At 56.5% G+C, this 57671-nt stretch carries 53 protein-coding genes and 1 pseudogene (1 of these 54 running past the window's edge); 28 read left to right on the top strand and 26 right to left on the bottom strand.

The window, feature by feature from the left end:
• From RCCS2_RS16735 to RCCS2_RS16710, 6 genes are all read left to right on the top strand, one after another.
• On the top strand, positions 1-338 hold the 3' portion of the coding sequence (locus tag RCCS2_RS16735; protein WP_008236463.1) for a hypothetical protein. 25 nt of this gene lie to the left of the window's left edge; only the last 338 of its 363 coding nucleotides appear in the window; its start codon lies beyond the left edge, outside the window; its stop codon occupies positions 336-338.
• Positions 339-595: 257 nt separating this feature from the next.
• On the top strand, positions 596-2230 hold the full coding sequence (locus RCCS2_RS16730; protein WP_008236459.1) for a peptide ABC transporter substrate-binding protein: 1635 nt from the start codon (positions 596-598) through the stop codon (positions 2228-2230).
• 68 nt (positions 2231-2298) lie between these two features.
• Entirely contained in the window at positions 2299-3222 is a 924-nt protein-coding gene (oppB, locus tag RCCS2_RS16725; protein WP_008236456.1) for an oligopeptide ABC transporter permease OppB, read from the top strand.
• Between the two features lie 13 nt (positions 3223-3235).
• Entirely contained in the window at positions 3236-4162 is a 927-nt protein-coding gene (locus RCCS2_RS16720; protein WP_008236455.1) for an ABC transporter permease subunit, read from the top strand.
• Between the two features lie 4 nt (positions 4163-4166).
• A complete protein-coding gene (locus RCCS2_RS16715; RefSeq protein ID WP_008236454.1) occupies positions 4167-5132 on the top strand; it encodes an oligopeptide/dipeptide ABC transporter ATP-binding protein in 966 nt (321 codons plus the stop codon).
• Positions 5132-6139 carry an oligopeptide/dipeptide ABC transporter ATP-binding protein gene (locus RCCS2_RS16710; protein ID WP_008236453.1) on the top strand — a complete coding sequence of 336 codons (1008 nt, stop codon included), beginning with the start codon at positions 5132-5134 and terminating at the stop codon, positions 6137-6139. Before RCCS2_RS16715 ends, RCCS2_RS16710 begins: the two co-directional genes overlap by 1 nt.
• Before the next feature lie 37 nt (positions 6140-6176).
• Here RCCS2_RS16710 and RCCS2_RS16705 read toward each other — a convergent pair whose 3' ends face one another.
• From RCCS2_RS16705 to RCCS2_RS16690, 4 genes are read right to left on the bottom strand one after another with little or no spacing between them, the layout of a single operon-like run.
• Positions 6177-7379, bottom strand: coding sequence for a CaiB/BaiF CoA transferase family protein (locus tag RCCS2_RS16705; protein WP_008236452.1), 1203 nt, complete (start codon positions 7377-7379; stop codon positions 6177-6179).
• Positions 7376-8881 carry a tripartite tricarboxylate transporter permease gene (locus tag RCCS2_RS16700; RefSeq protein WP_008236448.1) on the bottom strand — a complete coding sequence of 502 codons (1506 nt, stop codon included), beginning with the start codon at positions 8879-8881 and terminating at the stop codon, positions 7376-7378. Before RCCS2_RS16700 ends, RCCS2_RS16705 begins: the two co-directional genes overlap by 4 nt.
• A gap of 3 nt (positions 8882-8884) precedes the next feature.
• The gene (locus RCCS2_RS16695; protein WP_232204298.1) at positions 8885-9325 is read right to left on the bottom strand and encodes a tripartite tricarboxylate transporter TctB family protein; all 441 of its coding nucleotides are present in this window, start codon (positions 9323-9325) and stop codon (positions 8885-8887) included.
• A gap of 41 nt (positions 9326-9366) precedes the next feature.
• Positions 9367-10332 (bottom strand): tripartite tricarboxylate transporter substrate binding protein, encoded by a 966-nt coding sequence (locus tag RCCS2_RS16690; RefSeq protein ID WP_008236444.1) that lies wholly within the window; start codon positions 10330-10332, stop codon positions 9367-9369.
• 122 nt (positions 10333-10454) lie between these two features.
• On the opposite strand from RCCS2_RS16690, the gene RCCS2_RS16685 reads away from it, so the two are divergent.
• Positions 10455-11348 (top strand): LysR family transcriptional regulator, encoded by an 894-nt coding sequence (locus tag RCCS2_RS16685; protein ID WP_037294445.1) that lies wholly within the window; start codon positions 10455-10457, stop codon positions 11346-11348.
• A gap of 48 nt (positions 11349-11396) precedes the next feature.
• On the opposite strand, the gene RCCS2_RS16680 is transcribed toward RCCS2_RS16685, so the two are convergent.
• The 6 genes from RCCS2_RS16680 to RCCS2_RS16655 form a co-directional block, all read right to left on the bottom strand.
• Positions 11397-12410 carry a DctP family TRAP transporter solute-binding subunit gene (locus RCCS2_RS16680; RefSeq protein ID WP_037294443.1) on the bottom strand — a complete coding sequence of 338 codons (1014 nt, stop codon included), beginning with the start codon at positions 12408-12410 and terminating at the stop codon, positions 11397-11399.
• 94 nt (positions 12411-12504) lie between these two features.
• Positions 12505-14088 (bottom strand): phosphate ABC transporter substrate-binding/OmpA family protein, encoded by a 1584-nt coding sequence (locus tag RCCS2_RS16675; protein WP_037294441.1) that lies wholly within the window; start codon positions 14086-14088, stop codon positions 12505-12507.
• A gap of 253 nt (positions 14089-14341) precedes the next feature.
• Positions 14342-15226, bottom strand: coding sequence for a LysR family transcriptional regulator (locus RCCS2_RS16670; RefSeq protein WP_008236436.1), 885 nt, complete (start codon positions 15224-15226; stop codon positions 14342-14344).
• 142 nt (positions 15227-15368) lie between these two features.
• Positions 15369-16073, bottom strand: a complete 705-nt coding sequence (locus RCCS2_RS16665; protein ID WP_037294440.1) for a hypothetical protein — start codon at positions 16071-16073, stop codon at positions 15369-15371.
• 1 nt (position 16074) lies between these two features.
• A complete protein-coding gene (locus RCCS2_RS16660) occupies positions 16075-20334 on the bottom strand; it encodes a translocation/assembly module TamB domain-containing protein (protein WP_232204296.1) in 4260 nt (1419 codons plus the stop codon).
• Positions 20331-22100 (bottom strand): autotransporter assembly complex protein TamA, encoded by a 1770-nt coding sequence (locus tag RCCS2_RS16655; RefSeq protein WP_008236429.1) that lies wholly within the window; start codon positions 22098-22100, stop codon positions 20331-20333. Before RCCS2_RS16655 ends, RCCS2_RS16660 begins: the two co-directional genes overlap by 4 nt.
• A gap of 152 nt (positions 22101-22252) precedes the next feature.
• Between RCCS2_RS16655 and RCCS2_RS16650 the strand changes: the two genes are divergently transcribed.
• Together RCCS2_RS16650 and RCCS2_RS16645 are read left to right on the top strand one after the other, a co-directional pair.
• Positions 22253-23902 carry a hypothetical protein gene (locus RCCS2_RS16650; protein ID WP_037294439.1) on the top strand — a complete coding sequence of 550 codons (1650 nt, stop codon included), beginning with the start codon at positions 22253-22255 and terminating at the stop codon, positions 23900-23902.
• Positions 23902-24420 (top strand): DUF3726 domain-containing protein, encoded by a 519-nt coding sequence (locus tag RCCS2_RS16645; RefSeq protein ID WP_008236423.1) that lies wholly within the window; start codon positions 23902-23904, stop codon positions 24418-24420. The genes RCCS2_RS16650 and RCCS2_RS16645 overlap by 1 nt, the downstream gene beginning before the upstream one ends.
• Here RCCS2_RS16645 and truA read toward each other — a convergent pair.
• Entirely contained in the window at positions 24417-25184 is a 768-nt protein-coding gene (truA, locus tag RCCS2_RS16640; RefSeq protein ID WP_008236421.1) for a tRNA pseudouridine(38-40) synthase TruA, read from the bottom strand. The two genes, RCCS2_RS16645 and truA, sit on opposite strands and share 4 nt — an antisense overlap.
• A gap of 71 nt (positions 25185-25255) precedes the next feature.
• On the opposite strand from truA, the gene RCCS2_RS16635 reads away from it, so the two are divergent.
• Complete coding sequence (locus RCCS2_RS16635; RefSeq protein ID WP_008236419.1) at positions 25256-26692, top strand: YcjX family protein; 1437 nt, start codon at positions 25256-25258, stop codon at positions 26690-26692.
• Complete coding sequence (locus tag RCCS2_RS16630; RefSeq protein WP_008236418.1) at positions 26689-27678, top strand: YcjF family protein; 990 nt, start codon at positions 26689-26691, stop codon at positions 27676-27678. Before RCCS2_RS16635 ends, RCCS2_RS16630 begins: the two co-directional genes overlap by 4 nt.
• On the opposite strand, the gene RCCS2_RS16625 is transcribed toward RCCS2_RS16630, so the two are convergent.
• The 3 genes from RCCS2_RS16625 to RCCS2_RS18025 all read right to left on the bottom strand — a co-directional run bounded on the left by RCCS2_RS16625 (position 27675) and on the right by RCCS2_RS18025 (position 30300).
• Positions 27675-29027: a sensor histidine kinase gene (locus RCCS2_RS16625; protein ID WP_008236415.1), complete on the bottom strand. Its 1353-nt coding sequence runs from the start codon at positions 29025-29027 to the stop codon at positions 27675-27677. The genes RCCS2_RS16630 and RCCS2_RS16625 overlap by 4 nt on opposite strands.
• A complete protein-coding gene (locus RCCS2_RS16620) occupies positions 29024-29686 on the bottom strand; it encodes a response regulator transcription factor (RefSeq protein ID WP_008236413.1) in 663 nt (220 codons plus the stop codon). The genes RCCS2_RS16625 and RCCS2_RS16620 overlap by 4 nt, the downstream gene beginning before the upstream one ends.
• A gap of 149 nt (positions 29687-29835) precedes the next feature.
• A complete protein-coding gene (locus RCCS2_RS18025; protein WP_198007061.1) occupies positions 29836-30300 on the bottom strand; it encodes a thioesterase family protein in 465 nt (154 codons plus the stop codon).
• 134 nt (positions 30301-30434) lie between these two features.
• Here RCCS2_RS18025 and RCCS2_RS16610 point away from each other — a divergent pair, with 134 nt between their 5' ends.
• The 8 genes from RCCS2_RS16610 (at position 30435) to RCCS2_RS16575 (ending at position 40634) form a co-directional block, all read left to right on the top strand.
• Complete coding sequence (locus RCCS2_RS16610; RefSeq protein WP_008236408.1) at positions 30435-30902, top strand: MarR family winged helix-turn-helix transcriptional regulator; 468 nt, start codon at positions 30435-30437, stop codon at positions 30900-30902.
• A gap of 68 nt (positions 30903-30970) precedes the next feature.
• Complete coding sequence (locus RCCS2_RS16605; RefSeq protein WP_008236406.1) at positions 30971-32614, top strand: AMP-binding protein; 1644 nt, start codon at positions 30971-30973, stop codon at positions 32612-32614.
• Positions 32604-33377, top strand: a complete 774-nt coding sequence (locus tag RCCS2_RS16600) for a crotonase/enoyl-CoA hydratase family protein (RefSeq protein WP_008236404.1) — start codon at positions 32604-32606, stop codon at positions 33375-33377. Before RCCS2_RS16605 ends, RCCS2_RS16600 begins: the two co-directional genes overlap by 11 nt.
• Before the next feature lie 2 nt (positions 33378-33379).
• A complete protein-coding gene (locus RCCS2_RS16595) occupies positions 33380-35020 on the top strand; it encodes an FAD-binding dehydrogenase (protein ID WP_008236402.1) in 1641 nt (546 codons plus the stop codon).
• Positions 35021-35149: 129 nt separating this feature from the next.
• The gene (locus tag RCCS2_RS16590; protein ID WP_198007060.1) at positions 35150-38143 is read left to right on the top strand and encodes an ATP-binding protein; all 2994 of its coding nucleotides are present in this window, start codon (positions 35150-35152) and stop codon (positions 38141-38143) included.
• Positions 38140-38820, top strand: a complete 681-nt coding sequence (locus tag RCCS2_RS16585; RefSeq protein WP_008236397.1) for a Crp/Fnr family transcriptional regulator — start codon at positions 38140-38142, stop codon at positions 38818-38820. Before RCCS2_RS16590 ends, RCCS2_RS16585 begins: the two co-directional genes overlap by 4 nt.
• Before the next feature lie 443 nt (positions 38821-39263).
• Entirely contained in the window at positions 39264-39578 is a 315-nt protein-coding gene (locus RCCS2_RS16580; RefSeq protein WP_008236395.1) for a hypothetical protein, read from the top strand.
• Positions 39579-39641: 63 nt separating this feature from the next.
• The gene (locus RCCS2_RS16575; protein WP_008236393.1) at positions 39642-40634 is read left to right on the top strand and encodes a TraB/GumN family protein; all 993 of its coding nucleotides are present in this window, start codon (positions 39642-39644) and stop codon (positions 40632-40634) included.
• Positions 40635-40641: 7 nt separating this feature from the next.
• On the opposite strand, the gene RCCS2_RS16570 is transcribed toward RCCS2_RS16575, so the two are convergent.
• Positions 40642-41292, bottom strand: coding sequence for a DUF2161 domain-containing phosphodiesterase (locus RCCS2_RS16570; protein WP_008236390.1), 651 nt, complete (start codon positions 41290-41292; stop codon positions 40642-40644).
• An 81-nt stretch (positions 41293-41373) separates the two neighbouring features.
• Positions 41374-41556 (bottom strand): hypothetical protein, encoded by a 183-nt coding sequence (locus tag RCCS2_RS18475; RefSeq protein WP_008236388.1) that lies wholly within the window; start codon positions 41554-41556, stop codon positions 41374-41376.
• A 297-nt stretch (positions 41557-41853) separates the two neighbouring features.
• Here RCCS2_RS18475 and RCCS2_RS16560 point away from each other — a divergent pair, with 297 nt between their 5' ends.
• The 6 genes from RCCS2_RS16560 to RCCS2_RS16535 all read left to right on the top strand — a co-directional run bounded on the left by RCCS2_RS16560 (position 41854) and on the right by RCCS2_RS16535 (position 46816).
• Positions 41854-42771 carry a manganese-dependent inorganic pyrophosphatase gene (locus tag RCCS2_RS16560; RefSeq protein ID WP_037294462.1) on the top strand — a complete coding sequence of 306 codons (918 nt, stop codon included), beginning with the start codon at positions 41854-41856 and terminating at the stop codon, positions 42769-42771.
• A 96-nt stretch (positions 42772-42867) separates the two neighbouring features.
• Positions 42868-43743: a TIGR01459 family HAD-type hydrolase gene (locus tag RCCS2_RS16555; protein ID WP_008236374.1), complete on the top strand. Its 876-nt coding sequence runs from the start codon at positions 42868-42870 to the stop codon at positions 43741-43743.
• Positions 43744-43833: 90 nt separating this feature from the next.
• Positions 43834-44277 (top strand): MaoC family dehydratase, encoded by a 444-nt coding sequence (locus RCCS2_RS16550; protein WP_008236373.1) that lies wholly within the window; start codon positions 43834-43836, stop codon positions 44275-44277.
• A gap of 93 nt (positions 44278-44370) precedes the next feature.
• Entirely contained in the window at positions 44371-45312 is a 942-nt protein-coding gene (locus RCCS2_RS16545) for a bifunctional riboflavin kinase/FAD synthetase (protein ID WP_008236372.1), read from the top strand.
• Positions 45302-45769, top strand: coding sequence for a YcgN family cysteine cluster protein (locus RCCS2_RS16540; protein ID WP_008236371.1), 468 nt, complete (start codon positions 45302-45304; stop codon positions 45767-45769). The genes RCCS2_RS16545 and RCCS2_RS16540 overlap by 11 nt, the downstream gene beginning before the upstream one ends.
• Positions 45770-46816: a threonine aldolase family protein gene (locus RCCS2_RS16535; RefSeq protein WP_008236370.1), complete on the top strand. Its 1047-nt coding sequence runs from the start codon at positions 45770-45772 to the stop codon at positions 46814-46816.
• Here the strand turns inward: RCCS2_RS16535 and RCCS2_RS16530 are convergent.
• On the bottom strand, positions 46785-47570 hold the full coding sequence (locus RCCS2_RS16530; protein WP_008236368.1) for an alpha/beta fold hydrolase: 786 nt from the start codon (positions 47568-47570) through the stop codon (positions 46785-46787). The two genes, RCCS2_RS16535 and RCCS2_RS16530, sit on opposite strands and share 32 nt — an antisense overlap.
• The gene (locus RCCS2_RS16525; RefSeq protein ID WP_037294434.1) at positions 47570-48166 is read right to left on the bottom strand and encodes a 2-hydroxychromene-2-carboxylate isomerase; all 597 of its coding nucleotides are present in this window, start codon (positions 48164-48166) and stop codon (positions 47570-47572) included. Before RCCS2_RS16525 ends, RCCS2_RS16530 begins: the two co-directional genes overlap by 1 nt.
• Before the next feature lie 120 nt (positions 48167-48286).
• Here RCCS2_RS16525 and RCCS2_RS16520 point away from each other — a divergent pair, with 120 nt between their 5' ends.
• A complete protein-coding gene (locus RCCS2_RS16520; protein WP_037294433.1) occupies positions 48287-49306 on the top strand; it encodes a ribose-phosphate pyrophosphokinase in 1020 nt (339 codons plus the stop codon).
• Between the two features lie 3 nt (positions 49307-49309).
• Here the strand turns inward: RCCS2_RS16520 and RCCS2_RS16515 are convergent, their stop codons facing one another.
• The gene (locus RCCS2_RS16515; RefSeq protein WP_008236358.1) at positions 49310-49660 is read right to left on the bottom strand and encodes an H-type lectin domain-containing protein; all 351 of its coding nucleotides are present in this window, start codon (positions 49658-49660) and stop codon (positions 49310-49312) included.
• Between the two features lie 98 nt (positions 49661-49758).
• On the opposite strand from RCCS2_RS16515, the gene RCCS2_RS16510 reads away from it, so the two are divergent.
• Positions 49759-50499 (top strand): hypothetical protein, encoded by a 741-nt coding sequence (locus RCCS2_RS16510; protein WP_156788600.1) that lies wholly within the window; start codon positions 49759-49761, stop codon positions 50497-50499.
• 176 nt (positions 50500-50675) lie between these two features.
• Here the strand turns inward: RCCS2_RS16510 and RCCS2_RS16505 are convergent, their stop codons facing one another.
• From RCCS2_RS16505 to RCCS2_RS16475, 7 genes and pseudogenes are all read right to left on the bottom strand, one after another.
• Positions 50676-51176 carry a hypothetical protein gene (locus RCCS2_RS16505; protein ID WP_008236355.1) on the bottom strand — a complete coding sequence of 167 codons (501 nt, stop codon included), beginning with the start codon at positions 51174-51176 and terminating at the stop codon, positions 50676-50678.
• 333 nt (positions 51177-51509) lie between these two features.
• Complete coding sequence (locus tag RCCS2_RS16500; RefSeq protein ID WP_008236353.1) at positions 51510-51935, bottom strand: F0F1 ATP synthase subunit epsilon; 426 nt, start codon at positions 51933-51935, stop codon at positions 51510-51512.
• Between the two features lie 9 nt (positions 51936-51944).
• Positions 51945-53369: a F0F1 ATP synthase subunit beta gene (atpD, locus tag RCCS2_RS16495; protein WP_008236352.1), complete on the bottom strand. Its 1425-nt coding sequence runs from the start codon at positions 53367-53369 to the stop codon at positions 51945-51947.
• An 18-nt stretch (positions 53370-53387) separates the two neighbouring features.
• Positions 53388-54259: pseudogene (locus RCCS2_RS16490) on the bottom strand (F0F1 ATP synthase subunit gamma).
• 25 nt (positions 54260-54284) lie between these two features.
• A complete protein-coding gene (gene atpA, locus RCCS2_RS16485; RefSeq protein ID WP_008236349.1) occupies positions 54285-55820 on the bottom strand; it encodes a F0F1 ATP synthase subunit alpha in 1536 nt (511 codons plus the stop codon).
• Positions 55821-56381: a F0F1 ATP synthase subunit delta gene (locus tag RCCS2_RS16480; protein ID WP_008236348.1), complete on the bottom strand. Its 561-nt coding sequence runs from the start codon at positions 56379-56381 to the stop codon at positions 55821-55823.
• Between the two features lie 334 nt (positions 56382-56715).
• On the bottom strand, positions 56716-57069 hold the full coding sequence (locus RCCS2_RS16475; RefSeq protein WP_008236347.1) for a DUF2793 domain-containing protein: 354 nt from the start codon (positions 57067-57069) through the stop codon (positions 56716-56718).
• Between the two features lie 154 nt (positions 57070-57223).
• Here RCCS2_RS16475 and RCCS2_RS16470 point away from each other — a divergent pair.
• The coding region (locus tag RCCS2_RS16470; protein WP_008236346.1) for a GDP-mannose 4,6-dehydratase at positions 57224-57671 on the top strand (448 nt) is incomplete at its 3' end.

Here is a 57671-nt window from a genome sequence, read left to right as displayed (position 1 = left end):
TCTTTGCAACCGCTGCTGCACCTGCGGCCGCTGACAGTTATGTACCTGTAAAAGATCAAGCGACTTTCCTGTCGCTGGTCCAAGGTAAAGAATTGCGCAACTTCTTTTACGGTGTTCGCCTTCAAGTTTTGCCCAACGGCGATATCGACGGATCTGCCATTGGCTGGGAAATTGATGGCAACTGGAGCTGGCAAGACGGTTATTTCTGCCGCGAATTAAGCTGGGGCGGCGACCCTATCCCTTACAACTGCCAACTTGTGGAAGCGCGCGGAAATGACCGTGTGAAATTCACCGTGGATCAGGGCGCTGGCGATTCTGCATCCTTCCGCTTGCAATAACGAAAGTCATCGATTTGAATTTATCTTACCGGGGCAACGTGTTTGTCCCGTTTCGATAATTGCGCAGATTTACTGAAATTCTTCTATACTCTACGCGTACGCTCTATGATTTCGGCACAAAAAGAACTGTCGCGGGGTCAACCTGCAATTAACCTTGCCATTTGTTCGGTGGCATCAAAAGATATCCCCATCAGCGCATAACGCGCCCCATTGTAAATGATTGCGTCGCCAAAGACGCAACAAAAGGGAGATATCACATGACACTCAGAACCAGACTGCTTGCAACCACCTCTGCCGTATTGATTGCCACGACCGGCGCGCTTTATGCCGACGGCCATGCCACACACCCCGAGACCGGCGAAACGCTCGCCTCTGATCAATCGTTTACCTACCGCGTTGGGGACGAAAGCCCGTCGATTGATCCGGGACTTGTTGAGGATGTTGATGGTGCCGATGTCGTGCGCGACCTGTTTGAAGGTCTGTATAATCAGGATGCCGCCGGCAATTTGATCCCCGGTGTCGCGCTAAGCCATGAGATGAGCGAAGATGGTTTGGTTTACACATTCACCCTGCGCGACAACGCCAAATGGTCGAACGGTGATCCTGTGACAGCTGGCGATTTTGTCTATGCGTGGCAGCGGGCCGCGTCACCTGAACTGGCGTCCCCCTACAGCTGGTACATGGACCTGATGTCGATTGAAAACGGCGGTGCCGTCATCGCCGGTGATATGGACCCATCCGAACTGGGTGTCACTGCTGTCGATGATGTCACGCTTGAGGTCCGCCTGACGCAACCCCTGCCGTATTTCCCGCAAATGGTGACGCATGGCACGACCTTCCCCGTTCATCAGGCCACCATCGAAGAACATGGCAGTGACTGGGTTTTGCCGGAAAACATGGTGTCCAACGGCGCCTATGTGCTGAGTGAATTCGTGCCACAAGAACGGTTGGTACGGACCCGGAACCCAATGTACTGGGACAACGAAAATACGATCCTTGAAACAGTGACAAAGCTGGTTATCACCGACGAAAACGTAGCGTTGACCCGTTATCTAGCCGGTGAATTGGACCGCACCGATATTCCCGCAGGTCAGTTCCCGCGGCTTTCCGCCGAATTCCCTGATCAGGCCAATTCCGTGCCACAGGCCTGTTCCTACTACTACATGTTCAACCTGCGTGACGGCGCACCCGAAGAACTGCAAGACCCTAATGTGCGCAAAGCACTTAGCCTCGCCGTCGACCGTGATGTTATTGCGGAAAACGTATTGGCCGCCGGGCAAAAGCCTGCCTACACCTTCACGCACTGGGCGACTGCCGGGTTTGAAACGCCCGATATTCCCATGGCGACCATGACGCAGGCTGAGCGGAACGAGATGGCGCAAGAGCTGCTGACCGAGGCTGGATATGGCTCTGACAACCCGCTGAGCATTGATCTGGTGTATAACACCGACGATTCCCACCGGTCTGTCGCGATTGCAATCAGCCAGATGTGGAAACAGACGCTGGGTGTGGAAACGACGCTGGCCAATCAGGAATGGCAGACATTCCTTGAGGCGCGCGGCAACGGCGACTTTGATGTGGCCCGCGGTGGTTGGTGTGCCGACTATAACGAAGCATCCACCTTCCTTGATCTGATGCAATCCGAGTCAGGCTATAACGACAGCAAGTACAACAACCCCGAGGTTGATGCGCTGCTGGCCGAAGCCAAAACATCAGACAACCCGCAAGCCAACTATGACCGGGTTGAGGAGTTTATCGCGCAAGATACGCCGATCATTCCGATCTATCACTACGCCGCAGACTATATGTATGCGACAGACCTCGAAGGTTGGCCCTACGAGAACTTTGAACAGAACTGGTACTCCAAAGATCTTTATAAGATCGCTGAGTAATCACATCACGTGATAAACCGCGCCCCATCTGAGGCGCGGTTTTCCCATTCTGTTAGGACACCTGACATATGCTGAGCTTTGTGATCCGACGCCTTGCCGTCGCTATTCCGACCCTTTTGATACTGGTCGTCTTGTCGTTCATCCTGATGTATGCGGCCCCCGGCGGCCCCTTTAATTCCGAGCGTCCTTTACCGCCCGAGGTGCTGGCCAATATCGAAGCCAAATACGGGCTGGATCAGCCGTTTTGGAAACAGATCATCAACTATGTCGTCAGCGTTGTGACGCAGTTCGATTTCGGCCCGTCGTTCCAATACAAAGACCGCACCGTGAATGAAGTTATCGCCCAAGGGTTCCCGGTGACGCTGACTTATGGGTTCTGGTCGTTTGTCGTGGCTGTCACCGTTGGTGTGTCCCTTGGTGTTGCTGCGGCAATTAAACAGAATTCATGGATCGACTATTTTGCTGTTGGCGTATCCATCGGCGCGCAGGTGCTGCCGAATTTTGTGATGGCCCCTATCCTGCTTTTGGTCTTTACCCTTTGGCTGGGCTGGTTGCCCGGTGGCGGCTGGAACGGCGGGCAATGGCAGTTCCTGATTATGCCGGTGATTGCGCTATCCACATCCTACATGGCATCCATCGCCCGGATCACCCGGTCGTCGATGCTGGAGGTGCTAAACACCAATTTTATCCGCACCGCCCAAGCCAAGGGCCTGCCGATGCGCCGCGTCATCTGGCGGCACGCGATGAAGCCGACGATTCTGCCGGTCCTGTCCTATCTGGGCCCCGCTTTCGTGGGCATGATCACCGGATCGGTGATTATTGATGTGTTCTTTTCCACCGGCGGCATTGGCCAATTCTTTGTGAACTCTGCCTTTAACCGCGACTATTCCGTCATCATGGGGATCACCATTCTGGTGGGCACCCTGACAATCCTGTTCAACCTTGTGGTCGATATCCTTTACGCATGGATTGACCCCAAGATCCGCTATTAAGGGGGTCTGAGATATGTTTCCCAACAGAGCAGCCGTTGAAGGCATCGGCGACGCCGCACAATTGGCCGAGGTCAAGGGCCGGTCCCTGTGGGCCGACGCCCGTATCCGGTTTTTCCGCAATCGCGCGGCGGTGATTTCACTGGTCATGCTGGGCTTGGTGGCAGCCTTCGCCCTGTTCGGGGGCATGTTTGCGCAATACGAACCCGATTTCGTGAACTTCAGCTTGATCGGCAGCAACGCCTATCTGGGCGTGCCTTCGCTGGAAACCGGCCACTATTTTGGCACCGACAGCAACGGGCGCGACCTGTTTGCGCGCACGGCCATGGGCACCGGTATTTCACTGATGGTGGGTATAGTTGGCGCGCTTGTCGCCGTGATCGTCGGTACGCTTTATGGCGCGACGGCGGGGTACTATGGTGGCCGTGTCGACGGGATCATGATGCGGATTGTCGATGTGCTGATGTCCATTCCCTTTATGTTCGTGCTGATCCTGATGCTGGTGATTTTTGGCCGCTCGATCTTTATGCTGTTCCTTGGCATCGGGCTGATTTCCTGGCTCGATATGGCGCGGATCGCGCGGGGGCAGACCCTAACGATCAAGAACAAGGAATTTGTCGAGGTCGCGGTCGCCACCGGTGTGCGCCCCAGCAAGATTATCTTGCGCCATATCGTGCCCAACCTGCTGGGCATCGTGATTGTCTACGCCACCCTGCTGGTCCCCAATATGATCATCTTTGAAAGCTTCATCAGCTTTCTAGGATTGGGGGTACAGGAACCCGCCACATCGCTGGGTGCGCTGATCAACGAAGGGTCACGCACCATGCAATTCGGGTACATGTGGCAAATCTCTTTCCCGCTTTTCTTCTTCGTCGTTACCATCTTCGCCTTCTTCTTTGTCGGCGACGGGTTGCGCGACGCGCTAGACCCCAAGGACCGTTAGAAACATGCCTATTTTGGAAATCGAAGACCTGATGGTCACATTCGACACCGCCGACTGCGATGTGCATGCCGTCAACGGGCTGTCGTTCAACATCGACAAGGGTGAAACACTGGCCATCGTCGGTGAAAGCGGGTCGGGCAAGAGCCAGACCGCTTTTGCGATTATGGGGCTTTTGGCTAAAAACGGACGCGCGACCGGTGCGGTTCGTTTTGACGGAATCGACTTGTTAACGCTGAAACAGAACGCGCTAAACAAATTCCGCAGTCGTCAGATTGCGATGATTTTTCAGGACCCTATGACATCGCTCAACCCCTATATGCGGATCAGCGATCAGATGGCCGAGGTGCTGACCCTTCATTATGCTATGAGCAAGTCGGACGCTGTGAAAAAGGCTGTGCAGATGCTGGATGCCGTCCGCATCCCCGACGCCCGCGCCCGTGTCACGATGTACCCGCATGAATTTTCCGGCGGTATGCGCCAGCGGATCATGATTGCGATGTCGCTGCTTTGCCAACCACGCCTGCTGATCGCGGATGAACCGACGACTGCACTTGATGTGACGGTGCAAGCGCAAATCATGCAGCTTTTGGGCGATATCCGGCAGGATTTCGGCACCGCTGTTATCCTGATTACTCATGATCTTGGCGTGGTGGCCGGGTTCTGTGACCGTACGTTGGTGATGTATGGCGGGCAGATCATGGAAGAAGGGACCACCGAAGGCATCTTTGCCAGCCCGACCCATCCTTATACCAGCGGTTTGCTGAAAGCGGTGCCGCGACTGGACGTCGACGAAGGCGAATTAGTGACGATCGCGGGCGAGCCGCCTGATATGTCCAACCTGCCGCCCGGTTGCCCGTTTTCGCCGCGTTGTCCGGTCAAGCTGGATCACTGCCGCAGCGACCGACCACCGCTTGAACTGCATGAAGGACGCCGCCGCTCATGCCACTTACCTGTCAGCGAGGTGGCATGATGGAGCCGCTTTTATCCGTTCGCAATCTGTCGGTTACGTTTGATGTGCGCCGCCCGGGATCATGGCCGTGGACACCGCCGCGCAAGCTGCATGCTGTATCCGAGGTGTCGTTCGACATTCAACCGGGCGAATGCCTTGGGATTGTGGGCGAAAGCGGGTCGGGCAAATCGACCATCGCCCGCGCAGTTGTTGGCACGCTGCCATCGTCGGGTGGGAATATCATGTTCGAAGGGCATGACCTTGCCAATATGAGCCCGAGCGAACGCCGGGTGCACCGGCGCGACGTGCAGATGATTTTTCAAGATCCGCTGGCCGCGTTGAACCCGCGCATGACGGTGGGCGAAATTATTGCCGAACCGCTGGTTACCCATGAACCCAATACATCGCGCAAGGACGTCAAAGCGCGCGTTGGCCAGATCATGGAACGGGTGGGCCTGCTGCCCAATCTGATCAACCGCTATCCGCATGAATTTTCAGGCGGGCAATGCCAGCGGATCGGAATCGCGCGTGCGCTGATCCTGAAGCCCAAACTGATTATCTGTGACGAACCCGTCTCGGCCTTGGATGTGTCGGTGCAGGCGCAGGTCATCAATCTGCTGATGGAATTGCAACGGGACATGGGGCTGTCGATGATTTTCATCGCCCATGACCTAAGCGTGGTGAAACATATCAGCGACCGCACGTTGGTGCTTTATCTGGGCCGGGTGATGGAAACGGCAAACAGTCATAAGCTGACAACCTTGCCGGAACACCCTTATAGCCAAGCCCTGGTCGCATCAGTACCGATCCCTGACCCCATCTTGGAAAAAGCACGACCGCGCCCAATCCTTGAAGGGGAACTGCCCTCGCCGCTGGCCCCGCCATCGGGCTGCGTGTTCCGCACCCGCTGCCCCAAGGCGCAAGCGTCTTGTGCGCAGGCGCGCCCTATACTGGAGGATATCGGCGGCAATCACTTTGTCGCCTGCCCTTTTCATGAGGCAGAGCATGTGCTGGCCGTGGGTGAGTAGCGCAGGTCAGGTGACTTTGGCCTTCACGCCTAATTTATCATTTCGGGGGCGCCGCAATCACGCCATTCTGGCGCAATGCATCAACTTCATCTTCGCTATAGCCCAAATCACGCAGAACAGATTCACTATCGCAACCCAATGACGGTGGCGTGTCTGTATGCTTGGCTGTCGCCTCGCCCGCAATCGCGAAGGGTATGCCGACACCATTGGCTGGCCCCCTTGACGCAAATTTGCGGGTGGTTGCTGGTGCCAACGCCAGCGCCTCGGGAAGTGTTCGCAATCTTGCTGCGGGCACTTGTGCGGCGATCAGGACCTCTTCCCAGTGTTCTGCACTTTGCGTTACCAAAACTGCGACTAATTCTTCGGCCAGCAACGCCTGATTTTGGTCCCGTGCAACTGCGGTGGCGAACTTGGGATTATCCAGCCAATCCGCGCGTCCGAGTGCGGTGGCCATCCGCCTGAACTGTGCATCTTCATTGACGCCCAAACTGATATGCCCGGACAGACACGCAAATGTCCCCGATGACGGAGAGCGGCTGTTTGCGGCGTTTCCACGTGGTTTCGGTGGCGTCCCGGTCATCTGATAATCTGTGATGGTCGAACTCATCAGGCTGAAAGCGGTCTCTAGCATTGATACGTCGACAAAAGCACCTTCGCCTGTTGTGTGCCGCTGCATCAAGGCGGCGGTCACAGCCAATGCGCCTGCCAGACCGGTGGCGTAATCCACGATTGGCGCGCCGGTACGTATCGGCCCACTTTCGTCAGTGCCCGTCAGTGCCATCAAACCACTGATCGCTTGAATGTTGACGTCATATGCGGGGACATCCGCCATCGCGTTGCCACGTCCGTACCCTGTCATCGCGCAATGGATCAGGCGCGGGTTAATGGCCCGCGTTTGCGTCTCGGACAGGTCAAGATGGGCCAAGGTCGAAGGACGGTGGTTTTCGACCAACACGTCCGCTGACGTAAGCAGCCGATGAAAAACCGCGCGTCCAGCGTCGGTTTCAAGGTCCAGCGCAATTGATTGTTTGCCTGCACCTTGGGTCTGGTATGCCGTGCTCATCCCTGCGGCAGCCAGCGCCGCATCAGTACCGCCACGATGCCGCATCGCGTCACCTGTTAGGCTTTCGACCTTGATCACCTCGGCCCCCAGAAGGCCAAGATAGTAAGAACAGGCTGGCCCTGCCAAAACATGGGTCCAGTCGATCACGCGCATACCATCCAAAGGAAGCGGCATCATGCATCCTCCAACGCGACAGCGCGCGCTTGTCGGTTCAGGCTGCGGACCCGCACCGCCAGCGCCGCCAGCCCGATCAAAAGGAACAGCAGTGCGATGGGCCGCGTCACAAAGATCATCAGGCCATTGTCAGACAACAAAAGCGCTTGTCGAAAGGCTTCCTCGGCGCCGCCGGCCAATACGAATGAGATAACGAAGGCGGCCGGATTGAAATCAAGTTTACGCATAAGCCACCCCAGAAAACCTGCCGCCACCATGACATAAACATCAAACAGGTTCCCCCGCGATGTATAGGCCGCCACAAAAGAGGTCAAAAAGATTACAGGGTACAGCACTTTGGTCGGAATGCGGGTGATGAACCGCCCCACAAAAGCGGCGCCATAATAGCCAATAATACCGTACATCACGATGCCGATCAGACCACAGGCAAACAGCGCGAAAACCAGATCACGTGAGGTCAAAAACAGTGTCGGCCCGATCTGGATGCCATGGATCAGGAAGACCCCAATCAGGATTGCACCAATTGTCGACCCTGGAATGCCCAGCGTCAAAAGCGGCGCCATGGACGGACCGCTGACCGCATTATTGGCCGCTTCGGGTGCAGCGACCCCTTCCAGCGCGCCTTTGCCCCAGTCATCGGGGTTTTTCGCGCGTCGCTTACCTTCGCCGTAAGCCACAAACGCTGCAATGGCTGAACCAAGGCCGGGCAGCATTCCGATGAATGATCCAATGAAGGACGACCGGATCACATGCGGGATGCAGGGCCGGTATTCCGCCCAGGTCAGCCCGTTGCGTGCCGCATCATCGCCATCCGGCACCATTTCGGTGGTTTTGCCGCGCTCTTCGATCTGGGCAAACACCTCGCCCAGTACAAAGATCCCAATCATCAGGGGCACAAGGCTGATCCCATTGGTCAGATCAAAGCTGCCAAAGGTAAATCTTTCGGTTGAACTGATCGGATCAAGCCCGATCATCGCGACCAACACACCCAGTGCCGCTGATGCCAGCCCACGCGTGACGGATTTGCCAATCACGGAACCGATGACAATAAAGGCCGCAAAATACACCGCAAACAGCTCTGGCGGGCCAAGTTTAAGTGCGATGGTCGCAATCCATGCGACGCCGACGATCAACAATATCTCGCCAGTAAAATCACCGATGACGGATGAAATCGTGGCGACTTTCATCGCCTTGCCTGCTTTGCCTTGGCGGGCCAGCGGATACCCATCCAACTGTGTGGCCGCTGATGCCGCCGTGCCGGGGGTGTTAAACAGAATAGCCGCAATTGACCCGCCATAGCGCCCGGATTTCCCGATCACATATAAAAATGCCAGCGCAGGGAGTGGCTCCATATAGAAAGTCAGCGGCAAGAGCATGGCAATCGCAGCAGAGGCAGTGAGCCCCGGAATTGCGCCCACGATCATGCCAACGATTGCAGCCAGAAACACCCAGCCCAGCAGGACCGGATCGCCTAGAACGCTGGCGAGTGCGGCAAAAATTTCCATTGTTCAATAACCACCAAAAACATCAAGCAAGTCAAACCAACGCCCCAAGGGGGGAAAGACACCCAACAGTTCAAAAAAGACCAAGTGATAGATCGCAGGGCACAGCACAGCAGCAGCGCACAGCCCAATCACATTGCGCACGCCAAAAATCCACAAGGCGATCGGGGCGGCGATAGCGGTGCTGATCAGATAACCAAACTGCGCCATGACCCAAACATAGGCGATCGCCAAGGCCAAGAGGGCCGCAATCGCTGGCAGATGTGCCCGGTTCAACGCAGGTGACGCAGGCCTGCCGCGTGCGCCCCACCATTCAGCAACGCCAAGCGCCACCAGTGACAGCGAACCGGCCAAAGGAAAGATGCGCGCGCCCCAGCGCCCGTATTGATCCAATGCGATGTTCATACTCGTAAACGTGGCACCGACCCCCAAAAGGATCAGTGCCACGGCGACGGTCCGCGAGGCGGGAGTGGGACCTGCGGACAATTCTAGCCCTGCTCTGAAAGCGCGTCGATTACGGGCTGTGTGTCTACTTGCATCTGACGCAGGCGGGCCTCGGTTTCGGCACCGCTCAGGAAGGCAGGCACGTTGCCGCGTTCCAGCATCAGATCGGCAAACTGCTGCGTTTCGGTGATTTCCTTCAACGCGGCCTCCATGCCGGTGATCACTTCGGGATCGGTGCCATTTGGTGCAAAGAACACGATGGGCGAGGACACAGGCACATAATCGAACCCAAGCTCAGGCAATGTCGGGACATCATCACGGACCGGATCACGCTCTGGTGCGGCCAGCGCCAGAACCCGCAGTTCGTTTTCAAAACCGGCGGCCTGTTGGATGCCGACAAAAGCAAAATCAACCTGTTCACCGATCACAGCAGCACGTGTCGGGCCGCCCCCTTTGAACGGCACATCCTGCGCTTGCAGGGCGTTGCGGTTCAAAAAGCTTTGTCCGGCCACATGGTGGAAACCGCCACGCCCGTTATGCGCCCACCGCAGGCTGCCAGGGTTTGCGTTTGCCGCATCCACAAGGTCTTGCACCGACTGGAACGGGCTATTGGCAGGAACGATAACAGCAGGTGTCAGGTTGCCGATCTGGGCAATGATCTGAAAGCTGTCAAACGGGTTCACATCCGTGTCGCGCAACATTGAGGTCAGCAAGAAAGACCCCGCTGACGTGACCATAACGGTATTGCCATCCGGGCGGGCAGCGGCGGCTTCGGTCGCACCTGTGATACCGGATGAGCCCGGCTTGTTCACGATCACCAAAGGTACTGGCAAAATGCCGTCAGCCGATGCAGCCGCGGCACGGGCCAACGCATCAGTGCCGCCACCAGCAGAGTACGGCAAAATGGCGTTGATCGGGCGGCGCGGCGCCCATTCGGCCAATGCAGGTCCAGCCCCAACAGCAATCGCAGCGGCAGAGACACCGGTTTTAATGAATTCACGACGTTTCATGTTTTTCCTCCCAGAAACAACTGGTGCGTCTTGGCGCACCTTCAAACTATCACTGGACCTTAATCGCCGCCATAGAATAGAAAAAACGCAATTATCAGAATTATAGTTCGGATTTTTCGAATATGAACCTCAAGAGCCTCAAGATATTTGCCCTTGTTATGGAAGAAGGCACGCTTGCGCGCGCTGCTGATCGCGTCAACCTCAGCCAATCAGCCGCCAGCCGCCTGCTGCAAATTCTGGAAGAAGAATTTGACGTCACACTTTTCCGACGGGACAAAAAGCGGCTGATCCCCACCCCGGAAGGTGAGCAGTTCTACCCGGAAGCCTTGCGCATTCTTGCGCAGGTGGATCAAATCCCTGATTTCTTCGCACAAATCCGCAGCGATGCCCCGGTGCCCCTGCGCCTGATCTGTCACACCAGAATCGTAAACGGGCTGGTCCTGCCCGCCATCGCGCAGTTTGCAAACGTCGAACCCGACACGCCCGTCAAGCTTGAGATTTATCCCAGACGGGACCTTGGCAGGCGCATTATGAACGACCGGTTTGACCTTGGGATTTCGGCGCTGCCAGTACCGGTCGAGACGATCAAACCAAATGTCTTGGGCAAAACCGCGTTGCAGGTCGCGCTGCCGAAGGATCATCCTTTGGCCCGTCGCGATATACTGGAGCCAGCCGATCTGGTTGATGTGCCTTATATTGCATTGGACGACACGACCGTCATCAGGCGCATTGTGGATCAGGTGATGCACCGGGCGGGTGCGCCGCTGACCATCAAACACGAGGTCTCTGTCGGGTCGGCGGCGTATCGGTTGGTCAAAAGCAAACTGGGGTTCACTTTTGCCGATTCTGTGGCGCTGGATCCTGAAGTGGCGCAGGACATCACGCTTGTGCCATGGCGCCATGAAATGAATGTGCCGTTTGGATATTTCTTGCCGCCGCGGCGGGACAGACATCCGCGTGCTGACGCGTTTGCGCGTGTGTTGCAGGATGTCTTTGATAGCAAGCTGGCAGGCTGAAACCCAGAACGCGCAGCGCGCAAATAGCGCGCCACGCATCCCGTGGGATTAGTTGAAGGGATCAACCGTCGCGTTGACCTCGACCGCGGCATCAATCAGATCGCCGCCAATGGACGACCGGAATTGATCCCAGACCGGTTTCATCTCGGCGCGCCAAACGGCCAGCTCTTCTGGTGTCAGCCGGATGATCACACCGTCATCATCCAGAATATCTTGCCGCCGCGCCTGATTGATTTCATAGGCAAAGCGGTTTCGCTCATGTGTGGTGAGGGCCATGATATCGACAACCGCCTGTCGGGTTTCCGGGTCAAGGCTGTCAAGAAAGGCCTGTGACGTCACCACCAGATAACCGATATAATTGTGGTTGGTTTCAGTCACCGCGGCCTGTTCCAGATAGAATTCTTCCTTCTGGATATTTGCCCAGGTGTTTTCCTGTCCCTGCACCTCGCCCGAGGCGAGCGCGTCGTAGACTTTGCTGAACGACAACTTGACGGGCGTAATTTCCATGCGGCGCAGCACTTCTGCTGTGACAGGCGAACTGGAAGACACACGAAAGCTTAGCCCGGCTGCATCACCCGGCAGGCGCATCGGCACAGTGGCCGAATATTGACGCATGCCGTTGGCCCAATATCCCAGTCCGACAAAGCCGTCGTCCGTGATGCCATCAGTCATGCTTTGGGCGGTTTCCGTTTCAAGGAACGCCATGACCTGCAAAGGGCCGTCAAACAGGAAGGGCAGGTTGAACAGTTCAAACTGGTCCGAATAGGCGCCGAATTTGGTCACACCAGGGGCGGCAAATTGCACGTCGTCGTTCAGCAAAGCGTCAAAGACGTCGTCATCATTGTAAAGCTCACTGCGGCCATACACCTCGACGCAAAGTGTCCCATCAAGCTGTGTGTTGATCTGCTCGGCAAAGGCCATGGCTGCTTCGCCTTTGGGATGGCCTTGCAATGCAGTGATCAGGCTAAAGCGCGTCACGCGCTCCCCTGGGTCGCATTGTGCAGTCAGTTGTGCTGGTATGACGGCCAGGGCGGCCAGTGTGAGTGTTTGTAGGAATTTCATCGTTTTGTCCTCATCTGGAGGTCTGCTACGCGGATATCGGGACAGCTGTGTGTCAAATCCGTGGTGTTTTGTGTGCGGTGGGGCAGGCGGCGCATCAGTTGCGCGCCACCACATCGCGGACCCAGACCTCGACCCGGCGGTTGATCCGGCGCCCGGTGTTGGTCTCGTTGCAGCCCAGTGGGGAAATCTCGCCGTAGCCGATGGTTTGCAGGGCCACATTGGATTGCAGGTCTGGATTTTCATCCAGCAGTTCCTGCACAACCTGCCCGGCACGGCGTTCGGACAATTGCCGGTTCAGTTCCGGATCACCGACGGAGTCCGTGAAGCCCACGAATACGGCTTCTTTGTTGCGGTAGGCATCACTGCTCAGCAGCCGGGCCAGACGCACGATATCGTCTTGCGCGCGCGCATCCAGATTGCTTGACCCTGTCTCAAACCGGAAGGTGGTCGACAACCGGTCAGAGCTAATCAGCTGTTCCATCATCTGCTGCAATTGCGGGAAGGTGGAAAAGTCGCGGTTGGCCACCACCGCCGAGGCCACACGCAGGCCCTGACTGTCAACCGAGGCTTCGCGGATGGTCTGGTCAATGAACCCGGCCTCAGAGATCAGGCCCTGCGCCTCTTCGGACAGCGCAAAATCCAACATACCCTTGGCGTGCACCGGCAGCCTGTCGGTGGCTGTGTACATGTAAAGCAGGCGGGTCAGCGGGTATTCTTCGGTTTTGATGGTAAAGGCGTTGGGCGGTGTTTGCAGCCCGCAGACCCCTTCGATGGCCAGCGCCTTGGCGCCATCCCCATCGGCAAAGTTGGTAAAGCCCAGCCCGTTGGGGTCCACGGCCACGATCTGGGACAGGGCCTCATCGCTTTGCACCAGAATGACGTTATTGGCAATTTGCAGGCCGTTGGGGCGCATCAGCAGGTTGTCAAACACCTCGCGGATGCCGGAATTGGTGTCGCGCACGTAGATGTTAATGGGCGCATCGGGGCCACCCAGTTCGGCCCAGTTGGTGATCCGCCCGGCAAAGGCCAGGGCCGCGTTCTGTTCGGTGATCGCGCGCACCGGATTGTCAGGTGAGGTCACCAGCAACAGCCCGTCCAGCGCCACGATATGTTCGTTTTGGGTCGCGCGGATATCGCCCAGACCGGCCTCTTCAAAGGCGCGGGCCTCGCGATTGCGGGCCGGGCGGGACGCCAGAGCGATCGTCGCCTCACCGCGCAGCAGGTCGGACAGACCATCGGTCGTGTTTGAGGGCGCGATATCCACAGCGGCGATCATGTCACCGGAGGTTGAAACCACCTCATAATTGGCCGCGCCAGCTTGTGCCGCTGTGCGGTTAATCGCGCCAAAAGCGTCAATCTTGTCGCTGCCATAGGTGCGCAGCAGGCTTGGGATCAAATCCTTGCTCAGCGTGCGTGACCCGGAAATCCGAAACTCTGACGCCTGAGAGGTCGTGACAGGACAGCCCGCACCATCGCAGCGCACCATATCCGCATCCAGCGTCAAAGTGCCCAAAACCGTGCCCAACGTATAGACCGCGCCATCAAACGACAGCAACTCACCCTCAATCGTCACATCGCCATTCAAGGCCGTTAAAGTCACGTCCTGGGCGACCGATGACGTGGCAAGAAGGGACATTGCCGTTCCGACTAAAAGGCTCTTTTTAAGTGACCAAAACATTTAACTAACTCCTTGCCATGATCTGTTCTCAAGCTGTGGACATTTTGACCACATCTTCGACAGCTGATTTTTCCGGAGAATTCGTTCTAAATATGTCAGAAAAAATTAATCACTAGACATTAAGTTGCAAAAAACGCAAGAGTGGATGCGCTTTGCTGAGGAGCGTTATTTTGGCAATCCGATCATGGACGCCCTGACGATCATCGTTTCGACATGGGATTACGTTGAAGGTCGGCGTTTTCAGCCTGCCCGATCAAAACGCTGCAAATGCGTCTGTCATGCAATCAATAAAGGTTTCTGTCGCAGGTGATATCGCGGCACCGCGCGGTGTCAGGATGCCAAACTCAAGCGATAGGGCATCGGCCAGTGGGCGCACGACAACCGGCCCGCTGGCGCATGAGGCTGTGAAAACATCCGTGATCGTATACCCCCAGCCCTGCCCCACCAGATTAATCGCAATCAATGATGACGAGGTCTGAATACCGACGCGTGGTTTCACGCCCGCGATTGTAAATGCGGCATCAATCTGTTGTTGCAGCAATGTATCGGGGGTCAGTGACAGCAATTCCTCGTCCAACAGATCGCGGATCGACACCTTGTCCCGCGCACCCAAAAAATGTCCTTTCGGTAGAACAACAACCGCCTGTGTGCTACCAAGCGGGCGGATATCAAGCTTTACGTTGTCATCAATAGGCAACGGTCCAAACCCAACGTCGAACTGACGGCCTGTCAACCAGCGCTCCATTTCGCGACGATGGTGGGTCTCTAGCGTCAGGGCGATGTCAGGCATGATTTTGCGGAACTGTATCGCGGCACGCGGCAGCACACTGTTTGCCAAGCGTGACATCGCGACAACGCGCACCTGCTGACCGGTCCCTTTGCGAATATCGCTGGCGATATTGGCCAATTGCTCAATCCCGGCGAGGATACGTTCGGCTTCCTGAAAAAAGCGCCGTGCCTCGTCCGTTGGCCGCAATGCGCGTCTGTCCCGATGGAAAAGTGCGAAGCCAAGTTCATGTTCAAGATTTGAAATCAACCGCGACACCGCAGGCTGACTAAGGTTCATATCGGTCGCAGCACCCGCCAATGAACCGCGACGCATGATCAGACAGAATGCATTGAGTGCCTTTGGAACCATCTGACCATTTAGCGCGAACCAATGCCGGACCGCAAAAACAATCTGCTTAATTTGGCAATGACAGGTGCGGTTTGGCGACAGAGGACGATCAACACCAACAACTATTCAATCGAACGCCGCAACGTCCCGCCTTGTCGCCACGTCAATGCGGGGGTTCTGGTCGGCGTCCCGTAAAGGCCCGGTTCCAGACCGTCAAAGGGCCCACTGGTTCCCAACCTGTCTTCAAAGCCTCGGTCAGCGCACTGCCGCGTTCATAGCCGACAACGGGCCGACCTTGCCCAAATCCGGCACAAAGTGCCGTCGCGGATGCCCGCGCATTCGTGCCAAAGCTGTTTGAAAGCCCCACACAGTCATCCGACAGATTGGCGATGACCCCGGCATCGAACCGGTCACCGTGCTGGCGCCCCCAAATGCGCACATCCGCGCGTGACAAAATCGCGTCTGGAAATTGCCGTTGATCAGTGGGCGCGTTGTCGCCCCATCCCTGTTCCCAGCGCGCAAGCGCGGCGGGGGTATCGACCTGCACCCAATCGCTGACATCCACCGTAAAATCAGGTGCGTGCCAAAGCCACGTCGCGTTGAACATCTGCTTTAATCCGATGGCGGTCAGATCGTGTTGCCCGGACCCATCCTTCACCGCGAATCCCGGTTGCCCCAACAGTGGCTCAATCATCGCCCTGATCGGCGCATCAGGTACTGTTGTCGCCCATCCATGATAGGGTGGTGGCGGATCAATTGCGCGAAACCCATGCCTGTCGCGGATATAGCGCGACCCGCGCACGTCCCACATCATCGCGTACCAATCCGCGTTGTTTTGGGCCGCCAGCATCGCACGGCCTGCGGTCACGCTAGTAATCCCGCTCAAAAAACAGACCGATCCCTGTTTCACCGTCCTGATCGACGCTGCCTTTGGCCGTGATCTCATTGGTGATATCAAGGTTCAGGTTGATCTCAGTCTCGCCCTCGCTGGTCACGGTCACGTCGGTATAGACGTTTTCCGACAGATAGGCCCCGGCACGCACCGCGGCGTTCCCTTCGTCGTCCGTGGTCACGTCAAAATCATCCAGACCGATGCTTTCGCGGAAATCGTTCAACGCCCCGCCACCGCGACCCGCCAACGTACTGATTGCCGATGCCAGCTGGACGGCCTGCAAGGGACTGATGCTATCCAGATCGCGCCCAAAGATCAGTTGCGACAGCACCTCGTCCTGTGGCAACTCGGGAATAGAGGCGAACGTGACCTCCGGTTCCCCGGCGGGACCTTCGACAATGATGCTGATCACGGTGCCTGTGTCAGTTTCCGTGGTGGCTACCAGACGGATGTACGGATCAAAGTCGCCTTGAAGCGTTGCAGTCCCCTCATCCAGCTCGAACCGCTGTTGCAGGATATCAATCCGGCCCCGGATCAGTTCAAACCGACCAACGGGGATCACATTGTTGGATGTGCCACCAATGGTCAAACGCCCGCCCAGTTCTGCGTCCAGACCGCGCCCGCGAATAAAAATCCGCGAGGGTGCGTTGATGACAATGTCCAAAGGAAAGGCGCGTCGGTTTCCGCCACTACCGTCGCCATCACCGCCATTGCTTTCCAAAAGTCCGGCACGCGCCAATGTCCGCCGCACCGCTGCCGTTTCACCCACATGGGTGACATCAGGCAGATCGCCCAGCGAACTGATCGAGGACGACGGCACCTGAATGTCCGTTTGCCCCAATTCCAGCCGGCCCGAAATGCGTGCGCCCCCTTGTAAAGGTCCATCAAGGTTGATCGTACCTGCAATGCGCGACGAATACAGTTCCGGATCCTGCAAAACCACGTCATTCAAGGTGACGTCGATATCAGCCTCGTTTGCCCCCGTCAAGGCAACGGGCCCGTTAATGCTAATGCTGCCGCCGCTTTCCACGCGTGTATTCAGGCCGATCTGCGCGTTTCCGTTCGTCAGGCGAACCTGACCGCCGATATCGGTCAAAGCTTCACCAAGGTTAGGGGCTGCCAAACGCCCGTTTGTAAAGGTCACTTCACCGCTAAGCGACGACAGTGCAGGCGGGCCGTTCACGTTCAGATCAAAATTCGCCAAGCCGCTTAGGCGGCGCGGATCAAGTGCTGCGTTCGCCAGCGCCAAAGGCGCGCTGCCATCCACATCAATGGCAAGGTTGCCGTCCTGGCCAACTTCGCCCACGACATTCGCCGCCAAACCGCCGGGGCCTGTGCCCGTCGCATCAATCCCCCAGTTCCCGTCTTCATCCAGCGACGCCGCACCGCGCGCGCGGACAGGCCCGCTAATCTGATCGGTCAGCACACCCACATCGCGCAAACTGGCGTTGAACCGGCCTTGGCCAAAGCCTGACGCGCCGTTCAATGCACCAACGATCGACACCTCGCGGGTTGACACTTCCAGCGTGCGCACCGCCAGAACCTCATCCGCAAATCCAATTGTCGCATTGACCCTGCCGGTTCCCGCCAAAAGCGGATCAACCGTCGGGTTACCGATACGCAGGTCTTCGCTGCGCAGGTTCACTTGGCTGTCAAAGCGGGTCAGATCAGGCAGCACACTTCCCGACGCGGTCAGATCAATGCGACCAGCGATAGGTTGCCCGACCAGCGGCGCAAACGTCGCAAGGCTTTCTACCTGCGCGGTCAATTCACCGGTAATTTCGCGATCATTCGCGGGTGACGCGACCACTGCATCAAGTGCCACATCAGTACCCGGCCCCAGAATACGCAAATCTACGTCGGTTGCGTCGGTGTCTGCCGGAACTGCTTGTAGGTTAAGTGTAATTGGCCCGCTCAGGCTGGCATCCAGCAGGGCGGCATCATCGATGCGAAACAACAGGTCAGCGGTATTGGACCCGTCCAAGGATACATCCGCATCACCGCGCAAGACCATCGCGGGGGTTTGCACCAGTAAATCCGCAACCCGGAAGCGCGTGTCGCCCGTGCGCGCAACTGCGGTTGTAAAGGACCCTTCCCCGTTCAGCAGCGGATCAATCCGCGCTTCGCCGGTGACCAAATCCTGCGTTGTGCCGCTCATGTTAAGGTCAAACCGCTGCCCATCGCCAAGAAGGACGCCATTGCCAGTCACGCTTACAGCGCCCGACAGGGGCCGACCGGCCAAAGCAGCATAGCGGCTTAGGTCACGCACATCTGCGGACAGCGCCGCATTCACCGTCTGCCCCTCTTCGGCGGGTGTCACCTCTCCGCTGGTTTCAAAGGTTACTGCGGGGCCAGTCCCATCCAGTGCAAATGCTATCACGCCATCTGCACGCTGGACGACTTCTCCCGCAACGGCGGCGGGGCCTGACACATCCGGCAGAACCAGTGCAACATCCCGCAAGCTGGCGTTCAGACGTGCCACCGCACCTTCGCTTGTCAAATCCGCATTGGCGCGCAGGTTGGCTGCATCCGTCTGCACACGCAGGTTTTCCAAACGTGTGCCATCGGCGTCGCGCACGGCTGTTGCAGCAACGGTGCCGCGCCCGGCAAGAACGCGATCTGCCTCAACGATACCAACGGACAGATCGTCAGTCTGGCCAGACAGCACAATGTTGAACAGACCATCAAGTGGCGTGATATCGGCCTGAACAGCAACCTCTGCCCCACCGCCAATATCCTGACCGATCAAAGTCGCGAAACGCGACAACCCGGCAATTTCAGCATTTAGGTTTGCATTTGTACGGAAACCCGCATCGGGGCCATCGATCGTGGCTTGCGCCTGTGCGTCAAGCCCAGCGCCGCTTAAGGTGAAACGCGAGATTTCGGTTGGTTCACCTTCAGCGCGACTGGCGCTGAAAACGCCCCCGATTTCATCGCCAAACGCCTCTGACGCGCCCGCCTCGGCCAATTGCAGGCCGGACGCGCCATATTCCAGATCTGCGGTCACCAATCCTTCCAGCGCACCTTCGCCGGATCGCAAAACACCACCCCCGGCAAGACGCAATTCGTTGATCGCCAATCCGGGGCGATCAAAACCTTCGATCGTGATATCAGCGCGCCAGTCTTCGGACAGCGCCGCGTCATAATTGATGGCCAAATCCATCCCGTCCACAAAGGTTCTGGGCCCGGTCAGCGGCAGCAGCACCGGTTCATTGCCCAGCGGCGTAATACCCCCAGTCAGATCAATCAGTTCAGGCCATCCCTGTCGGCCGATCTCAATCGCACCATTCAGCGATACGCGCCCTGCATCCAATGCAAGCTGGCGAACATCAATGCGCCCGTCAGCGGCCTGTAAGACATCGGCACGAAGGCTGGCATCATTGCCAAAGAACCCTTGATATTCAGGGGCGAACAAGGGTGAAATATCGCCGCCTACATCAAGTGTGATTTGCCGCGTACCATCTTCACTGGTCAGGCCGAACGTACCAGACAACCTGTCCTCGCCATCGGTCGCAATGGCCAAAGTCGCCTCGTAATCATCAAGGGGGGCATTACCCGCAACCTCAAGCCGGACAGAGGGGCGCCCGGGCAGATCAAGAACACGCGCGGCGATACCGTCTGGGCCTTCTTGCAGGTTGAGCAGCAGATCAAGCGTGCTGGTTTCATTCACAAAACTGCCGTTGATTTCAAACAGCCCGGTTTTATCGCCCAAGCGTTCCGCAACAATATTCGCCGTTCCTTCACCGTCACCCAACTGCGCATTGCCGCTCAGTGAGACCGCGATCGGTTCGCCCAGAAACGGCTCACCCAATTCCACCCGGCCAATCCGCAATTCGTCCAGCGATACGCTGACAGGCAATTCCGGCAGAGAAAACGGCTGCGCCTCGGGCGATGGGCCTGTATCTTCGGAAACGGGTGGCCGCGAAATGACGATGCGCGCGGCACTTAATTCTTGGACGTCAATTGCTCCACGTAAAAGCGCGCTTCGGTTCCAATCCAGCACGATATCTTCCACCGTCAGCCAAACACCGTCTGCATCGGCAATCGTCAGTACATCTATCGTCGCCTCAGAGCTGAGCGCCCCATCAAACCCCTGGATCGTCACCTCGCGGCTGACACCGGACAGATTGTCTTCGATCAGTTCGGTCAGATACCCTTTGTCTTCGTCTTCTTGCGTCTGGGCAGCCCCGGCAACCGGGGTCAGACACAGCGCACCTATGATCAATAACCGCTTCAAAACGCCTGCCCGATCCCAATATAGACCTGCAAGTCTTGGCCTGCATCATCACCACTGGCCTGCGTGCCAAGATCAAGGCGGATGGGCCCGATCCCTGTGTTATAGCGCAGGCCGATACCGGCACCGGCATGCCATTCCGCATCTTCGCCGGGGATCGATGTCGTACCCACCTGACCAAAGTCATAAAAGCCCACCAAAGCGATATCATCGGTAAACGAATAGCGGGCCTCCAATTGCGCACCTAGAAACGATGTACCACCCGTTGTCACGGTTTCTGTTCCCTCAAATGTGTCTACACCCAGCGACTGATAAGGCTGGCCGCGCACAGTGCCGCCGCCGCCAGAGTAGAACAGAAAATCAGCGGGCGCTTCGGCCACATCGGCCCCAAGCAGGCTGCCCACCTGAACGCGTCCGGCCAAGGTCAGCGCCTCTTTTTCGCCAAGGGTCAAATACCCTCGGACGTCGCCAAACAGGCGTGATCCGCCGATGTCACCATCAATGCTGATGAACGGTGTCGCATCAAGATCAATGTAATATCCGTCGCTGGCATTTGCCGGTTCATCGCGCCGGTCCAGTGTCGCGTCCAAAGGCAATGTCAGCAGCGTATATTCGCGTGTTTCCAGTGCCGTTTCTTCCCGCGCGCGCAAAATGCCGACACCAGCACGCACGGTCAAATCATCGCTGAGGATCCGTGAAAAACCGGTTTCGACTGAAATCTTATCAAGCAGAAACTCAGGCTCATCTTCGCGGGAAATTTCACCGCTCAGGAAATATTCGGTATCGGGGCCAAAGGTTGCAGGACGGGTAAATGTGGCACCCAACCGATAATCAATACCGCCTGTTTCACCGCTGATCCCTGACACTTCGCCATCCACACGGAACCGCTCAGCACCACCTAAAAAGTTCCGGTGCAACCAAAAGGTAGACACAGTCAAACCCTCGATTGAATATAGCTCCAGCCCAAATCCAAAGCGGCGCGGCTTGGCCTCTGACAGTTGCGCGTTGATCGGCAAGGTATCGTTTGGTCCAATCTCTTTGCTTTCGGTCAATGCGACACTTGCAAAGGTGCCGGTGCGCCGCAGACGGCGTTCAGCGGCTGCAATTTCAGATGGGGCAAACACGGTGCCTGTGGGCAATCCGGCGATCTGCCGGATACGGTCATCGCTGACGTTTTCATTGCCCGACACATTAAGCGCGCCAAACCGCAGGCGCGGGCCGGTATCCAGAACAATTGCGACATCAAGCTTGGCATCGGCATGCCGTGCAACAACCGACTGGTCAGTGACACGCGCCTTGGCATACCCTAGATCGCGCCATGTGCGGATACTGCCCGATACCGCCGATTGAATCCGCGCTGAACGCGCGGTGTTGCGCGGCCCCAGATCTTCGGCGACGATTGTCTGTGGCGGCAAAGGCGAAATCTGAACATTGCCAAAGGTAAAACGCGGCCCCGGATCAACGTCTATCCTGACCTCTTCAATCGCACGCGGGGCGGCCAGTGGGGCGATATTCGCAGCCTCAATCCCATCTACCGTGATCGAAATTTGGCCCGCATAATACCCTTGCGCATAAAGCACCGTCAGCAGGCGGCGATAATCCGCGCGCGCCGCCGCGATATAGTCCTGTGGGGCAGCTTCGTCATCAATATTGGTTAGCAAAGAGGCTTCTTTCAAAGCGCCCCGCGCTGCATCAGCGTTCAGTCGCACCTCTTGCGCCGCGCCCGGTGTGGCGCTGATCAGCAAGGCGGCGCATATACGTTTAAACATTTTTTGCGACGCCTCCTACACCGTTTAACGCATCCAGATACCAGTGGTTCCCAGCCGGTTTATCCAAGCCATCCCCAATTTGCCAATCACTTCGTCCGGATGCGTCGTTTTTGTACTATGTCACAACCGCGCAAGCGTTTAGATTACGTTTCATGAAAGACATAGCGCCCCCACTACAAATGCCACTGCGCCTGCCTTCAACTGTCATGCGGTTACGGCGGATGGGCGCCGCATTCCCGACCCGGCTGTCATTCCTGCGCACATTGATGCGCGCACTGGCTGCCGATGATGTGAACGTGACCCGATCAGTCTGGAACATGGATGCGGCTGGCTTTGGCCATGCTGTCTATACGTTGCGCTTTGATGGATATGATTATGCACTGGTCGCTGTGTCCACTGATCTGCCACCGGAAATGCGCACCGACCGGGTTATCGCAACGGCGTGGGATACCGCTTACGTACTTTACGACGGCATCCCCGACAAGGCAGAGGTTGACCGCATCGTCGCCACCGCCCCCAAGCAAGAGGCCGCCCGCTTTACCGCGCGCGATCTGGTGCTTAGCCGTGCGAACAAATCTGTCCGGCTGTTTGATCATGTGACCGAAGCGTTGAAGGCAGGCCGTCAGCCTGACCCGCAGAAAATACGCGACACCGGCTATCTGATGCGCACCACTGCGGTCTATGGCAACGGCAAATTCGGCATCGCGGATCGCGGCCATATTGCCGACCGTCCCGGCATGGGCGGGCCATTCATGGCCGAGATGCTGACCGTCTGGCTGATCCGTGGCTTTACCCATGATCTGGCAGAACACGTCGGCGGCGGGACACTGTCGCGCGAGGCTAAGCGGCACCTTGGGATCGGCAATTCCACCGGGTTGGGCATGGCGCCTTTCTTGGTCAATCATCCGCTGTTGCTGGATGCATGGATGTCGGTGCGCGAAACCGCCATCGCGCGGGTGCGCGCGATTGAAAGGCTGGATGAAGACCAGATCGGACGCATATACGAACTGGTCATTCGTGCCGCACAGTATTTGGCCGAATGGAATGTGCCCGATCAGATCGCCGCTGACCGCATTGAAACAATGCGACGTGAATGGCCCGTATTTGCGGCGACCCTGACGCCCGAAGTGTTGTCGGCAGAACAGCCCATCCATCAGATCATCACCCAAAGCGCGCAGTGGTCTGTCGACACACAAGAACTGATCGCGGCCCTGATGCTGGAACCCTTTGGAGAGCTGATCGACGGGCTGACCGACTGTATGGCGACGCCTTTTGTGCCAGAGTTGGACCCGACCATGCCCTGCGCTGATCTGAAGGTGTTGATCGACACCGATTGGAATTGGGCCTGTGATGTGGATTACGACGCGCCAGCGGAATGCGCGCAGTTTTGGTACGTCTCTGAAGACAAGCTCGAACCACGTTTGGGGCAGCGGCACAACGAACCGGGGGCGGAATTGGAAACCCCGCTTGATATTGGGCGGCAGGTCAAGGCGTTGGCGTCTGATCTGACGGGCGACGCAACACCCGTTGGCCAATTTCTGGCGCAACATCCCCAACATCGCGCCGCCACGCGCCGCGTGCAATCGCTGGCGCGGCATCCTTACGGTGAAATCCGCGACAATCTGATTGGCGAAAAATGCCTGCCGATCGACATCCTGCGCTGCAAACTGGCGTTCTTTGGCGCTGGCAAATTTGACCCCAAGTCAGACCGCTGGACCCGCATCACCCTTGCGCAAGGTGCACCGCTGTTTGATGAGTTGGACAACGCTGACGACTGGTGGTTGCCGGTTGCAAGTATCTGATGTGGGCACTGAACGAAGTTGAAGGGCTGGTCAAAAAGGCCGCACGCGGTGCGGGCTTTCCCGTTGGACAGGCCGAAGACCTTGGTCGCGTTGCCGCTTTCCTTGCGGGGACGGGCGGCAGTATCGCGCCGGTGACCGCAGCGCTGCAAGAACCGATCAGCGGCGTCGACGTCAGATGGGACAATGATCAGGTGACGGTCGTGCAAGGCCCCGCAGCTTTGATCGGTCCGATTATTCGCGATGCCTTTGCCATGGGATGCAAGACCGCTGTTCTGGCCAAACTGGCCCATACCCCTTTGGTTGGCGCGTTTTTGGCCCAATCCGGCGTGGCCCAGAAATGGGACGGCAAAACCGTTATGCCCAGCGACACGACGGTCCTGACACCGACCTGCAAAGCCGTCGCGATCCCTGACGCCGATTGGCAGATTTGGTTGGATTTAGCTGCAAAAACCTATGTGCCGGAAACCGCAGCGTCGCGTTTGGCGGGGGCCGGTGCTGGCCTGACCGACAACGACTAGGCAAACGGATTTTCGGGGTATTTTACAGCCGCCAGATACAATCCTTGCGGTGGGCATACCGGCCCACAGGCGCTGCGATCCTTTGCAGCAAGCGCCTTGCCTACATCATCGGGTGTCCAGGCCTCTGCACCCACCCGTTCCAACGTGCCGACAAAGCTGCGCACCTGATTATGCAGGAACGACCGCGCGCGGACATGGAAACGGTATTCGGTGCCATTGGCATGCGGCAACGCTTCAACCCGTAACGCATCCAGTGTTTTTACAGGGCTTTTGGCCTGACAGATCGACGATCGGAAGGTCGTAAAGTCATGTTGCCCCAGTAATTGATCGGCACCTGCCTGCATGGCATCGGCATCCAGCGGGTGCTTCACCCGCCACATCTGCCCGGCATCTGACGTCAGCGGCGCGCGCCGTGACATCAGGCGAAACAGGTACTGCCGTTCGACCGCATCGAACCGCGCGTGCCAGTCGTCCGCGACTTGCGCACAGTTCACAATCGCCACCGGCGCGGGCTTAAGATGGAAATTCAACGCCTCGGATAACCGAAACGGGTCCCAGTCGCGTTCCATATCGCAATGGGCCACTTGGCCTGTCGCATGCACGCCCGCATCGGTGCGCCCGGCGGCGGCAATCGTGTGGTCGCGCGGTTCCAGCTTGGCCAATGCCGCTTCAATCGCGCCTTGCACCGACGGCTGATCATTCTGCCGCTGCCACCCGGCAAAGGGCGCGCCGTGGTATTCAACAAGAAGGGCATAACGTGGCATCCGCCCCGATTAGGGGGAGCATCGCGCAAAATCAATCCCTACACATCGCGGACTTGCGCCCCTATCTTGCGATGGAAGCAGTGAAAGGGCCCGTCTTGGTCATCTCTACCATCGCAGATCAAATCGCACGCACTGTTGAAGGCATGAGCGATACATTAAGCGCGCCTTTCACCGATCCTGTGATTCGGCTGGGTGTCACCGGGCTGTCGCGCGCAGGCAAGACGGTGTTCATTACCTCTTTGGTTGCGAACCTGATGGACCGTGGGCGGATGCCGCAATTAGAGGCCGCCGCAACCGGTGCGATCCGCACCGCATACCTGCAACCGCAACCCGACGACACCGTGCCGCGCTTTAACTTTGAGGCATATCTGTCGCAACTGACCGCCCCCGAACCCAGTTGGCCAAACGGCACACGCCAGATCAGCGAATTGCGCCTGTCGATGCGCGTACAGCCCAGCGGGTTGCTGGCCGGTATCTCTGGCCCGCGCACTGTGCATATCGACATTGTGGATTATCCGGGCGAATGGTTGCTGGACCTTGGGTTGCTTGATCAGACGTATGCGGAATGGTCCGAGGCGGCTTTGGCCCGCGCCAAAGGACGGCCCGGCGGTGATGATTATGTGGCACTTGTGGCAGGCGTTGATCCGACCGTACCGTTGGACGAACCCGAAGCGCTTGTTCTGGCCGAACGCTTTACCGCGCATCTGCAAGAGGCACGCGAAGCGGGGTTTTCTGACTGTTCACCGGGGCGGTTCCTGTTGCCGGGCGATCTGGCAGGATCACCGGTTCTGACCTTTGCGCCCCTACCGACCACCCGCTATCCGCGCGGATCATTGGGGCGCGAATTTGAACGCCGCTTTGAAAGCTATAAACGCAATATCGTGCGGCCCTTCTTTCGCGATCATTTCGCCAAGATTGACCGCCAGATTGTGCTGGTCGACGTGCTGGGTGCCATTCATGCGGGGCCTGTCGCGCTGGATGATCTGCGCAGTGCGATGGCACGTATCCTTGGGGCCTTTCGCCCCGGTCGCAACGCCTTTCTGACCCGTATCTTCCAAGGGCGACAGGTCGAGAAAATCCTGTTTGCTGCGACCAAGGCCGATCACCTGCATCACAGTCAGCACCCGCAATTGACCGCGATTACCGAGGCATTGTTGCGCGAAGCCAAGGACCGCGCCGATTTTGCCGGGGCACAGACCGCGGCAATGTCCGTGGCGGCCCTGCGCACCACGGTTGAAGAAACTGTGGATCACAAGGACGGCTCGCTTGATGTGGTGCGTGGCCGATTGCTGGACACCAATAAACAAGCCGCGTTCTATCCCGGCAAACTGCCTGACGATCCCGCACATCTGCTGACACCGGCGCGTGAAGGATCTGACACATGGCTGGACGCGGATTATAGCATCATGAACTTCGCCCCTGCCCCCATCACGCGGCGACCGGGTGACGGCCCGCCCCATATCCGGTTGGATAAAGCAGCACAGTTTTTATTCGGAGATCGGCTATGACCCGCGGCCCCGTATTGATTGACCTTGACGGCGCTGAGGCAGCCCAACCTGACGCAGCCCCCGCTGTTCAAGATGATGCGGGCGCGCCCCAAGGCGTGGCAATGCAACAGGTTGCAGCGCTTGCCGCGCGCCGTCCGTCACGGCTGGCACGCTGGTTTTGGTCACTGACGGTTATGTTGGTGGGATTTGTCGCCTCGCTTGCGGCATGGGATTATGTGACCGGCCTTTTGACGCGCTCACCTGTTCTGGGCGGTATTGCCACGGCCTTAATCGGACTTTTGGTACTGGTTCTGCTGATCATCGGCCTGCGGGAACTGGCGGCTTTTGGTCGGTTACGCAAGCTGGACAGCATCCAGCACAACGCAAAAGACGCGCTGGTATCACTGGACCTGAAACAGGCGCGCGGCGTTGTGGGTGATCTGGAAGGGCTTTATGGCAACCGCGAGGATACGGCGTGGGGGCGGGCCGAGCTGAAATCGCGGCAAGGTGACGTTCTTGATGCCGACGGGCTTTTGGGGCTGGCAGAGACTGCGTTGCTGACCCCGCTTGATGCACGCGCCCAGCGCGAGGTCGAAGCCGCCGCACGGCAGGTCGCAACCGTCACCGCGATTGTTCCGCTGGCGCTGGCCGACCTTTTTACCGCCCTGACTGCGAACCTGCGCATGATCCGCCGGATTGCCGAAATTTATGGCGGGCGGTCGGGTACCTTGGGCAGTTGGCGGCTGACCCGTTCTGTCCTGACCCATCTGGTCGCCACAGGTGCCGTTGCTGTCGGCGATGATTTGATCGGGTCCGTTGCAGGTGGCGGTGTTTTATCGAAAGTGTCTCGCCGCTTTGGTGAAGGTGTGATCAACGGCGCGCTGACCGCGCGGGTCGGGGTGGCAGCCATTGAAGTCTGCCGTCCGCTGCCGTTTCATGCCACCAAGAAGCCATCGGTCAGTGGCCTTGTTGGCCGCGCGATGAGCGGGCTTTTCAGCCGGGGTTAGTCACTGCGTTTTGCCGATGCAAAAGGCAATCGCATATGGATCGCCAGACCGCCCAGGTCTTCGTCCTGCGACAACAGTATCTTGCCGCCATAAGCGTGGATAAGGTCATGCGCGATAGCCAGCCCAAGGCCCGTGCCCGGTTTGGATGTATCAAGGCGCTGGCCACTTTGGGTGGCCTTTGCGATTTCTTCTTTGGGAATACCCGGCCCATCATCCGTAATGGTGATCATGATTTGACCATCGGCACTTTCACCGGCCTTCAACTGCACCTCTGACGCCGCCCATTTCAACGCATTGTCCAAAAGGTTGCCCATCACCTCTTCAAAATCGCTTTGGTCCATGCGGACACGCAGGCCATTATCATAATCGGCGGTAAAGGTTTTGCCTTCATTGCGGGCAAGCGCGTTAAAGGCGCGCTGCATCCGGCCAAGCGCTGTGTCCAGTTCGGTTGCCACGCCAACCGTCGCGTCGGTGCCATCGGCCCGCATGCGCGCAAAAGATCGTTTGAGCTGCGCATCAAGACGATCTAATGCATCAACGGCTTCTTGCACCTCAGCGCCTTCCATCATCAGGTTGTCCAGCTCATTACGCATGATCGCCGAAGGGGTTTTGATCGCATGCGCAAGGTCGGCGGCCTGTCGGCGTGACCGACGCATGATATCGCGGTTGCGTTCCATCAACGTGTTGATGTCGTTGACCAAGGGGGCAACCTCAATCGGGTAGCTTTCAACCTCAAGCTTGTCGTCCTGCTCCCACCGCCCCGACACCTCGTGCCGCAGCTTGTTCAGCGGCTGCAAAACAACTGCAACTTGGGTCAGCGCACCCAGAACGCCAACAAACGAAACGAACGCAAAAGCAGTCAGCAAGGTGTTGCGCAGCACAACCTGATCTTCCTCAAAACTGCGCAAAGACGAGGCCACCTGAACATGCCAAAGCGACCCGTCGCTGACCGAAACCCACTGCCCAATGGTAAAGACCGTTTCATCATTGGGCCCTGCAACTTCGCGCATCCGACGTTCACCCGAGCGTCCAAAGGGGCTTGGCAACCTCTCTTCCCCTAAAGAAGGTGAGGCGTATATCGCGCCCACATCAGTCTGGACCTGCCAATACTGGCCCGAATTGGGCACCTGATAAACCAGATCACCAATAGCGCGCACCAAATCACTGGTCGAATCGCTGTTGTTGGACACCGCGACAATCGCTTGTGCATGGCGTGTTTCCAGCACCTCGATAAAACGCGCCTGGGTTTGTGAGGTCAGATAGGATGACACCCCTGCCAAACCCAGCACGATGATGGCGACAGCCCACAGGATACCACCCGTCACCGCACGGGCGCGCAAGGATGTCATGTGGTTGCTTTAATCACGTAACCTCTGCCGCGCACGGTTTCGATCAGATCGCTCCCCAGCTTTTTGCGCAGCCGGTTCACAAAAACCGCGATCGTGTTGGAATCGCGATCACCGTCATGCTGATAAATGTGGTCGGATAATTCGGTCCGCGACACCAAGCGGCCAGAGTTATGGAACAGATAAGACAGCACGGCAATTTCCTGCGAGGTCAGGTTCATGGGAACGCCATCGACCATAACCTGATTGGTGCGCGTATCAAAGGTGACATCATCCTTGGAAAAGACAGGTGTCGCCTTGCCCGCCTTACGACGGATCAGGGCGCGCACCCGGGCCGACAGTTCGGCCATATGGAACGGTTTGGTCAGATAATCATCAGCGCCCGCATCCAGACCATCGACCCGGTCGGTCCAGTCATTGCGGGCCGTCAGGATCAGGATTGAAGTATCATTGCCGCCACTGCGCAGGTTCTTCAACACGGTCAGCCCGTCCCGAATGGGCAAACCAAGGTCCAGAATGATCACATCATAGGGTTCAGTTTCACCAAGATACTGTGCTTCGGCCCCATCGACAGCGACGTCAACGGTCAGCCCTTCGGACATCAGTGTTTTCTTCAGTTGGCTGGCGAGCACAGGCTCATCTTCGGCAATCAGGATACGCATGAAAATGCGGTAGCTTGGCGAGGTGGCAAAAGTTTGGCAAATATACGACGGCACACTGTTAAATCCAGCCACCTGAGGACCGCAATGCACGAATTGTTTCCAAAATGGCAACAACGGCAAAACTCTCGTTTCAACGACATGCGGCAAAGTCAGCTCATCAACTTTGCTTCGCTCTCTTTCCAGGCTGTCACTGCATCTGGCAATGTCACCTTCGGCTGTGCAACGCCAAGTGCCTGGAATGACACGTCGTTGGTCACAAGGCCGTCGCGCGAAACAGCAGCACCTTTGGAATACCCCGCGGCGCACAGCGTGCCATCCAGTGTGGTAAACTGAAAAGAAAGGTAATTCCAATGCGCATCACCACCGGTCCAGCAGTAGCGTAATCTGTATTTTTGCCCCAGTTTTAACTGTCGTCTAAAAGTGATGATTGTACCGCCCAGCACCGGTTTCCATTTGTTTCGGATCAGCGCTTTCAGAAAACCGGTGCGTGCGAAAAATTCAACAATCATGAGGTCGGCGACCGTGAGGTAGCGACCATTGTTCATATGAAAATTAACGTCAATATCGTTGGGCCAAACCCGAAATTCACGGGCAAAAGGCTCTGTAATCGACAACTTGGGAATCCACCATGCCCGCAGGAGCGTCCAAATCAACCTCAGGTATAAATTCATACCAACCTCTATATGGTTCATTTTTGAACTATATAGATCAACTTTGAACCATTCAAGACTTTGGTTATAAGACTGATATGACAGTTACACCCACCCTTGCCGATGACGCCACATCCACTGCAACAGACGCGTGGCTGGCTGTTGTGCAGGCCTACAACGAATGCACCATGACATTGGCGCAACGCCTTGCCCCACTGGGTTTGTCGTTACTTGAACATGAAGTTCTGATGAACCTTATGCGATCTGATGACCTGACCCAGCGCCAACTGTCGCAACGGTGTTTTTCAGCCAAAAGCGGGATCAGTATGCTTGTTTCACGCTATGAGGCCGATGGCCTGATCCACCGCCGCCGATCAGCAGTGGATCAAAGGGCGTGGTGCCTTTCGCTGACCCCCAAGGGTCAGGCGATTGCCCACAGGGCGCTTGGCGTCCAAAACGAGGTGGTGAATGCAATGGCTGACGCGTTCTCTGACGCTGAACTATCGCTCGTCAGAACGCGCATGGAGGCAACCGCAAACCGTCTAAAAACCATGCGAGACGATTGAATAGCAGCAGCCCCCTACCATCATGCTGCGATTGACAAGAATTGAACATACGTTCATTTTTTCATGCAATGTTGAAACGATACGCAACTCTTGCGCAAACACGACACCGCTTTGCTTGGGACATTCCCCAAGCGTATAATATCGGTGTCGATATCTGCGATAAACATGCCGATACGGCCCCCGATCACTGCGCCATTGTCGATATTAATGCGCAGGGGCGGGCGACTGAATACAGTTTTGGCCAACTCAAGGATCGCTCCAACCAATTGGCGCATGCGCTGTCGCAGACCTGCGCGCCTAACGACCGGATCGCCGTTCTGTTACCCCAATGCTTTGAAACGGCTGTGGCCCATGTCGCCATCACGAAAATGGGCTGTATTTCACTGCCGTTATTCACGCTTTTCGGGCCAGAGGCCCTGCTGCACAGGCTCAAAGATTCTGGCGCAAGCACAATTATCACCAACGCGGCAAGCGCAGCAGTTCTTGACCCACTTCGCGCGCAACTTCCTGACCTGAAACGCATTATCTGCATTGACGGCACCCCGCCGGGCACAGAGAATTTTCACGCGCTTTGCGATAGCCAATCCACAAAGTTCACCCCTCATCCCACCAAAGCGGATGACCCCGCCATCCTGATCTATACCTCTGGCACAACCGGCGCACCCAAGGGCGCCTTGCACGCGCACCGGGTGCTGTTGGGCCATCTGCCCGGCGTGGAAATGAGCCATGATTTCTTTCCCCAGCCCGGTGACAAAATCTGGACGCCCGCTGACTGGGCTTGGATCGGTGGCCTGCTGGACGTGCTGATGCCCGCACTGCACCACGGCGTGCCTGTGGTGGCCTGCCGGTTCACTAAATTTACTGCAAAAACAGCCTTTGATCTGATCCGTGACCACGACATTCGGAATGCGTTTTTGCCACCAACCGCGCTTAAGCTTATGCGGCTAGATACCCCCGATGCGCCAGTCCCCATGCGGTCGGTCGCCAGCGGCGGTGAGACATTGGGAAAAGAGCTGATCACCTGGGGTCAGCAGGTGTTCGGCACGACAATCAATGAATTCTACGGGCAGACCGAGTGCAATATGATCGTGTCATCCTGTGCCACATTGGAACCGGCAGAGCCCGGTATCATGGGATTTGCCGTGCCCGGCCACAAGGTCGATATCATCAACGAAGACACAGCCACACGCTGCGAGATCGGCCAAGAAGGCAGCATCGCGGTGCGCGCGCCCGATCCGGTGATGTTCCTGAAATACTGGAACAACCCCGATGCAACAGCCGCAAAATTCATCGACGTTGCAGGCGCAAAGTGGCTGCTGACCGGCGATAAAGGCTGCAAGACGACCTCGGGCCGCATCCAGTTCATTGGGCGCGACGATGATATCATCAGTTCCGGCGGTTACCGCATCGGCCCCGCCGAGATTGAGGATTGCCTGCTGACCCACCCTGCTGTGCAATTGGCAGGGGTTGTGGGCAAGCCTGACCCGATCCGCGGGTCTGTCGTGGCCGCCTATATTCAACTGGCCGACGGCTTTGATGGGTCCGACGAACTGGCCGCTGATATCGCGCATCACGTCAAATCCAAACTCGCCGCCTATGAATTTCCCCGTGTTGTGCGATTTATCGACGATATGCCGATGACCACGACCGGCAAGATTATTCGTGCTAACCTGCGGGCACGCGCTGAAAAGGAAGCCGCACATGAGCAATGAAATCGTCCTTGTCCACACCGAAAACGGTGTTGCGACAGTCACCCTGAACCGCCCCGATCAGCGCAACGCGATCAATCCAGAAATGTGTGACGCCATCCGCGCAGCCTTTGATCAGGTCGAGGCGGATCCAGATATACGTGTAGCCATCCTGACCGGCGCTGGCACGCTGTTTTGTGCGGGCATGGACCTGAAGGCGTTTGCCGGTGGTGCTGGCGATACGATCCTGTTCGGCAAATACGGCTTTGGCGGTTTCGTCAAACGGCCCCGCACCAAACCTGTGATTGCCGCAGTCGAAGGTGCCGCACTTGCCGGCGGGTTCGAGATGATGCTGGCGTGTGATATGGTTGTTGCGGGCCGTTCCACACAATTCGCCCTGCCCGAAGTCCGCATTGGCCTGATCCCAGGTGCGGGTGGTGCGGTGCGCCTGCCCGTTTCAGTGCCGCGTGTGCGTGCCAATGAAATCCTGCTGACCGGGACACCTTTCGGCGCACAAGAGGCCGCTGATTGGGGTGTGATCAACCGTGTCACCGCTGATGGCGAAGCTTTGCAAACAGCGCAATCCATCGCCGCTGATATCGCCTCTAACGCCCCGCTTGCCGTGCGGCATACGCTAGCTATCGCCAATCGCGCCCATGCGGACAATGATGCGGCACACTGGCCAGAAAACGACCGGATCATCACAGAGATTGCCCAAACCGCAGATGCTGCCGAAGGCGCGCGCGCCTTTATCGAAAAGCGCAAACCAGTCTGGCAAGGCAAATAGAGATGCAAAGTGATGTCGTGATCATCGGTGCAGGGCTGGCCGGACTGGTTGCTGCGAATGAATTGATTGAACGCGGCAAGACCGTCACGATCCTTGATCAGGAAGGGCGGCAAAACCTTGGCGGGCAGGCGTTCTGGTCGCTGGGCGGTCTTTTGATGATCGACAGCCCCGAACAGCGCCGGATGCGGGTAAAGGACAGCGTGGCACTGGCCACCAATGACTGGATGGGCTCCGCACAGTTTGATCGCCCCGAGGATCACTGGCCGCGCCAATGGGCGCAGGCCTATCTGGACTTTGCCGCAGGTGAAATGCGCTCTTGGCTTTATGACCTCGGCATGCGCTGGTTTCCTGTTGTGGGCTGGGCCGAACGGGGTGGCAGCTTTGCCAACGGGCACGGCAATTCCGTGCCACGGTTTCACATCACATGGGGTACTGGCCCCGGTGTGCTACGGCCCTTCGAGCAGCGCGTGTTGGAGGCTGAAAATCAGGGCAAAATCACCTTTGGCTTTCGCCACCGTGTCACTGGGTTTGACATCACAAATGGCAAAATAGCGGGCATCACCGGTGATATTCTTGCACCGGATGACGCCATACGCGGGGCCGCAACCACCCGCGATGTGATCGACAATTTCGATATTCGCGCGGATCAGGTCATCGTCACATCCGGCGGGATCGGCGGCAACTTTGATCTGGTGCGGCGCAACTGGGATGCGTCCAAGTCAGGGCCATTGCCCGACAAGATGGTGTCCGGCGTGCCAGAGCATGTTGATGGCCTACTACTGGATATCGTCAAGGATGCGGGCGCGGAACTGATCAACACAGACCGCATGTGGCACTACACCGAAGGCGTACAAAACTGGGATCCGATCTGGCCACATCACGGCATTCGTATTTTGCCGGGGCCATCATCAATGTGGTTTGATGCGACGGGCGACAGGCTGCCTGCGCCGTGCATGCCGGGGTTTGATACGATGTCGACCCTGCATGAGATTTGCAGGCGCGGGCATGACCACACGTGGTTCGTGCTGACCCAAAAGATCATCGAGAAAGAATTCGCCCTATCAGGATCAGAGCAGAATTTCGACCTGACGACAGGTGGTTGGAAAGATGTGCTGAAAGCGCGGTTGGGCAAAGGGGCGACCCCCGCAGTCGAAGCTTTCAAGGAAAAGGGCGAAGACTTTGTCGTCGCAAATGATTTCGATACGCTTGTGGCGGGCATGAACCAGCTTGGCGGCAATCTGATCGACCCTGCCAAACTGCGCGCCCAGATCGAAGCGCGTGATGCGCAGATCGACAATCCTTTCACCAAAGACGCGCAAATCACGGCTATTCACACGGCGCGGAACTATCTGGGTGATAAGCTGATCCGCACGGCCAAGCCGCATAAAATCCTTGATCCCGGCAAGGGGCCGTTGATTGCTGTGAAACTGCATGTGGTCACACGCAAAACACTTGGCGGTATCCACACTGATCTTGATGCAAAGGTTTTTGCGCCGGGCGGGCAGACCATTGACGGGCTTTATGCGGCAGGCGAAGCGGCGGGTTTTGGTGGCGGTGGCTATCACGGCAACAACGCGCTTGAGGGGACATTCCTTGGGGGCTGCATCCACTCTGGGCGACGCGCAGGGCGCGCCGCAGGCTGATGTCACTGCCTGTTGTCGGGGGCATCCGGCACCAGCAGTTTTAGCCAAACCGACAAATCACTCGTAATGCGGGCTTGGAAGCTGGCCAAACACGCATATAGTGTATCCGTTACGGGCACAGGTGATTGTATGAGCGACCCAAAATCGGCCAAGCCGACCGCCCCTTCTGGGGAACGCAAACAGATCACGGCCGTATTCATGGATATCGTTGGGTTCAGCACCATCGCCAGCACAACAGACCCCGAAGATTTGCAAGATTGGCTTGAACGGTTTTATGCACAGGCCCGCGATGTTGTTACCGCACATGATGGAAAGGTGACAGAATACCTTGGCGATGGCATCGTTGCCTTGTTTGGTCTGGACCACGCAGATGAACTTGCGGCGTTAAAGGCCGTGCGGGCCGCTATGGCTGCATTGGATCGCATTGACGCCAGCCCTGACAGCGGCATCACATTACAATTGCGAATTGGCGTCGCAACCGGCGAGGCGGCAATACGCGCGGTGGGCGAAGACGGTCAAGGGCCCCGCGCAACAGGCGTTGTCACAACTCTGGCGCACCGCATTCAGGAACGGGCGGCCCCCGGCACTGTCATGATCGCGCAAAGCACGCAGGATCTGTTGCGCGATCGGATCACCACGCAAGATTTCACCAATGAAAACCTGCGCGGCTTTGCGGAAACCCAGACATTGTTTCGCCCTCTAACGGTGCAGACGGCCATACCGCCTGCCAAAAGTACCTTTGTCGGACGGGCGGGCGTATTGCAGCGTATCCGCGACACCGATGGCCCCCCGCTGTTGATCGGTCCGGCAGGGATCGGAAAGACCGCAGTTGTAAAGCAATTGACGGCCCAGGCGATGACCGCAACATATCTTGCCGCAGATGGTGTGAATACGCACGCCAGCTATCACCCTTTTATCCATTGGATATTGCGCCAAACCGACCGCACCTTGCCGGATTTTGCCGATGTGTCAGCGCGGTTTTCTGCGCTAAGTGACACTGCCCAACAGGCCCTTGCCTTGATTTTGGGCCTGCCCGAAGGCCAGCGGCTTTTGACCGAACGCAGCAATGTGGCTTTGAAAACCCTGATTGAAGAAAGCCTTTGGCAAGCGCTTCAAGCCGTACAGCCGCATGGGCTGCTGGTTTTTGAAGATTTGCACTGGTTGGACACGGCAAGCCTTGGCGTCCTGACGCATATCATCCAAAGCAAACAGGTCCGCGATTATACGCTTGTGATGACAAGCCGTGAAGACGCGCGGATCGACGCGTTCTTTGGTGGGCTGCCAGTCAATACGATCCGGCTGGGACCATTCAGCAGCAATGAAGCAACGCAACTGTTGAACGCCCTGTCAGCAGGACAGATTGCCCCCCACCAAAGGGCGATGGTCATTGATTATGCGGCGGGTATTCCGCTGTTTATCGAACAGCTTTTTCAACGCGATGAAGCGCAACCAAGACACCGCCGCAATGTTCCGGGATCTTTGAAAGACCTGCTGACCGAACAAATTGATAACACCGGCGCTGCAAAACCCGTGTTGCAATGTGCTGCCGTGATCGGGCAGCGCTTTGACACCGATATGCTGCGCGCTATCGCCGCTGATCATGGCCCGTTGGACCCGCACCTGCGCATGGCGCAAAAACAGGGTGTGTTGCGTCAGATTGATGATGATACATGGGGCTTTGCGCACGCGCTTTTGCTGCGCGCCGCCTATGACAGCATGCTGCGGCCCATGCGTGTGGATTATCATGCGCAGATTGCGGCCCACTTGCAGAACAATCATGCTGATGCCGTCAAACGTAACCCTGCGCTTTTGACGGAACATCTGCGTCTGTCGCAACAGTATGTTCCAGCGATCCAGAACTATCTGTCCGTCAGCCAATGGGCGATGTTCCAAGGTGCCTTTGACGATGCCGAAGCGCATGTACTGGCCGCGATTACGCTGTGCGAAGAGGCCCCTGATAACGTTGATGTCAACGCGCTTGAGGTCGCATGTTATACGGGCCTTGGGTCTATTCGCATGCAAACCCAAGGTTTTACAGCCACGCCCGTGAAAGACGCCTTTGATAAGGTCGTGCAGCGCGCCAAAGGGCAGAACGCGTATACAGCCGCCAACGGCCCTGCGTTCTATGGCGGCTTTACCCATGCGATCATTTCGGGCGACAAATATGCCGCCGATCAGTTTGCCGGAATGTTGCGTGATACCGCAGCGTCCGACCCGCAGGGTAATCAGACCAAGGAATTGCGGCTGGCATCATTGAACGTCGATACGTCGCTGCACTTTTACACCGGCAGGTTTGATCAGGCCTCTGCTTCTTTTCGGGCGTTGCGCGATGATTATGATATCGCACGGCACGGCACGATGATTTCCAGCTACGGGGCTGATACCTATGCCGCCGCACAGATGTTTGAAAGCGCCACGCGCGCTATATGCGGTGATGCGCATCTTATCCCTGCACTTGTCGCGGAAACAGACGCCCATCAGGATCGGCTGAACATGCCCATCATGCAGTCGTGGGCCCATATCTGGGGGGCGGTGCCGCTTTATTATGCCGGCCAGATTGATGCCGCGATCAGCCGGGTCCGGCGCGGGATCAACATCGCGGATCGTCAGTCTGCCGTATTCTGGCAGGTCACCGGCGCGGCCTGGCTGAATACCATGGATGTTTCTGAAACCTATGACCTGAACGGGCTAGAGACATTCTTTGCGGTGATAAAATCGCATGAAACGATCGGTGCCAATGTGGGGTTACCGTATTTTCGGGCGCATTACGCAGTCGCATTGGCAAAACACGACCGCGTTGATGATGCCTATCAGGCCTCACTCCAAGCGATCCGCGAAAATGAGGCAAGTGGCTTGCATTGCTGGTATCCAGAAGTGTTGCGTCTGCACGCCCGCATCTGCGCACAACGCGGTGGCGCGTTGGGTGCCGCACGGTTCCGCAAGAAGGCAGGACAGATCGCACATGCGCAAAACGCGTTGTTGTGGCTGCTAAGGGTGCGACTGGACCAGCACCAGGCCAAAGAAATCGGGGATGCAGCGCTGCGTGCTGTTCTTAACCGTATTGACCCGGCTGCCAAGACACCCGAGGCTGTATCGGCGCACAAACGGTTGGCCTTTGCATGACCCCTGAAACACTGCTCAGCTATGATTTACCTTTGTTCAGTGGTCTCAAACCTGCCGATTTTGGGGATATTCCGCTGGGCGTGACCGAACAGACACTGAAACCATGGCAGACCATTTTCAATCAGGAAGACAAATCATGTGATCTGTATTTCCTGCTGTCGGGGTCGCTGTTAGCGGTGTTCTGGACGACGCAGGGCCGCGAGATCGTATTTTCACGGTTTCCTGTCGGCGCATATTTTGGCGAACTCGCAGCCTTTGATGGCACACCCCGGTCGCTGGCCGTCGTTGCCAAAAACGATGCCAAGGTGCTGGCGATGCAGCGCGAAAGCTTTTTGCAGCTGTTCAATGAAGTCCCGGTAATCAGGGAACGGATCACCTATAATCTGGTAGACCGCATTCGTACTTTGACGCGCCGCAACATGGAGATGACGACCCTGTCTGTTGAACAGCGGGTGGGGAAATTCCTGCTGCGGCTGGCGGCAGAACACAGCAAACTCACGCATGGCGCCGTGATTGACGACGCCCCGACACATGCGGAAATTGCCGGATCTATCGGGGCCAACAGGGAAATGGTCAGCCGGTCGATCAGCAAACTGGCCAAGCAAGGTGTGATCAAATCAGCACGCCAAAGGATTGAAATTCTTGACCCAGAGGCGTTGTCAAAAGGTCTCGCCTAATTTTAATCCCATTTTCATCATTTTCGCCAAAACTCAGCCATGATCATGAATTAATCATGCGTTAATAAAAGCGAAGGTGAGCAGATTGGCACGTATTTTTCGTACCTTAGGTGGTGAAGTCACGATGATGTTGGCAGGCGGCACAGTTGGATTGATTTTGCTGGTTGCTGGCTAACCTGAACCGGTTTTGCGGTCCCTTACTGCAAAGCATGGACACCGGCAGGCAATGCCAGAACTCTGCCGAAATCGAACACTCTAAAAAATTTCCCTTGGGTCAATCACAACCCTTGGGTTACACCGCATCCATTCGATCCCGAATCAAGGAGACTGCAATGATCAGAAAGGTTCTCAATCCCCGCTGGTGGTAACCACCGCATTGCAGTGCTGTTGCGCCTGTGGGCGCATCGCAATTTTCTCTAAAAGATTAAAGATCGGATACATCCATGCATCCCCCGTTTTACACGGTCGATCACAAGATCGGCCCCGATATTCATCACCATAGTGACACAAAACCTGTCACCCGGCGCAGCCTGCCCGAAAGGTTGTCATTGCGGCCAAGCGCGACTGGTTGGCCACCAGTGCCCTTGTCATCAGGGGCATTTATCGACAATGGCGCGCTGCAATTGCCAAGCGGCGCCATGCTGCCACCGCAGGCCGCCTTGCGGATTGTACCACCGCCGCAACGCACGTGGCGTCACATGATCGGTCGGATGCTGATCCGGGCTGGGCAACGTATGATCATGGAAAACCGCGTCTGAGGGAATTGACCCTCGGCGCGGAACCCTTACCTGTAGTGTGCATAACCAAACAAGGGATGGCGCATGTTTTTTCGATCTGTCGCAACCGCTTTTTTTGCTTTCACGGCGCTGCCTGCCGCCGCAGCCTGCGTCGGTGAAAGCTATCTGGACCGCATGACGCCAGACCAGCAGGCGCAATTGTCGGCTGCTGTCGAAGGTATGCCTTATGCAGAAGGCCTGACCTGGACCGCAACCAAAGAAGACGCGTCGATCACCGTGGTCGGCACCATGCATATCTATGACCCAAGGCTTGAAGATTTGCGCGCAGATCTGGCTGACACCATCGCATCTGCTGATCTGGTCATGCTAGAGGCCACACCCAAGGAAGAGGCAGAGCTGCAAAACCTGATCGCGACTGATCCCAGCCGCTTGTTTATCGTTGATGGCCCCACCCTGCCAGATTTACTGGATGAAGACACATGGCAAATGATCGCCGCTGCCGCCAGCGAACGGGGCATCCCGTCATTCATGGCGGCGAAAATGCAGCCCTGGTATCTGTCACTGACCCTTGCGGTGCCATCCTGCGCGATGTCCGATATGCTGGCGGGTGTGCGTGGCTTGGACCACATGATTATTGAAGATGCAGAGGCGGCAGGCGTGCCGATGCAAGCGGTCGAACCCTACACCACACTGTTTGATCTGTTCAAAGACGACAGTTTTGACGAACAGGTCGATATGCTGCGCGTCAATATGCTGGTTCCTGAACTGCAAGAACAGATGTTCGTTGCCATGCTTGATCGCTATTTCGCGGAAGACATCGGGCGGCTTTGGGAAATGTCACGCATCGCCATGTCTGATGTCCCTGATCTGGACCCGGCCGAGGCCACGACGATGTTTGACGAAATGGAAGAATCGCTACTGAATACCCGAAACAGAAACTGGATTCCGGTGATTACAGAAGCCTCTGAAACCTTTGACGACATTGTCGTCGCGGTTGGCGCAGGGCACCTGATTGGTGAAGAAGGCGTTTTGCAACTGTTGGAAAATGAAGGTTGGGCAATCTCGCGCCTGAATTAGGACCGGATCAAACATCGCCGTAATCGTCCAGCCCCTTGCGCCCCACGTCGGTCAAATCATAGACGCCACGCGACACCCGGTTGAACCAACCATAATGGTCAGCCGCCATGATTTGCGTGGCTTGCGGCACCTCGGCCCATTCCTTGACCTTGGCCCCTTTTGACGGCCCATGCACCGCCAAGAACCGCGCGCAACGCAACGCATCTTGCCGATACCCCGTGATAATCCCATGCCGGGTGGCACCCCCGTCGTTGGGATCGCCCTGCAACCGTTCAAACGCGCGTAAAAGCCTTGTCTTTTTCTTTTTCGATTGCCGCGCCGCATATGGCCCCGGATCGGCCAGCACCTCGATATGCCCGTCGCGCAGGCGCACGGTCATGACCCCCAGCCCGGCGCGGCGGGCCAGTTTCACATTTGCCTTAAGCGCCTTTGCCTTTCCGCCTGACGGCACGGCCAGATAAACATGATCAGTGGTCAAAAGCCGCTCTACCCCTTGATGAAACAGCGCCAACGAAAACCCCAATTTGAGTTCAACAATAACCAGATCATCACCCCGGCGCCCGACAACGTCGGCGGCACCCACCTCGCCTTTCACGTCATAGCCTTGCCGTTGCAGGTAAGCTTTGATGGGGGGATACAGATCGGCTTCGCGCGGCATCAGGTGTCCTTTCCGGCGCAGCCAAATGGAAAACCCCTGCGATGACAAGCCCCGCCACGCGTAGCAGCGGGGCCCTTTTTGCTATCTGCCACCCAATCGTCCGGGAAACTTGGGCGGACGTCGATCAAACCGTTTGTCGCGGGTTACACCCTGCGGCGCGCGCGGCGGTGTACCTTTGGGGTCAGGGCGTGCAGCGCGGCGGTTTTTTGGTGTGGGCATAGGGTTCAAACCCGGCTTGCGGGGTTTTGGTGTTTTGCGGGGCATCTTGTGCACCTCTCGTCTGAAAGTGGTCATCGGGCCAAACGGCCCAGCGGTTCGCCAAAACGGCGTTACGGCGCCATGTCCATTGTCAGGGTGTCCTTCTATCGGAATACGTGCGGGCCTTTGCCCGAGGTCAAAGCGAGCGGGTTAAACTTGCTTGTCCATTGTCAGCGTCCTCCTGTTGAGTGTGGTTAGGATAACGCCCGCCACCGCACCCGTCAAACCGACAGGATGGGGTGACACTCTGCCCGCGCGCTTCTATATACAGGCGAACATTTGATCCCATGGAAAGTGATGCACATGACAACGCGCGTATTTGGCCACAAATCCCCTGACACCGATAGCACCGGATCCCCCTTGATCTGGGAATGGTTCCTGAACCACACCGGGATCGACGCAAAGGCAGCCCTGCTGGGTGAGCCGAACACCGAAGCGGCGTTTGTTGCCAAGCGTTGGGGCTTTGACCTGCCAGAGATTATCAAAGGTGTTGAGGACGACCAGTCCTGCGTCATCGTTGATACAAATAACCCGGCTGAATTGCCTGCCAATATCAACAACGCGGATGTGCTGGCTGTTATTGATCACCACATGCTGGTCGGTGGGCTAGAGACGAAAAAACCGATCAACATCACGATCCGCCCTTTGGCATGTACTGCCACGATCATGCACCAGATGATGGGCGATCACGCCAGCGAAATGCCCGAAGGCGTCAAAGGCCTGATGCTGTCCTGCATCCTGTCCGACACCCTTGCCTTCCGTTCGCCCACAACAACCGAAATCGACAAGGACGTGGCCGAAGCACTGGCCAAAGACCTGAGTATTGATATTGAGAAATATGCGGGCGAGATGTTTGAAGCGAAATCCGATGTCTCTGCTTTCTCTGACGCGGACCTGCTGCGCATGGACAGCAAGGAATACGCCGTCGATGGTAAAAAATTCCGCGTTTCGGTGCTGGAAACCACAGCCCCGCAAATCGTGTTGGACCGCAAAGAATCTTTGATGAAGGAAATGCCAAAAGTCGCAAAGGCCGACAAAGTGGATGAAGTCCTGCTTTTCGTCGTCGACATCATCAAGGAAGAAGCCACGATGCTGATCCCCAATGACATGGTGAAAACCGTGGCCGAGAAATCCTTTGACGCGAAAGTTGAAGGCGACAGCGTGGTTCTGCCCGGCGTCATGAGCCGCAAAAAGCAGATCATCCCCGCGCTCAAGGTTTGACGCCACTAAGTTCCGGGCCCTCTAGGTTGCACATGCGTATGTACAGCTTGTGTACAAGCTGTGTACGCAAATCATACCGTTCATAAAGGTTAACACATGACCCAGATTATCGACCAATTCGCCGACATCTCGGGTCAGTATGACGCCGCTTTCGTGGACCTGTGGGGCTGTATGCATAACGGGATCGAGGCGCTGCCAGATGCCGTGACAGCCATGCAAAAATACCGCGCGGCAGGTGGCGTTGTGGTGCTTGTCACCAATTCCCCCCGTCCGTGGGATAGCGTCGCGCGTCAGATCAACGACTTGGGTGTGCCAGATGATGCGTGGGACGCGATTGCGACCTCTGGCGACAGCGCGCGCGCGGCGATGTTTCGGGGCATAGTTGGTGAAAAGATTTGGTTCATGGGGGAAAGTCCACGTGATGATGACTTCTTCAAGCCTTTGAAAATCATTGATGATCCAGTGAATATTCAGAAGGTGCCGTTGGAAGAGGCCGAAGGGATCGTTTGTTGCGGCCCCTTTGATCCGCTGGCGGATGTGGACGTCAACCGCCCTGAATTCCTCTATGCGAAAACCAAAGGGCTGAAACTGCTGTGTGCCAACCCCGATATCATCGTGGACCGCGGCGAAGTACGTGAATGGTGCGCTGGTGCATTGGCCGCGCTTTATACGGAAATGGGCGGCGAAAGCCTTTATTTCGGCAAACCGCACCCGCCGATCTATGACCTCGCGCGCCGCAGGCTCGCTGCATTAACACATGCGCCATCTGATCCGCGTATAGTGGCCATCGGGGATGGCATCGGCACCGATATTCTGGGTGGATTGCAGGAAGATATCGACACGCTGTTTATTTCCGGCGGTTTGGCGGCAAAGGAAACGAAAACGGACCGCGATCCTGACCCTGATGCGTTGAAGGCGTATTTGGATGGCGAACAAACAAGCGCGACCTACACAATAGGGCAGTTGCGCTAGAGGAATCACTTGATTTTTCTGCATCCGCGAAGTAATAAAATTTCAATATAGGTGTAATACCTGAACTTTTGTTATCTTACGGAGCTTGATATGTTGGACAACGCACCCCGCGGGACGATTTGTATCGAAGATATCGAAATCGGCATGACCCGATCGCTGCGTAAGGTAATCACCGACCGCGATATTGAGATGTTTTCCGAAGTGTCCACTGACAGAAACCCGGTGCATCTGGATGAAGATTACGCGCAAGACACCATCTTTGGTGGGCGCATCGCACATGGGATGCTGACCGCTGGTTTGGTCAGTGCGGTGATTGGCGAACAACTGCCCGGGCATGGCACGGTCTATCTGGGCCAAAGCCTGAAATTTCTGGCCCCGGTGCGCCCCGGCGACATGGTTCTGGCCGAAGTTGAAGTGACCGAAATTGATCATTCCAAACGCCGTGTGACGATGAATACACGCTGTCTGGTGAACAACAAAAAGGTGCTGGTCGGTGATGCAACCGTCCTCGCACCTTCGCGGAAATTCGACTAGCGCTTATCAAGCCTGCGGCTTTCTGCGCGAAGAGGCCCGTAAGGGCTGATAAGCGGCGCTTGCACGGGCTTGCGCCGTCCGTTACCCAAAGCCATGCACATCATACGTGACACTATTTATATCGATCCTGCCGACCGTGGCGCTGCTGCAGCGATTGGCAATTTCGATGGTGTGCATATTGGGCATCAAGCGGTTATTGACCTGACACGCAAGGCCGCGAAAGCCGTGAATGCGCCCTTGGGGATCATGACGTTTGAACCACACCCCCGCAGCTATTTTTCGCGTGATCCCAACCCTTTCCGCCTGATGAACGCCGAGGCCCGCGCCAATCGGTTGGCCAAGCTTGGTGTCGAAAAACTGTATGAGGTGCCATTCAACGAAGCCCTCGCCGGCCTGTCCCCACGCGCATTTGCGCAGACGATTATTGCCGATCAGCTAGGCCTGAAACACGTCGTGGTCGGTGCAGATTTCTGTTTCGGCAAAGGGCGCGCCGGAACTGTGGACGACTTGCAAACCTTTGGTACTGAAATGGGCTTTGGCGTGACCATCGCACCGATTGTGGCGATTGATACCGCGAACGTGTCTTCCACCGCGATCCGGCAAGCCTTGACCGATGGCAAACCGCGTGATGCGGCTGCCATGCTGGGCCACTGGCACCGGATTGAAGGCGAGGTTATTCGCGGTGATCAGCGCGGGCGCGATCTGGGCTATCCCACCGCCAATATGTCGATCATGGATCTGCATCCGCCGAAGTTTGGCGTTTATGCGGTGAAGGTGGATATGCTGGATGGACCCCACAAAGGCACCTATGATGGCGCGGCTTCTATCGGCGTGCGTCCGATGTTTGGGGAAAACATACCCAATTGCGAGACGTTTATTTTTGATTTCAAGGGTGATCTTTATGGATCGACACTGTCGGTTGCATTGGTTGATTTCCTGCGACCAGAGCTAAAGTTCGGCGACCTCGATGCGCTGATCACGCAAATGGACGCAGATTGCGTTTCCGCCAAAGAAATCCTTGCCGATGTCCGCTGACATCCCCCGCGACGGGCTGGCCCCGCGGTTCTGGGAAACCAAACCGATGGCAAAACTGAACCAGCAAGAATGGGAAGCGTTGTGTGATGGCTGTGGCAAATGCTGCCTGAACAAGCTGGAGGATGACGACGGCACCGTCGCCTTGACCCGTATCGCCTGCCGCCTGTTGGACGGCGACAGTTGTTTGTGTAGCAACTATGCCAACCGGCATCGCTATGTGCCAGAATGCATCGTGCTAAGCCCCAAGACAATCGAGGACAATCTGTATTGGCTGCCGCTGACCTGTGGCTACCGTCTGGTGTATGAGGGCCGCCCGCTTTATGACTGGCACCCCCTAATCTCGGGTGATCCGGCGTCGGTGCATCAGGCAGGCGTGTCCGTGAAAGGCATGACGATCCCCGAAACCAATGTCGATGAAGACGACTGGGACGACCATATTATCGAGGAGCCACTTTAGATGTATTTTGCTTCGGATAACGCAGGCCCCGCCCACCCCAAAGTGATGGAGGCCATGGTCGCCGCCAATGAAGGCTACGCCATGGGCTATGGCGCGGACCCGATTATGGACGCCGTGCGCGCGCAGGTGCGCGAGGTGTTTGAGGCCCCAGAGGCCGCCGTTTATCTGGTGATCAACGGCACCGCTGCGAATTCGGTCTTATTGTCAGCCATGACGAAACCGTGGGAAACCGTCTTTTGTACCGACTGCGCACATATCCACGAAGATGAATGCAATGCGCCAGAGTTCTATACCGGGGCCAAGCTGACGCTTGTGCCAACCGCAGACGGAAAGATGACAGCAGATGATCTGCGCGCAAAAATCATCGGCGAGGAAAACCGAGGTGTGCATGGCCCCCAGCGTGGCCCCGTTTCAATCACGCAGGTGACCGAAAAAGGTACGATCTATACGCTGGATGAAATCGGCGCGCTGACCGCCACCGCGCAAGAGTTTGGCATGCAAACCCATCTGGATGGTGCGCGGTTTACCAACGCGTTGGTGGCACTGGGATGTTCCGCAGCTGACATGACGTGGAAAGCAGGCGTTGATACGGTCAGTTTTGGCGGCACCAAAAACGGCCTGTTGGGTGTCGAGGCCTGTGTGATCTTTAACCCCGATATCGCGTGGGAATTTGAGCTGCGGCGCAAGCGGGGTGGCCATTTGCTGTCAAAGCACCGTTATCTGTCAGCGCAGATGCAAGCCTATCTGACCGACAACCTTTGGCTGGATATGGCGCGGGCGGCCAATGCGCGTTGCATGCAATTGGCGGATGGGCTGCGTCAGCACAATACGGCCAAGATGCTGTTTGAACCGCAAGCCAATATGATCTTTTTTGAGATACCGCGGAGTGAGCATAAACGGATGCTGGATGCAGGTGCCGTTTACTATGTGATGAATGGTGATCCCGCGGTCGGCGACCCTGATGCGCGGTTGACCGGGCGGCTGGTCTGCGATTGGTCAATGACCGAAAGTGGCGTTAGCCAGTTTCTTGATCTGCTGCACGGATAATCGCCGCGACATCATCGGTATGGGTGATTGGCACCATATGGGCCGCACCAGCGATCACATGATCGGTGGCGTTAGGGATGCGCTTTAACAGCGTGTCATGGATAGCCTTGATTACCGGTTGGGTATTTGCACCACGGATCAGTGTCACTGGGATATCCAATGCGCCAAGCCGCTTTGCTGATGTGATCTTGGCGGCATCTTCTTCGATGGCACCACCGCCCGCGACAATCAGATGTATGCGTTGGGTCAGCTTTGCCTGCATGCGCGCAGGAATATCCGCCCAAGGTGTGGCACCCCACAGATCGTTGAAGATTGCAGCGGCGCGTTCCTCGTCCCCCGTCAGCATGGCGCCAACAAAAGGGCGAAAGGATTTGGCGTGTGCGGCATGTTCAGGCGTACCTTTTGCAGCGGCAAAATAGACCGGTTCGATCAGCGTCAAACGGTTCACGAAATCGGGACGTTCAACCGCCAACCGCAATGCGGCCGTGCCGCCAAAGGAATGCCCGATCACATGAGTGGGACCATCACAGCAAGCGGCGGCGGCATCCACCACTAGCGTCTGATAGTCATGCTTTCCGTCCCAATCATCACTGCGCCCATGCCCCGGTATGTCGATCAACGTCACTTTTCCATCCATCGCGTCTGCCAATGGCAGCAAGGCGTCATGCCGCGACAAGGCACAGTGGATCATTACGGCGGGCGCACCTGCGCCCACCGTGACTGCATGCACATGATGACCGGAAACGTCAGGCACTAAAGCGTGCCAGACAGATACGCATCCAGATCGTCAATCCGGTCTTCACCCCAAAAGCGTTCATCTGTGTCAGTGATGAAGAAAGGCGCGCCAAAGGCCCCGGCATTGATCGCATCCTCTAGGTTTTTGCCGAAGGTTTCGGCGCTGGTCAGCATGTCCTTGTCAGCCAGCGCGGGATCAAACCCGCATTTTTCCAGACAATCGCGCACGACGTCGTCCTGGCTGATGTCGCGTTCCTCTGCCCAGCAGGCAGCGCCAAATGCTTTCACCAGTTCCGCGACGTCTGCGCCGGTGTTCTGCGCAGCGATGATCGCATAAGCAGATGGCGCGCCATTGGTTGGCCAGAACATCGGTTTCAGGTTCAGCGGCATACCCAGCCCTTTGGATCGGCGCGCCATGTCTTGCAGGCGGTATTCCTGCCGGTTGGGGTGGCGATCCTTGGGCGGCGTGCCACCCGTGCGCCCGAACAGCGCCATGATATCAAGCGGCTTATAGGTGATCGTGGCCCCATGTTTTTGCGCAATTTCGGCCGGGCGTGTCCCGCTCAGGTAGGTGAACGGTGACAGAGTGGCGAAGTAATAGTCGATATGGGGCATTTTGCGGCTCCTTTGCGCGCTGAATTCTTTGCGGAACGGTAAGCTTGTGCTACCCGGTGTCAACGCCACGAATCTGTTACATCTGCGTAGCAGCACCCTTCTGCCAAAGGACACCACCCCATGCCCACAATGATCGAGCCAAAGCTGATTTCCGGTAACGCCAATCAGCCGCTTGCCAAATCAATCGCGCGTCGCATGTCGATGCATCGTGGCATGGAAGTGGGGCTATGCGACACCCGTGTGGAACGGTTCAACGATGGTGAAATTTTCGTCGAGGTTTATGAAAACGTGCGCGGCGAAGATATGTTCATCGTCCAACCAACATCAAACCCTGCCAACGACAACTTGATGGAACTGCTGATTATCGCGGATGCCCTGCGTCGTTCCTCTGCTGCGCGCATCACGGCGGTCATTCCGTATTTTGGCTATGCCCGCCAAGATCGCAGGTCAAAGGCCCGCACGCCGATCACGGCCAAGCTGGTGTCGAATATGATCGTAGAAGCCGGCATTGAACGCGTTTTGACCCTGGATTTGCATGCAACGCAAATTCAGGGTTTTTTCGATATTCCGGTGGATAACCTTTATGCCTCGCCGATTTATGCACTTGATGCGATGCATAATTTCCGGGGCAAAATGGATGATGTCATGGTCGTATCCCCCGACGTGGGCGGCGTGGCCCGTGCCCGTGATCTGGCGCAGCGGATTGGTGCGCCCCTGTCCATCGTTGATAAACGCCGTGGGAAACCCGGCGAAGTGGCTGAGATGACAGTGATTGGTGACGTGAAAGACAAGGTTTGCGTGATCGTGGATGACATCGTGGATACGGCTGGCACATTGTGCAAAGCGGCTGAGGTGCTGATGGAAAATGGTGCGAAAGAGGTGCACTCCTACATTACGCACGGCGTGCTGTCCGGCCCTGCCGTGGACCGCGTATCAAAATCCGTGATGAAAAGCCTTGTGATTACCGACACCATCCAAGCGACTGAAGCTGTGAAAGCCTGCAAGAACATCCGTATCGTGCCGACCGCACCGATGTTCGCGCAAGCCATTCTGAACACATGGAACGGCACGTCTGTTTCGTCACTGTTTGATCACAAGACGCTGGGACCGATTTATGAAGGGCTTTATGCCGCCGAATAGGCGCTAGTAAAGTTCCCATCCATCGTCTTGGGGAAGTTCCCCAAAGGACGTCCAAGCAACGCGGACCCGCGCCACCTGCGTATCGGACCACGTGCGAAAGACGATTGTGAAACCTGCCTCGGTGATATCTTCGGCCTGCACATCGGCGCGGATGTTGGTGTTGTTTGAAATGTCCCACATCGACATAGATACCTGCACATGCGGCGGTGTCGCGTAGGTTTGCGCAAAACGAACTGTGGCCCGTGACTGGCGTGGGCCTTCGCCACGCCACATCTGTCCGTCATCCTCAAAATCAGAGAACAGCACCACATCGCCGTGGTCTATACCTACCGTGCCACTCTGAAACCGACGCATCTTCTATCCAACGTTTCCTTAACCCATAATAACACTTGGTTAATGAATCACTGATAACTCAACCTGAACGATTTTTAAATGTTAGGTGAGTTGGCGTCGTGAAACATCCCGTAGTTCGATCCTTGGCAATTTCTGCGTTGATCCTCGCACTTTCGGCTTGTGGCGGTGGAGGTGGCACTTCAGCAGCACAGGATACCGGAGGCGGCGATGATAGTGACGATGATGATACCGGCGGCGGTGACACAGGTGGGGGTGACCCGCCAACAAGCCCGTTCACACGACCGACCGAGGCGCAGGCGCTTTACTTTGTGACCCAAATGCCAGCTGAATTTCAAGGCGTGAAGGATAACTACAACAACGGCGGATTTACCCCTTTTACCGATCTGCCCGCGGCGACCACCGTCACTTACGAAGGCTTCATGGAACTGGCCTTTTTCACCACACCCAATGCCAATATTACGAGCCAGACATCGGTTTCGGTAAACATGCAAACGGGCGCAACCAACGGTACCGCGTCAGAGTTCATGGGCTGGGTCATCAACCCCGCAACCGGCCTGGAAGAACTGGCCGTTTATGAAGGCGATGTTGTGATGTCTGGTGGTAACATTTTTGCGGGTAGCATTGGCCAGACCCAATACAACATGCAAGTCAACGGCGCGCTAGATAACGGTGAACAGAATTTCACTGTAGATGGGCAATTAGATGGTTTGATTTACGGACCAGCCGCAGAAGGGGTCTATGTGGCGGGCAGCGACTTTGGAACCAATAGCAATCTGGACTTTACCGTGGATGGGCAAGGCGTTTCTGGTACTGCCGCACTTTGGGGGCTGGAAGACTAGTCACAGGAATCACCTTATAAAAAGTTCCAGATGACTAAACCAGCAAAACGGATTTTCTGCATTCCTAAGGATGCGAGGCTATTTGCCCAAATTCCATGGTCGGCGCCACTTACACACACACCAAGACGACCGCAAATTGCGGCCGCCTTTTTTTAATTCAACGCCTTAATACATATTCAAATAGGATCATCGTTCAGCGCAATACCACCAACTAGTACCGCGTCATCCGTATTTCCGGCAAATGCTGCCGTAATCCCGTCTTGACCTATGACACCAGCAATGTTCGCATTAACACCACCGTAGGTAGCCGTACCGCCCATGTCAGTATCCGTAAAAGTTCCGTTGATTTCCAACGTACCATCCGTCCCGACACCGCTTCCAACGACAGTCCCTGAAAACGCATTCGCAGTAAGAGTGATCGATCCACTATCACCATCGATCTGAAAACCGCCATCTGTGCGTTCGCCGATATCAAGATTGAAACTACCAGAATAATTCACAGTACCAGCTGTGACTGCGTCGCCATGATTGACATCTGGGTTCACTCCTGCAACCCCGAAGACCTCGTTCGTGCCATCCAGTATACCTATTTCCGTGCTGATATTGTTGACCTGTCCGCCTGTGGAGCCACCGTCAAATTCGACCCCGGAAAAGCCACCGCCAACATCAGGCGTCATAAGTTGAGAAGAAAAAGTCACATCCGAGTCTGGATGTATTTGGACCGGAACTCGAACCACAAGCAGCTAACAGGACGATCGCAAAAGTCGAAACAATCTGAGTTTGGTATTGCATTGGTAGATCCTTTTCTGTGCCCCCATGCAGCGGTATATGAGCCAAAAAAAACGGTAACAATAATATGATTTGGAATGAGCGTTTTTGCGCCGGTTTATACTGAAGTAAATCTTTGAATTTTCACAAATAAATACATGATACTGAAGTTAGAGTTATCTTACGTTTCGCAACAAAAAGGCCCCACAAAAGTGAGGCCTTTTGTATTCTGTTTTGCCAGTTTAGTTCTTGGCTGTCAGACCAATATGCCCGCCAATTGCAACCATATCTGACAACAGCTTTGCTGCATCATCTACAGGGCCGGGTTCGTTCTTGAAGGTCTCTTGCGCGCGCCCATAAGCGGCTTTCGCATCTTCGACCATCTGGTCATAGACCTCTTGCGTGACCTCATCACGTGGCAACGCCTGTTCGGCCAAAACCGATACGCTTGCCGCTGTAATCTCGGCAAAGCCGCCGGACACCACATAGGCATCAGACCCGCCGCCATGCACCACGGTCAAAATACCGGGGCGCAATGTTGTGATGGTGGGGGCATGGTCAGCCATGGCTGTCATGTCGCCGTCTGCGCCGGGGATCTGAACCTCGGACGCCTCGACCGACGCCAAGCGGCGTTCGGGCGAGACCAGATCGAATTGTAGGTTTGCCATCTTGGCTCCTTACGCCGCGTCTGCGGCCATTTTTTCGGCTTTTGCTTTTACTTCTTCGATGCCGCCAACCATGTAGAAGGCACCTTCGGGGAAGTGATCGTATTCGCCTGCGACAACAGCCTTGAACGACGCGATTGTGTCTTCCAATGGCACCTGAACACCGGGCGAACCAGTGAACACCTGTGCCACGTCAAACGGCTGGGACAGGAAGCGTTCGATCTTACGCGCACGAGCAACTGTCAGTTTGTCTTCTTCTGACAGTTCGTCCATGCCCAGAATGGCGATGATATCCTGCAAGGATTTGTAACGCTGCAACATCTGCTGCACGTCGGCGGCAACGGCATAATGCTCTTCCCCAACAATCGCTGGGTCCAGCAGACGCGATGTGGAATCCAATGGGTCAACGGCAGGATAGATACCCTTTTCCGAAATCGCACGGTTCAGAACGGTTGTCGCGTCCAAGTGCGCAAACGACGTCGCTGGCGCGGGGTCAGTCAAATCATCCGCAGGCACGTAGATCGCCTGAACGGATGTGATCGAGCCGTTCTTTGTGGATGTAATGCGTTCCTGCATCTGGCCCATGTCAGTGGCCAATGTTGGCTGATAGCCCACCGCGGATGGGATACGACCCAAAAGCGCCGACACCTCGGAACCCGCTTGTGTAAAGCGGAAGATGTTATCGACGAAGAACAGAACGTCAGTACCGGACTGATCGCGGAATGATTCTGCCATGGTCAAACCAGACAGGGCCACACGCATACGCGCACCCGGTGGTTCGTTCATCTGACCATAAACCAGTGCCACTTTGGACTTGGTCAGGTCTTCGGCGTCGATAACACCGGATTCGATGAATTCGTAGTAAAGGTCATTCCCTTCACGTGTACGTTCGCCCACGCCCGCAAAAACGGAGTAACCAGAGTGCACTTTCGCGATGTTGTTGATCAGTTCCTGAATAAGAACGGTCTTACCAACACCCGCACCGCCGAAGAGGCCGATTTTACCACCCTTCGCATATGGGGCCAGCAGGTCGATGACCTTGATACCTGTCACCAGCACTTCGGATGCAGTTGACTGGGCCTCAAATGGTGGCGCTTCCGCGTGGATCGACCGGCGGTCTTTCTCACCGATCGGGCCTTTTTCATCAACGGGGTCGCCAACAACGTTCATAATGCGGCCCAGTGTGGCATCGCCCACGGGCACGGTGATTGTGGTGCCTTCGTCAGACACGTCCTGACCGCGCACCAGACCTTCGGTTGAGTCCATCGCGATGGCGCGAACGGTGTTTTCGCCAAGGTGCTGGGCCACTTCGAGCGTCAGCTCTTTGCCGTTGTTGTCTGTTGTCAGGGCGTTCAGAATTTCGGGGAGGTGATCATCGAACTGCACGTCGACGACAGCGCCGATAACCTGCGTGATCTTGCCTTTTGCGTTTGCCATAATGGTATTCTCCGGGGTCTAGAGCGCTTCCGCGCCCGAAATAATTTCAATCAGCTCGTTGGTGATCACAGCCTGACGTGAGCGGTTGTATTGAATCGTCAGCTTGTCGATCATTTCACCAGCGTTGCGTGTCGCGTTGTCCATTGCAGACATACGTGCGCCTGCTCTGACGCGGCATTTTCCAGCAAAGCGCTGAAGATCGCCGTGGCCACACCGCGCGGCAGCAGATCAGCAAGGATTTCTTCTTCGCTTGGCTCGTAGTCATAAAGCGTGACGTCAGCATCTTCTTCCTGCTCAAACTTGGCAGGAATGATTTGCTGTGCGGTCGGGTGCTGCGTGACGACGTTTTCAAAGCGGGCGAAAAAGATCGTCGCGACATCGAATTCCTCGGCATCAAAGCGGCCAAGAACATCCTTCGCGATACCTTGCGCGTCGGCGTAACCCACACGTTTCACCTCGGTGAGGTCAACATGACCGACGAAGTGATCGCTTAAGTCGCGCTTCATCGCATCACGGCCCTTCTTGCCGACAGTGATGATCTTCACTGTCTTGCCTTCAGCCAGCAGTTTTTGCGCATGCGATTTCGCCAGCTTTGCGATGTTGCCGTTAAAGCCACCGCACAGCCCGCGTTCCGCTGTCATAACGATCAAAAGCTGCACTTGGTCGCTGCCCGTACCGGACAACAATTTTGGCGCACTATCTGATCCGCCAACCGACGCGGCAAGCCCACCCATCACGGCGTTAAACCGTTCTGTGTAAGGGCGCGATGCCTCGGCTGCATCTTGGGCGCGGCGCAATTTGGCAGCCGCGACCATCTGCATGGCCTTTGTGATCTTGCGGGTCGATTTGACCGACTCGATCCGATTTTTCAGGTCCTTAAGACTTGGCAAAGCAAAGTCTCCTTTGTCTCAAAGATTAAGCGAAGTCTTTTGCGAAAGCGTCGATGGCCGCTTTGATTTTATCTTCGGCTTCACCTTTGATCTTCGGGTCTTCCTTGGTGATCATGTCCAGCACGTCAGATGCGTTTGTGCGCATATGCTTAAGCAAGCCCGCCTCAAAACGACCTACCTCTTTGACATCAACCTTATCAAGATAGCCGTGTGTACCTGCATAGATGACGCAAACGATCTCGGCGTTGGTTAGCGGCGAATACTGGGGCTGCTTCATCAGTTCGGTCAGACGCGCACCGCGGTTCAACAGTTGCTGTGTCGCAGCATCCAGATCGGACCCAAACTGCGCGAAGGCAGCCATTTCACGGTACTGTGCAAGCTCAAGCTTAACAGGGCCCGCGACCGACTTCATCGCGTTTGTCTGCGCGGCAGACCCCACACGCGACACCGACAGACCGGTGTTCACCGCAGGGCGGATACCTTGGTAGAACAATTCAGTTTCAAGGAAGATCTGACCGTCGGTGATCGAAATCACGTTGGTCGGAATAAACGCGGACACGTCACCACCTTGGGTTTCGATGATCGGCAGCGCCGTCAAAGACCCGGAACCGTTATCTTCGTTCAGTTTCGAAGACCGCTCCAACAGGCGGGAGTGAAGATAGAAAACATCACCGGGATAGGCTTCACGCCCTGGTGGGCGGCGCAGCAGCAGGGACATCTGACGATAAGACACAGCCTGCTTTGACAAATCATCATAGATGATCAGTGCGTGGCGGCCATTGTCGCGGAAATGTTCGGCCATGGCAGTTGCAGCATATGGTGCAAGGAACTGCATCGGCGCAGGGTCAGATGCGGTTGCAGCCACAACGATGGAATAGTCAATCGCACCCGATTCTTCGAGCTTTTTCACCAGTTGCGCCACGGTGGAACGCTTTTGACCAACCGCAACGTACACGCAGTACAGCTTCTGGCCTTCTTCGGTCGCCGCGTCGTTATACGACTTCTGGTTCAACATGGTATCAAGCGCCACAGCGGTTTTACCAGTCTGACGGTCACCAATGATCAATTCGCGCTGGCCACGACCGATTGGGATCATCGCATCAACCGATTTCAGACCGGTCGCCATTGGTTCATGCACCGATTTACGTGGGATGATGCCGGGGGCCTTGCTGTCAGCCACAGCGCGCTTTTTGGCGTTAATCGGGCCTTTGCCATCCAGTGGGTTGCCCAAGCCGTCAACAACGCGGCCAAGCAGTTCGTCACCGATTGGCACATCCACGATGGATTTGGTGCGCTTGACAGTGTCGCCTTCTTTGATGTCACGGTCGGAACCGAAGATAACAACACCCACGTTGTCAGCTTCAAGGTTCAGGGCCATGCCGCGGATACCACCGGGGAATTCAACCATTTCACCGGCTTGAACATTATCAAGACCGTAAACACGGGCGATACCGTCACCTACGCTCAATACGCGGCCAACTTCGGCCACTTCGGCTTCTTGACCGAAGTTTTTAATCTGGTCCTTTAGGATCGCAGAAATTTCAGACGCTTGGATCGCCATTTATCCGACCTCTTTCATTGTGTTCTGGAGTGCGTTGAGCTTGGAGGCGATCGACGTGTCGATCATCTTTGAGCCCACTTTGACAATAAGACCGCCAATGATGCTTTCATCGACGGTTTCTTTGATGGTGACAGATTTGCCCACTTGGGCTTTGAGTGTTTTGGACAGCTTTTCGGTCTGCGCCTTTGTCAGCGCCTTGGCTGTTGTGACTTCGGCAGTCACTTCGCCGCGCTCTTCGGCCAGCATATCCTGCAGCACGGCCAAAAGCTGTGGCAGCACAAACAAACGGCGCTTGCTTGCCAGCAGCGCCAAGACATTGCTTGTGGTGTCAGAGAGTTTCATTTTCTTGGCGATTGCAGTGATCGCGCCAGACTGTTCTTCACGGCTATACAGCGGTGAGGTCAATAAAGTGCGCAGATCGGCGCTTTCGGCCATCGCTGCTTCTAAAGTCGCAACATCTGATTCGAGTGCTTTGATCGCCTTGCCTTCGCGCGCAAGTTCAAAGACGGCAGTGGCATAGCGCGCGGCGATGCCTGTCGAAATACCAGCAGTTTCGGACACGTGGAGCCTTCCGATATCTTGGGCCCGGACCCGCAACACGCGTCAATGACGGGCAACGGATGGGCAACTTCTTTGGCCCTCACGGTTGCAAGAGCGGCAAAATCTTGCGCGATGTAACAGAGCCCTCTTGGTGTCGCAAGCACTCTGCGACAAGAATCCATCGCGTTGACCCGCATATGGTGCGTTCCGTGCGAATGAACAGGGATTTGGACCAAAATATCGTCTGTTTCTCGCATTATTGGCGCAAACACGAAAAAGCGCGAGGCCAAACTGACCTCGCGCTTGTTTCATATCGACCCCGATCACCAGATCGGGGGGAATCGCTGATTGCTTGTTAGACGCCTGTACCCGCCAACGTGGCCCAAGCCGCCCCGGTGAAGACTTGCAATTCCGCATCATCCTTCACCCACGCCATCCAGCCTTCGCGTGGGGTGACAAAAAGCCACCCGCCACCGCGCCATGTCGCGATATGGCCGCCGTGGCCGGACCAATCACCTGTGGGCGATGATGCCAGCGCCCAGGCCTCACCTTCGCTGGGCAATCCTGGCGGGGTTGTCGCATTGCTGGCCTCCAGCGTGAGCTGCACAATCATATCAAGCAATTCGATCGCCTCATTGTGGGTGACGTGCTTTTGCGCCTGTGCAGGCATGATAAATGGCAATGCGAGGTTTGGGGTTTGGTCTGACATGAACGTGCGCCTTCCGTTGAAAATGGGTTCGCGCGCAGTATTTCAGCCGATGTGTCAGAAAATTCTTACAGCACCGTGCGTAAGTTAACCTTAACTTAAGACCTCGCAGCGCTACTAAAGTTAACAACAGCTTTACGAGTGATGTGAGAACCAGATGCCTAAACGTGCGCTTATCACCGGGATCACCGGACAAGACGGATCTTACCTTGCCGAGCTTTTGCTTGAGAAAGGGTATGAGGTGCATGGTATCAAACGCCGGTCATCTTCGCTCAATACCGAACGGGTTGATCACCTTTATCAGGACCCACAAACCGATAACGCGCGCCTGATCCTGCATTATGGCGATTTGACCGACAGTTCGAACCTCACACGGGTTCTATCAGAAGTGCAACCTGACGAGGTTTATAATCTTGGCGCGCAAAGCCACGTCGCCGTCAGCTTTGATACCCCCGAATACACCGCCGATGTTGATGCGCTTGGCACCTTGCGGCTGTTAGAGGCGATCCGCTTTCTGAAGCTGGAAAAGAAAACGCGCTTTTATCAGGCCTCGACCTCTGAACTTTATGGGCAGGTCCAGCAAACCCCGCAAACAGAACTGACGC

Origin of the sequence: Roseobacter sp. CCS2 (genome assembly GCF_000169435.1) — a bacterium.
Lineage (GTDB): Bacteria > Pseudomonadota > Alphaproteobacteria > Rhodobacterales > Rhodobacteraceae > Yoonia.
The sequence above is the reverse complement of the archived record's forward strand: the minus strand, read 5'-3'. Positions and strand labels throughout refer to the sequence as shown.

Bases quoted from the DNA above. Each gene is read 5' to 3' on its own strand.
- RCCS2_RS16670 (WP_008236436.1), bottom strand. From the start codon at position 15,226: ATGGTTCCAAAGGCACTCAATGCATTCTGTCTGATCATGCGTCGCGGT.
- RCCS2_RS16630 (WP_008236418.1), top strand. From the start codon at position 26,689: ATGACCCGCGGCCCCGTATTGATTGACCTTGACGGCGCTGAGGCAGCC.
- atpA (WP_008236349.1), bottom strand. From the start codon at position 55,820: ATGGCGATCCAAGCGTCTGAAATTTCTGCGATCCTAAAGGACCAGATT.
- RCCS2_RS16685 (WP_037294445.1), top strand. From the start codon at position 10,455: ATGAACCTCAAGAGCCTCAAGATATTTGCCCTTGTTATGGAAGAAGGC.
- RCCS2_RS16625 (WP_008236415.1), bottom strand. From the start codon at position 29,027: ATGACATCCTTGCGCGCCCGTGCGGTGACGGGTGGTATCCTGTGGGCT.
- RCCS2_RS16505 (WP_008236355.1), bottom strand. From the start codon at position 51,176: ATGACGCCTGATGTTGGCGGTGGCTTTTCCGGGGTCGAATTTGACGGT.
- RCCS2_RS16590 (WP_198007060.1), top strand. From the start codon at position 35,150: ATGAGCGACCCAAAATCGGCCAAGCCGACCGCCCCTTCTGGGGAACGC.
- RCCS2_RS16535 (WP_008236370.1), top strand. From the start codon at position 45,770: ATGTATTTTGCTTCGGATAACGCAGGCCCCGCCCACCCCAAAGTGATG.
- RCCS2_RS16620 (WP_008236413.1), bottom strand. From the start codon at position 29,686: ATGCGTATCCTGATTGCCGAAGATGAGCCTGTGCTCGCCAGCCAACTG.
- oppB (WP_008236456.1), top strand. From the start codon at position 2,299: ATGCTGAGCTTTGTGATCCGACGCCTTGCCGTCGCTATTCCGACCCTT.
- RCCS2_RS16575 (WP_008236393.1), top strand. From the start codon at position 39,642: ATGTTTTTTCGATCTGTCGCAACCGCTTTTTTTGCTTTCACGGCGCTG.
- RCCS2_RS16595 (WP_008236402.1), top strand. From the start codon at position 33,380: ATGCAAAGTGATGTCGTGATCATCGGTGCAGGGCTGGCCGGACTGGTT.
- RCCS2_RS16550 (WP_008236373.1), top strand. From the start codon at position 43,834: ATGTTGGACAACGCACCCCGCGGGACGATTTGTATCGAAGATATCGAA.
- RCCS2_RS16635 (WP_008236419.1), top strand. From the start codon at position 25,256: ATGGAAGCAGTGAAAGGGCCCGTCTTGGTCATCTCTACCATCGCAGAT.
- RCCS2_RS16560 (WP_037294462.1), top strand. From the start codon at position 41,854: ATGACAACGCGCGTATTTGGCCACAAATCCCCTGACACCGATAGCACC.
- RCCS2_RS16650 (WP_037294439.1), top strand. From the start codon at position 22,253: ATGAAAGACATAGCGCCCCCACTACAAATGCCACTGCGCCTGCCTTCA.
- RCCS2_RS16720 (WP_008236455.1), top strand. From the start codon at position 3,236: ATGTTTCCCAACAGAGCAGCCGTTGAAGGCATCGGCGACGCCGCACAA.
- RCCS2_RS16700 (WP_008236448.1), bottom strand. From the start codon at position 8,881: ATGGAAATTTTTGCCGCACTCGCCAGCGTTCTAGGCGATCCGGTCCTG.
- RCCS2_RS16730 (WP_008236459.1), top strand. From the start codon at position 596: ATGACACTCAGAACCAGACTGCTTGCAACCACCTCTGCCGTATTGATT.
- RCCS2_RS16675 (WP_037294441.1), bottom strand. From the start codon at position 14,088: ATGTTTTGGTCACTTAAAAAGAGCCTTTTAGTCGGAACGGCAATGTCC.
- RCCS2_RS16545 (WP_008236372.1), top strand. From the start codon at position 44,371: ATGCACATCATACGTGACACTATTTATATCGATCCTGCCGACCGTGGC.
- RCCS2_RS16690 (WP_008236444.1), bottom strand. From the start codon at position 10,332: ATGAAACGTCGTGAATTCATTAAAACCGGTGTCTCTGCCGCTGCGATT.
- RCCS2_RS16585 (WP_008236397.1), top strand. From the start codon at position 38,140: ATGACCCCTGAAACACTGCTCAGCTATGATTTACCTTTGTTCAGTGGT.
- RCCS2_RS16715 (WP_008236454.1), top strand. From the start codon at position 4,167: ATGCCTATTTTGGAAATCGAAGACCTGATGGTCACATTCGACACCGCC.
- truA (WP_008236421.1), bottom strand. From the start codon at position 25,184: ATGCCACGTTATGCCCTTCTTGTTGAATACCACGGCGCGCCCTTTGCC.
- atpD (WP_008236352.1), bottom strand. From the start codon at position 53,369: ATGGCAAACGCAAAAGGCAAGATCACGCAGGTTATCGGCGCTGTCGTC.
- RCCS2_RS16680 (WP_037294443.1), bottom strand. From the start codon at position 12,410: ATGAAATTCCTACAAACACTCACACTGGCCGCCCTGGCCGTCATACCA.
- RCCS2_RS16705 (WP_008236452.1), bottom strand. From the start codon at position 7,379: ATGATGCCGCTTCCTTTGGATGGTATGCGCGTGATCGACTGGACCCAT.
- RCCS2_RS16515 (WP_008236358.1), bottom strand. From the start codon at position 49,660: ATGCGTCGGTTTCAGAGTGGCACGGTAGGTATAGACCACGGCGATGTG.
- RCCS2_RS16580 (WP_008236395.1), top strand. From the start codon at position 39,264: ATGCATCCCCCGTTTTACACGGTCGATCACAAGATCGGCCCCGATATT.
- RCCS2_RS16520 (WP_037294433.1), top strand. From the start codon at position 48,287: ATGCCCACAATGATCGAGCCAAAGCTGATTTCCGGTAACGCCAATCAG.
- RCCS2_RS16655 (WP_008236429.1), bottom strand. From the start codon at position 22,100: ATGTTTAAACGTATATGCGCCGCCTTGCTGATCAGCGCCACACCGGGC.
- RCCS2_RS16610 (WP_008236408.1), top strand. From the start codon at position 30,435: ATGACAGTTACACCCACCCTTGCCGATGACGCCACATCCACTGCAACA.
- RCCS2_RS16555 (WP_008236374.1), top strand. From the start codon at position 42,868: ATGACCCAGATTATCGACCAATTCGCCGACATCTCGGGTCAGTATGAC.
- RCCS2_RS16475 (WP_008236347.1), bottom strand. From the start codon at position 57,069: ATGTCAGACCAAACCCCAAACCTCGCATTGCCATTTATCATGCCTGCA.
- RCCS2_RS16600 (WP_008236404.1), top strand. From the start codon at position 32,604: ATGAGCAATGAAATCGTCCTTGTCCACACCGAAAACGGTGTTGCGACA.
- RCCS2_RS16710 (WP_008236453.1), top strand. From the start codon at position 5,132: ATGGAGCCGCTTTTATCCGTTCGCAATCTGTCGGTTACGTTTGATGTG.
- RCCS2_RS16605 (WP_008236406.1), top strand. From the start codon at position 30,971: ATGTTGAAACGATACGCAACTCTTGCGCAAACACGACACCGCTTTGCT.
- RCCS2_RS16525 (WP_037294434.1), bottom strand. From the start codon at position 48,166: ATGCCCCATATCGACTATTACTTCGCCACTCTGTCACCGTTCACCTAC.
- RCCS2_RS18475 (WP_008236388.1), bottom strand. From the start codon at position 41,556: ATGCCCCGCAAAACACCAAAACCCCGCAAGCCGGGTTTGAACCCTATG.
- RCCS2_RS16500 (WP_008236353.1), bottom strand. From the start codon at position 51,935: ATGGCAAACCTACAATTCGATCTGGTCTCGCCCGAACGCCGCTTGGCG.
- RCCS2_RS16540 (WP_008236371.1), top strand. From the start codon at position 45,302: ATGTCCGCTGACATCCCCCGCGACGGGCTGGCCCCGCGGTTCTGGGAA.
- RCCS2_RS16645 (WP_008236423.1), top strand. From the start codon at position 23,902: ATGTGGGCACTGAACGAAGTTGAAGGGCTGGTCAAAAAGGCCGCACGC.
- RCCS2_RS16570 (WP_008236390.1), bottom strand. From the start codon at position 41,292: ATGCCGCGCGAAGCCGATCTGTATCCCCCCATCAAAGCTTACCTGCAA.